This window comes from Marinobacter nauticus, from assembly GCF_003634635.1.
In the GTDB taxonomy this organism is placed as follows: domain Bacteria; phylum Pseudomonadota; class Gammaproteobacteria; order Pseudomonadales; family Oleiphilaceae; genus Marinobacter; species Marinobacter nauticus.
Genome location: NZ_RBJB01000007.1, coordinates 1 through 57550 on the forward strand (window position 1 = coordinate 1; position 57550 = coordinate 57550).

General features: G+C 56.9%; 52 protein-coding genes and 1 tRNA gene (1 of these 53 cut by a window edge). 36 read left to right on the forward strand and 17 right to left on the reverse strand.

Annotation, left to right across the window (positions count from 1 at the left end; translation table 11 throughout):
* The 7 genes from C7436_RS17555 to C7436_RS17585 all read left to right on the forward strand — a co-directional run.
* The coding region (locus C7436_RS17555) for a bacteriophage T4 gp5 trimerisation domain-containing protein (RefSeq protein ID WP_410110937.1) at positions 1 to 645 on the forward strand (645 nt) is incomplete at its 5' end.
* Positions 638 to 1423, forward strand: coding sequence for a DUF4123 domain-containing protein (locus tag C7436_RS17560; protein ID WP_121208614.1), 786 nt, complete (start codon positions 638 to 640; stop codon positions 1421 to 1423). The genes C7436_RS17555 and C7436_RS17560, both read left to right, overlap by 8 nt.
* A gap of 11 nt (positions 1424 to 1434) precedes the next feature.
* Positions 1435 to 6339: an RHS repeat-associated core domain-containing protein gene (locus tag C7436_RS17565; protein ID WP_228198192.1), complete on the forward strand. Its 4905-nt coding sequence runs from the start codon at positions 1435 to 1437 to the stop codon at positions 6337 to 6339.
* Between the two features lie 396 nt (positions 6340 to 6735).
* Positions 6736 to 7173, forward strand: a complete 438-nt coding sequence (locus C7436_RS17570) for a hypothetical protein (RefSeq protein ID WP_121208615.1) — start codon at positions 6736 to 6738, stop codon at positions 7171 to 7173.
* 172 nt (positions 7174 to 7345) lie between these two features.
* Positions 7346 to 8731, forward strand: coding sequence for a hypothetical protein (locus C7436_RS17575; RefSeq protein ID WP_121208616.1), 1386 nt, complete (start codon positions 7346 to 7348; stop codon positions 8729 to 8731).
* A gap of 9 nt (positions 8732 to 8740) precedes the next feature.
* On the forward strand, positions 8741 to 9124 hold the full coding sequence (locus C7436_RS17580) for a hypothetical protein (protein ID WP_147423447.1): 384 nt from the start codon (positions 8741 to 8743) through the stop codon (positions 9122 to 9124).
* Between the two features lie 73 nt (positions 9125 to 9197).
* On the forward strand, positions 9198 to 10148 hold the full coding sequence (locus tag C7436_RS17585; RefSeq protein ID WP_211329893.1) for a hypothetical protein: 951 nt from the start codon (positions 9198 to 9200) through the stop codon (positions 10146 to 10148).
* A 63-nt stretch (positions 10149 to 10211) separates the two neighbouring features.
* Here C7436_RS17585 and C7436_RS17590 read toward each other — a convergent pair whose 3' ends face one another.
* The gene (locus tag C7436_RS17590) at positions 10212 to 10652 is read right to left on the reverse strand and encodes a VOC family protein (protein ID WP_022991536.1); all 441 of its coding nucleotides are present in this window, start codon (positions 10650 to 10652) and stop codon (positions 10212 to 10214) included.
* A 64-nt stretch (positions 10653 to 10716) separates the two neighbouring features.
* On the opposite strand from C7436_RS17590, the gene C7436_RS17595 reads away from it, so the two are divergent.
* The 3 genes from C7436_RS17595 (at position 10717) to C7436_RS17605 (ending at position 13511) form a co-directional block, all read left to right on the forward strand.
* Positions 10717 to 11628 (forward strand): DUF1853 family protein, encoded by a 912-nt coding sequence (locus C7436_RS17595; protein ID WP_170155447.1) that lies wholly within the window; start codon positions 10717 to 10719, stop codon positions 11626 to 11628.
* Between the two features lie 133 nt (positions 11629 to 11761).
* Positions 11762 to 13165, forward strand: coding sequence for a hypothetical protein (locus C7436_RS17600; RefSeq protein ID WP_121208619.1), 1404 nt, complete (start codon positions 11762 to 11764; stop codon positions 13163 to 13165).
* Positions 13137 to 13511: a hypothetical protein gene (locus C7436_RS17605; protein WP_011786016.1), complete on the forward strand. Its 375-nt coding sequence runs from the start codon at positions 13137 to 13139 to the stop codon at positions 13509 to 13511. Before C7436_RS17600 ends, C7436_RS17605 begins: the two co-directional genes overlap by 29 nt.
* Before the next feature lie 76 nt (positions 13512 to 13587).
* On the opposite strand, the gene C7436_RS19065 is transcribed toward C7436_RS17605, so the two are convergent.
* Complete coding sequence (locus C7436_RS19065; RefSeq protein WP_114435021.1) at positions 13588 to 14127, reverse strand: cold-shock protein; 540 nt, start codon at positions 14125 to 14127, stop codon at positions 13588 to 13590.
* Positions 14128 to 14295: 168 nt separating this feature from the next.
* Between C7436_RS19065 and C7436_RS17615 the strand changes: the two genes are divergently transcribed.
* Entirely contained in the window at positions 14296 to 14514 is a 219-nt protein-coding gene (locus tag C7436_RS17615) for a SlyX family protein (RefSeq protein ID WP_011786014.1), read from the forward strand.
* A gap of 34 nt (positions 14515 to 14548) precedes the next feature.
* On the opposite strand, the gene dapE is transcribed toward C7436_RS17615, so the two are convergent.
* The 6 genes from dapE to map form a co-directional block, all read right to left on the reverse strand.
* On the reverse strand, positions 14549 to 15679 hold the full coding sequence (gene dapE / locus C7436_RS17620; RefSeq protein WP_121208620.1) for a succinyl-diaminopimelate desuccinylase: 1131 nt from the start codon (positions 15677 to 15679) through the stop codon (positions 14549 to 14551).
* Between the two features lie 86 nt (positions 15680 to 15765).
* Positions 15766 to 16794 (reverse strand): 2,3,4,5-tetrahydropyridine-2,6-dicarboxylate N-succinyltransferase, encoded by a 1029-nt coding sequence (dapD, locus tag C7436_RS17625; protein WP_011786012.1) that lies wholly within the window; start codon positions 16792 to 16794, stop codon positions 15766 to 15768.
* Positions 16795 to 16834: 40 nt separating this feature from the next.
* Entirely contained in the window at positions 16835 to 17176 is a 342-nt protein-coding gene (locus C7436_RS17630) for an ArsC family reductase (protein WP_121208621.1), read from the reverse strand.
* Positions 17173 to 18375 carry a succinyldiaminopimelate transaminase gene (gene dapC, locus C7436_RS17635; protein ID WP_121208622.1) on the reverse strand — a complete coding sequence of 401 codons (1203 nt, stop codon included), beginning with the start codon at positions 18373 to 18375 and terminating at the stop codon, positions 17173 to 17175. The genes C7436_RS17630 and dapC overlap by 4 nt, the downstream gene beginning before the upstream one ends.
* Positions 18372 to 21017 (reverse strand): [protein-PII] uridylyltransferase, encoded by a 2646-nt coding sequence (locus tag C7436_RS17640; RefSeq protein ID WP_011786009.1) that lies wholly within the window; start codon positions 21015 to 21017, stop codon positions 18372 to 18374. Before C7436_RS17640 ends, dapC begins: the two co-directional genes overlap by 4 nt.
* Positions 21018 to 21788, reverse strand: a complete 771-nt coding sequence (map, locus tag C7436_RS17645) for a type I methionyl aminopeptidase (RefSeq protein ID WP_011786008.1) — start codon at positions 21786 to 21788, stop codon at positions 21018 to 21020.
* A 273-nt stretch (positions 21789 to 22061) separates the two neighbouring features.
* Here map and rpsB point away from each other — a divergent pair, with 273 nt between their 5' ends.
* The 17 genes from rpsB to C7436_RS17730 all read left to right on the forward strand — a co-directional run bounded on the left by rpsB (position 22062) and on the right by C7436_RS17730 (position 37556).
* Positions 22062 to 22814: a 30S ribosomal protein S2 gene (rpsB, locus tag C7436_RS17650; protein WP_011786007.1), complete on the forward strand. Its 753-nt coding sequence runs from the start codon at positions 22062 to 22064 to the stop codon at positions 22812 to 22814.
* A gap of 93 nt (positions 22815 to 22907) precedes the next feature.
* Positions 22908 to 23777 (forward strand): translation elongation factor Ts, encoded by an 870-nt coding sequence (gene tsf / locus C7436_RS17655; protein WP_121208623.1) that lies wholly within the window; start codon positions 22908 to 22910, stop codon positions 23775 to 23777.
* A gap of 180 nt (positions 23778 to 23957) precedes the next feature.
* Positions 23958 to 24686 (forward strand): UMP kinase, encoded by a 729-nt coding sequence (pyrH, locus tag C7436_RS17660; RefSeq protein WP_011786005.1) that lies wholly within the window; start codon positions 23958 to 23960, stop codon positions 24684 to 24686.
* Between the two features lie 69 nt (positions 24687 to 24755).
* The gene (gene frr / locus C7436_RS17665) at positions 24756 to 25313 is read left to right on the forward strand and encodes a ribosome recycling factor (protein ID WP_031210096.1); all 558 of its coding nucleotides are present in this window, start codon (positions 24756 to 24758) and stop codon (positions 25311 to 25313) included.
* 62 nt (positions 25314 to 25375) lie between these two features.
* Positions 25376 to 26146: a polyprenyl diphosphate synthase gene (uppS, locus tag C7436_RS17670; RefSeq protein WP_023011000.1), complete on the forward strand. Its 771-nt coding sequence runs from the start codon at positions 25376 to 25378 to the stop codon at positions 26144 to 26146.
* A 19-nt stretch (positions 26147 to 26165) separates the two neighbouring features.
* The gene (locus C7436_RS17675; protein WP_121208664.1) at positions 26166 to 27011 is read left to right on the forward strand and encodes a phosphatidate cytidylyltransferase; all 846 of its coding nucleotides are present in this window, start codon (positions 26166 to 26168) and stop codon (positions 27009 to 27011) included.
* On the forward strand, positions 27008 to 28192 hold the full coding sequence (gene ispC, locus C7436_RS17680; protein WP_121208624.1) for a 1-deoxy-D-xylulose-5-phosphate reductoisomerase: 1185 nt from the start codon (positions 27008 to 27010) through the stop codon (positions 28190 to 28192). Before C7436_RS17675 ends, ispC begins: the two co-directional genes overlap by 4 nt.
* 49 nt (positions 28193 to 28241) lie before the next feature.
* On the forward strand, positions 28242 to 29591 hold the full coding sequence (gene rseP / locus C7436_RS17685) for an RIP metalloprotease RseP (protein ID WP_121208625.1): 1350 nt from the start codon (positions 28242 to 28244) through the stop codon (positions 29589 to 29591).
* 45 nt (positions 29592 to 29636) lie between these two features.
* Positions 29637 to 31955 (forward strand): outer membrane protein assembly factor BamA, encoded by a 2319-nt coding sequence (gene bamA / locus C7436_RS17690; RefSeq protein WP_121208626.1) that lies wholly within the window; start codon positions 29637 to 29639, stop codon positions 31953 to 31955.
* A gap of 43 nt (positions 31956 to 31998) precedes the next feature.
* Positions 31999 to 32496: an OmpH/Skp family outer membrane protein gene (locus tag C7436_RS17695; protein WP_011785998.1), complete on the forward strand. Its 498-nt coding sequence runs from the start codon at positions 31999 to 32001 to the stop codon at positions 32494 to 32496.
* Positions 32497 to 32537: 41 nt separating this feature from the next.
* Positions 32538 to 33563, forward strand: a complete 1026-nt coding sequence (gene lpxD / locus C7436_RS17700; RefSeq protein ID WP_121208627.1) for a UDP-3-O-(3-hydroxymyristoyl)glucosamine N-acyltransferase — start codon at positions 32538 to 32540, stop codon at positions 33561 to 33563.
* A gap of 11 nt (positions 33564 to 33574) precedes the next feature.
* Positions 33575 to 34012, forward strand: coding sequence for a 3-hydroxyacyl-ACP dehydratase FabZ (fabZ, locus tag C7436_RS17705; RefSeq protein WP_011785996.1), 438 nt, complete (start codon positions 33575 to 33577; stop codon positions 34010 to 34012).
* Positions 34012 to 34803, forward strand: coding sequence for an acyl-ACP--UDP-N-acetylglucosamine O-acyltransferase (gene lpxA / locus C7436_RS17710; RefSeq protein ID WP_121208628.1), 792 nt, complete (start codon positions 34012 to 34014; stop codon positions 34801 to 34803). The genes fabZ and lpxA overlap by 1 nt, the downstream gene beginning before the upstream one ends.
* A gap of 18 nt (positions 34804 to 34821) precedes the next feature.
* On the forward strand, positions 34822 to 36000 hold the full coding sequence (gene lpxB, locus C7436_RS17715; protein WP_121208629.1) for a lipid-A-disaccharide synthase: 1179 nt from the start codon (positions 34822 to 34824) through the stop codon (positions 35998 to 36000).
* Positions 36000 to 36683 (forward strand): ribonuclease HII, encoded by a 684-nt coding sequence (gene rnhB / locus C7436_RS17720; RefSeq protein WP_121208630.1) that lies wholly within the window; start codon positions 36000 to 36002, stop codon positions 36681 to 36683. The genes lpxB and rnhB overlap by 1 nt, the downstream gene beginning before the upstream one ends.
* A gap of 69 nt (positions 36684 to 36752) precedes the next feature.
* Positions 36753 to 36829, forward strand: a tRNA-Met gene (locus tag C7436_RS17725).
* A 337-nt stretch (positions 36830 to 37166) separates the two neighbouring features.
* On the forward strand, positions 37167 to 37556 hold the full coding sequence (locus C7436_RS17730) for a fibronectin type III domain-containing protein (RefSeq protein WP_223268861.1): 390 nt from the start codon (positions 37167 to 37169) through the stop codon (positions 37554 to 37556).
* 14 nt (positions 37557 to 37570) lie between these two features.
* On the opposite strand, the gene C7436_RS17735 is transcribed toward C7436_RS17730, so the two are convergent.
* From C7436_RS17735 to C7436_RS17750, 4 genes are all read right to left on the reverse strand, one after another.
* Positions 37571 to 40135, reverse strand: a complete 2565-nt coding sequence (locus C7436_RS17735) for a CHASE2 domain-containing protein (RefSeq protein WP_121208632.1) — start codon at positions 40133 to 40135, stop codon at positions 37571 to 37573.
* Between the two features lie 21 nt (positions 40136 to 40156).
* Entirely contained in the window at positions 40157 to 41791 is a 1635-nt protein-coding gene (locus tag C7436_RS17740) for a FecR domain-containing protein (protein ID WP_370257272.1), read from the reverse strand.
* Entirely contained in the window at positions 41784 to 42512 is a 729-nt protein-coding gene (locus C7436_RS17745) for a response regulator transcription factor (protein WP_023008796.1), read from the reverse strand. The genes C7436_RS17740 and C7436_RS17745 overlap by 8 nt, the downstream gene beginning before the upstream one ends.
* A 112-nt stretch (positions 42513 to 42624) precedes the next feature.
* On the reverse strand, positions 42625 to 44793 hold the full coding sequence (locus tag C7436_RS17750; protein ID WP_121208633.1) for a DNA topoisomerase III: 2169 nt from the start codon (positions 44791 to 44793) through the stop codon (positions 42625 to 42627).
* A 146-nt stretch (positions 44794 to 44939) separates the two neighbouring features.
* Here C7436_RS17750 and C7436_RS17755 point away from each other — a divergent pair, with 146 nt between their 5' ends.
* Both C7436_RS17755 and C7436_RS17760 read left to right on the forward strand, forming a co-directional pair.
* Complete coding sequence (locus tag C7436_RS17755; protein WP_121208634.1) at positions 44940 to 45296, forward strand: BolA family protein; 357 nt, start codon at positions 44940 to 44942, stop codon at positions 45294 to 45296.
* The gene (locus tag C7436_RS17760; RefSeq protein ID WP_011785986.1) at positions 45293 to 45916 is read left to right on the forward strand and encodes an L-threonylcarbamoyladenylate synthase; all 624 of its coding nucleotides are present in this window, start codon (positions 45293 to 45295) and stop codon (positions 45914 to 45916) included. The genes C7436_RS17755 and C7436_RS17760 overlap by 4 nt, the downstream gene beginning before the upstream one ends.
* Positions 45917 to 45942: 26 nt before the next feature.
* Here C7436_RS17760 and C7436_RS17765 read toward each other — a convergent pair whose 3' ends face one another.
* The gene (locus C7436_RS17765; RefSeq protein ID WP_121208635.1) at positions 45943 to 46599 is read right to left on the reverse strand and encodes a hypothetical protein; all 657 of its coding nucleotides are present in this window, start codon (positions 46597 to 46599) and stop codon (positions 45943 to 45945) included.
* 264 nt (positions 46600 to 46863) lie between these two features.
* On the opposite strand from C7436_RS17765, the gene C7436_RS17775 reads away from it, so the two are divergent.
* Positions 46864 to 48480 (forward strand): methyl-accepting chemotaxis protein, encoded by a 1617-nt coding sequence (locus C7436_RS17775; RefSeq protein WP_121208637.1) that lies wholly within the window; start codon positions 46864 to 46866, stop codon positions 48478 to 48480.
* Between the two features lie 22 nt (positions 48481 to 48502).
* Here the strand turns inward: C7436_RS17775 and C7436_RS17780 are convergent, their stop codons facing one another.
* From C7436_RS17780 to C7436_RS17790, 3 genes are read right to left on the reverse strand one after another with little or no spacing between them, the layout of a single operon-like run.
* On the reverse strand, positions 48503 to 49150 hold the full coding sequence (locus C7436_RS17780) for an MBL fold metallo-hydrolase (protein WP_014421981.1): 648 nt from the start codon (positions 49148 to 49150) through the stop codon (positions 48503 to 48505).
* Positions 49141 to 49407, reverse strand: a complete 267-nt coding sequence (locus C7436_RS17785) for a DUF2442 domain-containing protein (RefSeq protein WP_011785982.1) — start codon at positions 49405 to 49407, stop codon at positions 49141 to 49143. Before C7436_RS17785 ends, C7436_RS17780 begins: the two co-directional genes overlap by 10 nt.
* Positions 49404 to 49664, reverse strand: a complete 261-nt coding sequence (locus tag C7436_RS17790; RefSeq protein WP_022992877.1) for a DUF4160 domain-containing protein — start codon at positions 49662 to 49664, stop codon at positions 49404 to 49406. Before C7436_RS17790 ends, C7436_RS17785 begins: the two co-directional genes overlap by 4 nt.
* 71 nt (positions 49665 to 49735) lie before the next feature.
* On the opposite strand from C7436_RS17790, the gene C7436_RS17795 reads away from it, so the two are divergent.
* From C7436_RS17795 to C7436_RS17810, 4 genes are read left to right on the forward strand one after another with little or no spacing between them, the layout of a single operon-like run.
* Positions 49736 to 50518 (forward strand): Wadjet anti-phage system protein JetD domain-containing protein, encoded by a 783-nt coding sequence (locus C7436_RS17795; protein WP_121208638.1) that lies wholly within the window; start codon positions 49736 to 49738, stop codon positions 50516 to 50518.
* Entirely contained in the window at positions 50511 to 53453 is a 2943-nt protein-coding gene (locus C7436_RS17800) for a coiled-coil domain-containing protein (RefSeq protein ID WP_121208639.1), read from the forward strand. The genes C7436_RS17795 and C7436_RS17800 overlap by 8 nt, the downstream gene beginning before the upstream one ends.
* Positions 53446 to 54873: a hypothetical protein gene (locus C7436_RS17805; RefSeq protein ID WP_121208640.1), complete on the forward strand. Its 1428-nt coding sequence runs from the start codon at positions 53446 to 53448 to the stop codon at positions 54871 to 54873. The genes C7436_RS17800 and C7436_RS17805 overlap by 8 nt, the downstream gene beginning before the upstream one ends.
* The gene (locus C7436_RS17810; protein WP_211329894.1) at positions 54866 to 55489 is read left to right on the forward strand and encodes a condensin complex protein MksE; all 624 of its coding nucleotides are present in this window, start codon (positions 54866 to 54868) and stop codon (positions 55487 to 55489) included. Before C7436_RS17805 ends, C7436_RS17810 begins: the two co-directional genes overlap by 8 nt.
* Before the next feature lie 7 nt (positions 55490 to 55496).
* Here the strand turns inward: C7436_RS17810 and C7436_RS17815 are convergent, their stop codons facing one another.
* Positions 55497 to 57341, reverse strand: a complete 1845-nt coding sequence (locus tag C7436_RS17815; protein WP_121208641.1) for a sensor domain-containing diguanylate cyclase — start codon at positions 57339 to 57341, stop codon at positions 55497 to 55499.
* Positions 57342 to 57502: 161 nt separating this feature from the next.
* On the opposite strand from C7436_RS17815, the gene C7436_RS17820 reads away from it, so the two are divergent.
* Positions 57503 to 57550, forward strand: the 5' end (the start) of a protein-coding gene (locus C7436_RS17820) for a hypothetical protein (RefSeq protein ID WP_121208642.1). Its footprint extends 996 nt past the window's final position; 48 of the gene's 1044 nt are visible here — the first part of the coding sequence; the start codon lies at positions 57503 to 57505; its stop codon lies beyond the right edge, outside the window.

Genomic DNA, 57550 nt, shown 5'->3' on the forward strand with positions numbered 1-57550 from the left:
AAGACCAAAACCCACAAGGGCGAGGGCAGCAACGAACTGCGCTTTGAAGACGAAGCGGGCGAAGAGCAGATCTACGTGCACGCCCAGAAAGACCTGGACCTGATGACGGAAAACAACCGTACCGAAGTCATCAGGAACGACAGCTACCTGACGGTGGAGAACCACCAGTTCAGCCACATCAAAGCGGCGGATCATTGCACCACCGACGGCGAAAACCGGCTGTCCGTTGGCGCAGACTGCAGTCAGACCGTGGCCGGCACCTACCATCAGAAAACCGCCCGCACCATGGCCTCGGAAGCCGGCACCGAAGTGCATCACAAGGCCGGTGCCAAGGTGGTTCTGGATGCCGGGGCAGAGCTGACAATTTCCGGGGGTGGAAGTTTTATCAAGCTGGACCCCAGCGGCGTGACCTTGAGTGGGCCGGGGATCAAGATCAATTCTGGGGGCAGCCCGGGGAGTGGTTCGGGGCAGGGAGCGGTAATGCCAGGGGTTCCTCAGGTGCTGGAAGCAGAGCCTGCCAAGGTGATTGATCCTGTTGAACTGGCAGAAGTGCCACTGACCAGAGCCCAGTATCAGAACCTGATGACGGATGCGCCGTTCTGTGAAGAGTGCGTCGCCTGCCAGGATGGCGTGTGCAATGTCTGAGGCCAAGGGATTCCGGGCGGCACTGGATGCTCTTACGCAACAGCCTGGTGAAACAGGAAGCGCTTACGTCGTCCTCAGTGGCACCAGCGAGTCGAAGCCGGTTCAGAATTTCTTCCGCACCGATGGGCTTACGGCGTTGCCGCTGTTCATGGGAACACCATACGCAGCGTGGCATGACGTAATGCCGTTCCTTGCGCAAATCAACACGGCCAGTGCATTTATAGATTGGGTTGAAGAGTCCCACAGTGAGGATTGGGGCTGGGGACTGATAAGCCGAGCTCCGTTTGATGATGTGTTCGGCCATATTCGAAGTCTCACCAAGATAACGCTGGCGGATGGGCACGAAGTGTTCTTCCGCTACTGGGCGGCCCGGTTCTTCGGCCAGATTCTGCACAATCTTGATGAAGCCGGCCGTGCGAACCTGATGGGGCCCATTGAGGCCATTGTTCTGCCCTCGGGGGAAACCATTTATCATCCCGGTTGTCCCGAAGCAGCCAGCCCGGTGCCGTCGTTTCCCTGGTTCTCGCTGCCATCGGAGGCCCAGAAAAAGGTAGCGGCTCTGTGCTGGGATCAATTGGTCGGCAATACCATGGCCGTCTTGGCCAAAACCAGGCCATCTCCGTTGAGCCGGTACCCGGAGCCGGTTGCCCGCCGGAAAGTTGAACGTCACGTGAGGCGGTTATGCCAGAGTAATGTGCCTACCGAGCTGGCGCCATCACAACTTCAATCGATACACCAGGCCCTGATGCAAGAAGCGTCAATGGGCTCTCGTAGATAAAGGATGAATCAATGATCGAGTCAAGGACGGCTCTTCGAGAGTCTCAACAGGCGTCTGATGGATTGCCCGACATCAATGCGATCACCCGTGAGCTGCGGGAATCGTTGGCCAAGACTTACGAAGATTGGCGCGAAGGCTGGTTTTCATCGATCTTCATGGGGCATGAACAGGTCCTGGAGGTGAATGGAGAGGCAAGCCGGGAGAGTGTCAGTGATGATGAGGTTGTCTCGGCAACTGTCGCTCCTTGTGAGGAGCAGCGGACAATCAAAATTGCTCACTTCCATGAGAACGTATGCAAGACGCCGATTCCCTCCACGCGGTTTCAGATCCAGGAGAACACCGGCTGGATCTTCGATGACTGGGAAACCGTTCACAGCGGCACCACTGATGTGAATGGTATTGCGGAAGTTCCCGTTGCACCGGGCAAAGAGTATCGGGTGGTTCTGGCGCCGGACGTTTCCAGTGCGGACATGGATGCGCTGTACCAAACCTACGAGAGCTTTATCGAGCGATGTTGTTCATTGCTTGAAAACACCTGGAATAACGGTGCTCGCCAGGAGTGGGAAAGCTATCTGAGCATGAGTTCAACTGTTCAGGCTGCGGCCGTCTATGCCCGGTTTCAGGAGGGGATTGCGGACGGATTCACCGCTGTTCTGGACGACATCCGTCGAATCTACGATGTGATTTGTGGGTTGCTGGATCACGATTTCAGCAATCTGCCAGACGATCTGCGTGAGCAGATGGAAAACCTTAAAAAGGCCGACGACGCCTATCTCAAGGCGTGCCTTGTGGCCAATGACGAGGTTTTCCTTTTCCTGGTGATGTACACGGTCAGACAGTACTTCCGTTTGCTGTCTCCCACCCAGGTGGCTGAAGTCTCCGGGGAGCTGGTTGGCCAGATTCTGTTCGATGTGGTGGTCGGCCTTATCATTACCGGTGGCGCCGGGCTCGCAGCCAAATACGGTGCTCGAATTGGCAGCAAAGCCGTGGCGGGCGCCATGAATGTCGCGGACAGTGCCCGTGCGAGTAAAAACATCCTTGGGGAGTTTCTGGGGCAGTTTGCCCGAGAGTTCCAGGATTTTATGGAGAACATAGGAACCAACCACAGGGCTATCCAGTTGGCTGGCTCTGGCCGTCTTGACTCATCACGTACCCAGCCGGGGGTGGATGTCAGAAACCGTAATGCTGTGTATCAGGAAATGGCCGACAACGACCAGGTCGCCAATCTTCAGACATCGGGGCGTGACCACGGAGCAACCAGTGAGGCGGATTCAACGCCGGTAAGAGACGAGTCTTCACCCTCACAGACCGACCAGGGGCGTGCCACCCAGGATAACGAATCCACCGAAAACGTCGCTGATCCCATCAGCACCGTCACCGGTGAGGAAGTACTGGAACTGACGGACGCGCGCCTGGTTGGTGCTCTTCCATTCGAGTTCAAACGGGTATACCGATCCGGTAGCAGCGACCGGCGTCTGGATATGGGCTATGGCTGGCGCCATAGCCTGAATCACGCCCTGACTTTCGACGATGGTGGCATCACCTGGCATGACCACGAGGGCAAAAACACCCGCCTTCCGGAATTGGAGAGCGCACCTGTCGGTATCAATTCCCGAGCAGGCATGGCGGCCTGGCGGGACGGCGACGAGGTTGTTGTCTGTGCGGGTGAAAAATCGCTTCGCTATCACTTTCTCCGGTCGGGAAGCTCGGGCCAGCTTGTTCGGATATCCGATCGATATGGCAACACTCTCAAGGTTGGTTACAACCTGCACGGCCAGCTTGAACGCCTGAGCAACGACTCGGGCAATGCGCTGGCATTTGATTTCGAGGGTAGCCGCCTCACATCGGTTCGCCTGTTGCGCAGGGAGCTGACCGATACTGGCTACCAGTGGCAGTCACTGCGGACTGAGCGCAGTTACACCTACGACGACAGCGATGACCTGATCGGCGCTGAGGATGCTGAGGGCGGCACTGAGCGTTATGGCTATGAACACCATATGCTTACTCACCGGCACCTTGCCGGCGGTTACAGCTTCTATCTCGCGTGGGACGAAAACCTGCCAACCGGTCGCTGTGTTCATCAGTGGGGGGATAGTGCCCAGGTCGATACCCGCTTTGAGTGGGATGATGAAAACCACACCTGTACCGTTAGCTACGTCGACGGTAGCCGGGAAATCTGGCGTTACGATGGCACCGCACAACTGCAGGAGAAAGTAGACCCGGACGGCGCCAAACACCTGAGTGAATACGACGAACAGGGGCGGTTAAAAGTCTCCATCGACCCCATGGGGGGCCGGACAGAATACCAGTACGACAAGAGTGGGCGACTCCAGAGCAAAACTGGCCCGGACGGCCAGCCCATTTTGTTTACCTATCGAAAGGGGCGCATTGCAGAAATCCATCGCAATGGCCAGACCTGGAAGTTTGATTACACCCGGCACGGTGACCTGGCCCGCGAAGCCGACCCAAAAGGACGAATTACCCGGTACACCTACAGCCCTCAGGGCCAGCTCACTCAGGTTGATCTGCCGGACGGTCGCGCTCACAAGTGGGGCTGGAACAGCCAGGGCCAGCTGATTGAGGAAACTACTCCCACCGGGGCGTTCTACCAATACCGCTACGATGAGTTTGGCCAGCTTCTGGCCAAGAAGGACGCCCGGGGTGCCATTACCCGATACCGATACGATGGCCTTGGACGAGTTATAGAGGAAGTCCTCTCAGGCAACCGGTCTCGTCGTTATCAGTACAATGCCTACAACAAGGTCACCCGTTTCGTTGATGAGCAAGGGCGGGAAACCCGTTACGAGTATGACAACAACCTTCACCTGCTTACTCGTCGCATCAACCCGGACGGCAGCGAGCTTCGTTACCGTTATGATCATCACCGGTTCCTGCTGACTCACATCGAAAATGAGCGGGGTGAAGCCTACCGCATCGACTATTACCCGAACGGGTTGGTCAAACAGGAGACTGCGTTTGATGGCCGTCGCACCGCTTACCAGTATGACCTGAATGGCCATCTGACGGAGAAGGCTGAGTACGGCACTTCCAGTGAGGTCCTGCAAACCACCACCTATGAGCGGGATGAACTCGGCCAGTTGCTGAAGAAGACACTACCCGATGGCCGCGAGATTCTGTACGGCTATAACGCGGACGGCAAACTGATCGGGGTTGATGATGGCCACTGGCCGTTGGCTTTCGAGTACGACGAATTCGGTTTGTTGAAAACCGAACATCAGGGCTGGGCGAGCCTTCGTTATCGTTATGATGAATTTGATCGCCTCAACGAAATGGTACTGCCGGACGGCCAGGCGCTGGCTTACCACCGGGACACAGCCGGGTTGTTGTCAGGCATCGACCTGAATGGCCAACCGCTGACTCGCCACCGAATGGCGTCCACCGGCGAGGAAGTCGAACGGCAACAGGGTGAGCTGCTGAGTGCCTATGTATATGATGACGAAGGTCGCCTGACCCAGCACCGGATTCATCAGGGCCGCCTCAAGGATATCAGCGCCCAGCGCGACTACCAGTATGATCCCAACGGCAACCTCAAAAGCATCCAGGACAGCCGCAAAGGTCTCAGACAATACGTCTACGACCCGATGGATCGTTTGGTGGGCGTGCGGGGCGATCTCTATGAGCAACTCATACACGACCCGGCTGGCAACCTCCTGGAGCAAAACCTGGGGGCTTCAAGCGGTCAATCTGCCAATGTGCGCGGTAACCGGCTTACCATGCACGGTGACAGTCACTACGAATACGACGAATTCGGCAACCTGATTGAGGAACGTCTAGGCAAAGGCCGGAAACTGGTCACCCGGTATACCTACGACTGCGAGCACCGGCTCACGAGCGTCACCACACCGGATGGCAGCATCTGGCACTACGAGTACGATGCCTTCGGCCGCCGTATCGCCAAAACCAACGGCCTGACACGAACCGAATTCCTCTGGCAGGGCGATCGCCTGATTGCCGAAGAAACCGGCGATCAGTACCGCACCTATCTGTACGAACCCGACAGCTTCAAACCCCTGGCGCTGGTAGATGGCCATGGCCCGGAACAAGCCGAAGTCTATTATTACCACCTGGACCATTTGGGAACGCCCCAGGAACTGACCAACCAGCAGGGCAAACTCGTGTGGTCGGTGACCTACCGCGCCTACGGGAATGTGGTTCAGCAGCAAGTCGCAGAAATCGACAACCCGCTCCGGTTCCAGGGCCAGTACCACGACCCGGAAACCGGCCTGCATTACAACCGGCATCGATACTACAACCCGAATACCGGTCGATTCATTACGCCGGATCCGATTGGTCTTGCGGGCGGGTTGAATAATTATCAGTATGTGCCTAATCCGACGGGGTGGGTGGATCCGTTGGGGTTGGTGTCAGTAGAAAAAAGTTCACCTGATCAGACTCCCGTTCCACCGAACAAGTATAGTCAGATCGTATCTTCCGTTAACGGGAAGGTGGTGAGTGAATATAGCTTATTGGACAATGGACCTTTAAGTGCAAATTCTGTAACTCGAAAAGAATTTCAAGATTCACTGGCTGCGACATTCTCTGGTGGACGCTACGCAGAAATAGAACTCTTGGATGACCTTGTAGTTCATCGTGCTTGGCATCCCGGTCAATCGCGGGAGTTTGGAGCATTTTGGTCGCTCGAAGAGCCGACGGGAAGCCTGAAAAGTAGAATTGACTCAGCGTTGCTGCCTGAGTGGGGTGGAATGCGGGATAATCCTCTGCAGAGGCAACAGGCGACAAGATACTCGACCGCGACAATACCCAAGGGAACTCGTATATATTTGGGTGAAGTGGGATCGCAGGGAGGTGCCTGGGTCGGCGGTGGAAGTCAGTTATTGGTGAAAGACACTGGTGTCATGCCTGAATGGAAAATTGGGGAAGGGTCTTTGCAATGACAAGCTGCGTTTGTCATCAATATCGAGTGCCGGGTGGTTTCCATGATTTCTCTGAATTCGATCAGTTTAATGCTGAAATTAAAAATGTTGATTTTTTTAGAGAAGTCCCGGTATTAAAAACTCTTGGGGGAGTAGGAGGCCTCATGGAAGCTTGGTTTGAGTGTCAGAGATGCGGCCAGATATGGCGGCTCGTTGAGCCCGATCCACCTTTCAAAGGAATGTGGTCTCAGGTCAACTCTGAGAAAGAGTAAGCTGAACAGTTTAAACATGCTGCTCATTGGGTACGCCTGAGTTTTACCTCGTTGCTTTGGCGTATCAGATCAAACGGGAATACTGGATGCTTCGGCTCTTAGGAGCCATGGGTGGAATTCGTCATTTAATTCAGGTTGAAAGCAAATGAGCCTGATATATCCCAATAGCAACTGCACATTCAAACCATCTCTGGCGTTCTTTCTCGGTGAGTTTGATATATATGATAGGGAAGAATCACTTGGGGAGTACCTCAACAGGTTTGATCCCAATGATCGAAAACAGATTCGCTTTCTATTAGAACAGCTCTTTTTTGATGGGCCGCGGGTTAAGTCTCTTACTGCAGAGCATAAGAAAGTACTTTTTGAGCGTCTCGTGGAGGCGCTGGGAGAGCCGGGTTACGATTTCAAGTCCGTTTTCGAGCTGAATGAAGACCATTGCTTTTGCCTGCCTTTTGATTGGGAGATAGATAACTACCGCCTATTTTTTGAGGAATTCTATCGTTTGGCGATCGATCATTGGGGCGATGAGCTAAGAGCGTTGAATGTCACACTTCCTGAGCTTCAGGAGCTGAATATACCCTGAGGATGTTGGGTCAGCTTTACATGAAAACTTGTCCGCATTTTGCGGTAACGGGCAAAAACGCCGTGCAGCAATGATCGTATGGTAATTACTGCCCAACTGTTCAAATCGACTTGAACATTGATTTAAAAAAGAATCCTGAGGGATTCAAAAATCCAAGGAAAGGAATAAAACGATGAAATTCATTGGTGCGCTGATCTGCGCTCTCATTTTGGCTGTTACCGGCTATTTCTGGTTCTCTGAAACGCCTCCGGCGATTAACAAGGAAGCCCTGCTGTTTAATCCCCCAGTGGGAGATATCCGATATTTTGCGATCGACCAGACCACAGAAATTGGGGTGTCTGGCAGAGGTGGGTCGGTTAACAGGATGACGAGCGTTTTGCGCAGCGAAGTGCTTGGTGTGGATGCTGGGTTGGTTGAGCTCCAGTCCGCCGCTGTGAAAGTTGTGGAACGAGGACGTGGGCGGACACTTGTAGACACCGAGTCGGGCGAGCCACGAAGCAGTGGTGAAAAACTTCTGGTCGATTTTTTGCGGTCTGGAGTTGTTGAGCAGGTAAGTGTTCATGGCGTGATCAAAGAAAGTACTTACCAGAATCCGGATGCCCTGAAGAGCATTAGTGATCGGCCAGAAGTCCTGCAGACTCTACTTCTTCGCAGCCTGAGTATTTTTCCTTGGTATCCTGGCCAGTTTCCGAATGAAGATCTGGCGATTGGATTATCGTGGCAGACTGAGAATCAAGAATGGAGTGGCGCAACCCTTCAGGGAATGCAGTTCGAAGTTACTCGGTTGGATAGTCAGACGGTGACCCTGGAATTTGCACCCGTCGGAGAGCAAGACCTGCCGGCCGATGAAGATTCAACCCCAAATAGCTTTAGTGCTGCTGGCTACCTCGAACTTGAACGTGCAACAGGCTGGCCGAGGCAGGCTAGTGTTCAGATCAGTACTGAAGAAGAGCATCAAGGGGTAACCTTTCAGATTACCAGTCACTTGAAGGTCAGGCAGTCAGAGGTTGATCCAGGGCCAGACACCGACAGACTGATGTCTATGGCGAAAATATCGATGCAGGCTCGCCCCATCGATACCTCGAACACCGTCTTTAATGACTACTTCACACCCCCCTTCAGCCCGGAACCGGTGGAGACCTCCCTCAATGAGATCCAGCAAACCCTGCTTTGGTTTGGTACGGAACCGGTTGATTACCGCTATGGACGAGCCGTTGGGGTTGAGTCAAAGCTGAATTCCTCCAATCTTCAAACCGCAACGATTCATCCGGTAAACAGTGTTCGGTTGCTGGATGCTGATGGCGAGCCGGTAGTGGAAAACACAATGCCGAATCCGGACTTCAGAGTCCTCAAACCTTCGATCGGTGGCAACGCAGCCAGCGCGAGAATGCCCTTCCTTCGTATGGGAATGACCGATGAACAGTTGAGGTCGATTGATGTGATTGAATTCGATGCTCAAGTAACCGTACCAGACCAAGAGTACTCGGTCCTTCTTGATAAGAAGGATAAGGCGATTGAACTAGAGAACGCCGGGCTCAAACTGATTATTGAAGAGTGACGCGATGAAATGGTACGTATTCGGGTATCCGAGACCGGCGGAACACCGCCAGGGGCTCGCCCCATGCTCATGGGCTATCCCGTCGACGAATCGGGAGAGCCGGTAGCTCAGTTTGGTCTGCGCATGACCCATTCCGCTTTCGACTCCGTTCTGGGTGCCATGAAGAACCCGCCCCGCGGCGCAAAAGCGATGGCAGCTGAACTGATTCAGGGGCTTGAAGTAATGCCTCCCCACGAGAGAAACGGCGATTTTATCTTTGAGTTCAGTCGCACATCAGCTCCTTTGCCAGACCGGTTCAGATTCAATTACATGAGCACTCGCACCAAAGATATGACATTCATTGCGCCGGCAGCCAGAAAAAACACGGTTGGTGACGATGTCGAGAGCAGTTGAGGGGATGGAGGAGTCTCCGTTGCTCCCTGAGCCTAGAAACAACAGGCGACGTCTCGGCCAAGATTTGCAGCCAGTGGGTGACTACGCAGGTATTCAACCTTATTACCGCGTTTGTGAGGATGTGCAAGCTGTTCACCACCAGGACAAATGTGGCCCAGAGGCATTTCAGTCCGGTGATTGGTGGTGGAGTCAGGGTCGAATTCGTTTTCTGAACGGCAAGGCATTCATTGGTCTTTCAGCCGCACAGCTGCTAATCCCTTATCTTTGGGGCGGGCTTGTTTTGGTTGGTGGAGGGATGATGCTCTTACATTATGCTTCCAAGGTTGAGCTCTCTGACGAACTAAAATCACTTTTAGGCCTCGGAGTGGTTTTGGGTTGGATAGCTCTATCTATGTTTCTAATCATAAAAACCTTACCTTGGGTTATGAGCGCCGCTACCTTTCTATTAAAACCGTTCGAAAAGGGCCTTTCTAGGATAATGGATCGAAGCCTTAAAGCGGGCGAAAGCTACTTCAGCCGAGAAACCGGCCAGGTAAGTTTTGCTATGCCGGGCGGCAAGAAACTGACAGCGCCCTTTGAGGAGTTCGATGCCTATGTTGAGCGGGTGATAGAAGCCGGTGGGATCTTCTATCGCTTGATGTTCGTGCATCGTTACACCGCCAAACAATTCAGCCAGACGTCCCTGAGCCGGGTAGAACCCACGAAAGAAGAGGTAATGGCGCTATGGGATATGCTTCAACGCTACATGGATACCTCTCAGCCCCTGCCGGATGTGCCAAGGCTGGAACCATTCAGACATCTGGACTCAGTTACCGCTGAGCATGACCGGCGCACCGGCCGCAACCCTCGCTTCTGGCGTGATCTGGATTTGGAAACCTGGAAGGAAGGAGAGGGCAAGGAATGGCTGAAGCGGCAGATGGAATACCCATGGGATAAACGCAAATGCAGGCTCACACCGCAGTTGGGCAAGATCTCGATGGCGGAGTACCGAAAGCTGCGCCCGGCCGATGCATGGCCGATTTGATAACACGCTCGATTCTGTAATGGCTGGACCGAAAACCGGCGCCATTACAGAATCGAAGTTGCTTTACCAACTCCCCACATTCTCCATACTCGCCCAAGGCTCCCGAGCCGGTAGCGCATCGCCTTTCTGCAGCAACTCAATGGAAATCCCGTCCGGCGTCTTGATGAACGCCATATGGCCATCCCGGGGTGGGCGATTGATAGTGACGCCGTTGGCCTGGAGTTTCTCGCACAGGGCGTAGATATCGTCCACGCGGTAGGCCAGATGGCCGAAGTTGCGGCCTCCTGTGTATTCCTCTGGGTCCCAGTTGTAGGTCAGTTCGATCATGGGTGCCTTGTCTTCCCTGGCCCGGGCTTCATCGTCCGGGGCGGCGAGGAACACCAGGGTGAAGCGACCTTTTTCGTTGCTTTTACGACTGATTTCTACCATGCCCAGCAAATCGCAGAAGAAGTGCAGCGTGTCGTCCAGGTTGCTCACCCGGATCATGGTGTGCAGGTATTGCATAAGGTGCTCCTTGGCTGGTCAGGTTCTGAATTGTATACCCCACAGTTTACGGTATTCTTCGGCAATGACTAAAAACGAGATTACCGAGACGTTGCAGGCGTTTGAGGTGCCGGCGGTCCGGCATCTGGCCTGGTTGTGTCTGTCGCCTCAGCTGTTAAGGCATGAGCTCAGTTTCGATCCTGCCGCCCATCTGCCCCCGGAATTCCTGGAGACGTTGAAACGGTGGGAGCGGAACCCTGATACCCTGCCTGCGCGGTTGACGGAAACGCCGGAGCGTCGGCTTGGCCACTATTTCGAGCGCCTGTATGAGGTGTTACTGCGGGATCTGTTGGGTTGGGACATTGTACTGCAGAATCAGCAGGTTCAGGCCGAGGGGCGAACGCTGGGTGAGCTGGATTTTCTGGTTCGCAACCGGTGCTCCGGCCAACTGGAGCACCACGAAATTGCCATCAAGTTCTATCTCGGCTTCGTAACCGAGGCAAATCAGGTCCGGTGGTACGGACCCAATGCCCGGGATCGGCTGGATCTGAAAACTGAGCGCCTGCTGAATCACCAAAGCCGCTTGTGCCAGCGACCAGAAACCCAGGGCTTGCTGGCCAGTGTTGGTGTCTGCGAAACGGTAACGCCACGAATTTTCATGCCAGGCTATCTGTTCTATCCGGTTGCTCAAACGCTGCCTGAAGCGCCGGCACAGGTGCCGAGGGAGCATCTGAAAGGTCACTGGATGAGGCTTGATCAGGCCCGGCAGGAGAATATCTCTGGCTGGGTGCCCCTGTTCAAGCCGGACTGGATCGGCCCCTGGGCTCAATCGGCTGCGCCGGATACAGCATCGGCGAGGGCGGCGCTTGATCGGGTGAAGAGCGCCGGGATACCCCAGTTGTTTGCCGTTTTGAACAGGCGGCTGGAATCTGATCGTTGGGTAGAGGGCAGCCGGGTGTTCATTATGCCGCCTCAGTGGCCGGGTGCGGGCGCCTAAGACCATTGTAGGGGCTGTCCGGTTCACAGAAACGGGCGTTGGTCGTTGTCACATTCGTGACACGGTTCTAGAATTCCGGGCTGTTCAGGTGGCATCAGGACGATGCCCGTAAGCCAAGGAAGGAGATGCCCCGATGGAAGATTGGCAAGGATGTCTGTCTCCGGAGTGTCAGACCGCGCTGTTGATGGCCCGAGAAAATGTTGGGCGCCGGGGCGGTTCTGTGATTACTGCCGAAGATTTTCTGCTGGCATTGCTCGATGCCATCCCCGCGATTCCCCCGTTTTTGCAACGCCAGAGTATCGATCTGGACGAACTCGTTCGCACCATTCAGGGTGAGCAGCCCATCGTGACCGAGGTGGTCGGAGACGGTGATCTGTCCTCCCAGTTGATCTATTGGATTGCCTCTGCCCGCGAGTCGGCAGAGGTCCCCTGGCTCGATTGGCCCTTGCTTCTGAAAGCCCTGACGTCCCAGTGTGAGCGGCTTCAGGATAAAGCCTATGTGGCTGTACTCGAGCTTGTGACCTACTGGCCCTCGGCACATGACGTGCCTGTGCCCACCTCCGATGCCCGTTTCGTTGCGCCGGTATCGATTGCGGAACCAGAATGGCTCGCGCTGGCGGAAGATGTTGCGGTTGCCCTGGCGGCCAATCCCGAAGCACTGATTTGGGTTCGGGGGCCGAGGGGTGCCGGCAAGTCGGCCTGGCTGCACTCGCTCCAGAGCACTCCTGGCCTGGCCTGGGTTCAGGTTGATCCTCGCCGGGAGTCCGAAGTGCTGGCCTGTGATCAACCGGTTTTACCGTCAGGTGATTCGTCCTCTGAGCATTGGCCTGCGCTGGTATTGGACAATGTCAGCCCCGCCGATTTGCTGACGTTGATAGCCGAGCCGCTGGGCCTGATCCGGGATCTGGTTTCCGGCTGGTCTGGGCCAATCCTGCTGATTGGTCGTGATTCGATAACGGATTCCAGCGGTGTCGTTCGGTTGGGGCAGTTGCTGGGGCGTGAACCTGAGGTTCTGGAGTTGCCTCCGGTGAGCGTCCGTCAGCGGAGGGCGGTACTCACCGCACATCAACCGGCAATCGAAAAGCGTTGGAATATTCAGGTTTCCCAGGCAGCTCTCGAATATGCGGCTTCCCGACAAAGCAGCTGTGTCAGCACTCCTGGTGGCATGCTGCAGTGGGTACGGCGAGCTGCCGCCCGGCTGGACTTGTTTGCCAGTCGTGGCTCGGTGTCGGCGGCGGCACTGGAGGGCGAAAAAGAGGTGTGGCACCGGCAGTCTCTGGTTGCACTGGCTCGGGGAGAAGATTGCCATTTCCCGGAGCATAAGGCGGAGGTCCTGATGATTGAACAGGCGGCGGCCGATGTTCTCTGGCACGAGCGCAAGCGGGCCGGCACGCTCCGACGATTGCTGGTGGACGATCTGCGCGAGGAACTGGAGCGATGGGTTGCAGCGAGGCCCGGGCCGGTTCACTATGTGCGACATTGCGAACAACTGCAGGGAGAATCCTTGGGTGCAGGATCTGGAAATCTACATTCGTGACCTTGAACCGGCTGCGGTCTCCAACTGGCTGGAAGGCCAACTGGACGAATTACAGCTGGACGATACCGACGTCAGTTCGGTGGTGAAGGGCATGGCCAGGTATAGCGGCGCGCGGGTGCGCATCACGCTGTATCCAGGCGCTTTCGGCAAGCGTTTCACTTCATTGGTGATGGAAGGCGATGAGCTGCCCTGGAACAGCGACCTGGATTGCGCCCGCAGTGCCTGGCGGGCAATGGATACTGAAATCCGCTGCAGCCCGGGAGACTGGAAAGAAGGGGACCCGGTGGAGGACGATAAGTGGTGGCGGCTGGATCATCGCGGCGAGCAGTTGGTGGTCTGGAACTGACAGCCAAGGTTTTCGGCTTGAAACAAAAAAGCAGCCCCGAGAGGCTGCTTTTTTATTGGCGCGTGCGGGAGCTGTCTCAGTCGCTCAGGATAGACACGTTGTCTGCCTGCAGGCCTTTGTCTGCCTCAACCACGTTGAAGCGCACCAGTTGGCCCTGGCGAAGCACGCGGCGACCACGGCCACGGATGGCGCGGAAGTGCACAAAGATCTCGTCGCCACTGTCACGAACGATAAAGCCGAAGCCTTTCTTGACGTTGAACCACTTGACGGTGCCTTCCTCGTTACCTTCAGGAGTGCTGTCGTCAAAATCGTCTTCTTCGTCGTCATACTGATTGCTGGGCTGGGCACTGCGAGGTGCTGCCTTGCGCGCGGCTGAGTTCCTGGCGGCAGGCTGCTTGCCGGCGAGTGCAATCGCAACAAAGGCGGCAACGGCAAAGACAACAAACGCGAACAGATAGGCCGCTATGCCACCCTGGCTGCCCAGAGCTTCCAGGCCCTGGCCCAACGCCAGGATTTTCAGGGGTTCCGGAGTGGTGGTAAGCAGAAGGCCGAGTACAAACGGTGCCGGAATCGCGATCAGAATGGCAACAAGGATCGCTTTGGCTGGATTACGCATTGGTTGGTTATTCTCCATGGTTTAACACTGACGATAAAAAGCCGGACATCGGGTAACATGGCATGTCTGGCCGGTGAACGCCGCCAACCCCGGGAAAACTGATTATCCCGGCCGCAGGCGGTAAAAGGCGGCATGATACCAGATTACAGAAAGGGCTGACCAAACCTCATGAGCAAAAACTCCCTGGAAGAACGACTGGCAGAACTGGAAATGCGACTTGCGTTCCAGGATGAGCTGATCAACACGTTGAGTGATCAGGTCGCCAAGCAGGAGATGGACATTCGGGAACTGTGGGACGCCAAGAAAATGCTGCACAAGCAACTCAAGGATATCTCGCCGTCCAATATCCGGCGGGAAGAAGAGGAAACACCCCCGCCGCATTATTGATCAGAGGCTCATTGTGAGCCTCTGGTTCGATTCTTTATGCCAGCAGCTCGACCAGGATCTGTTCGTAGATCTCGGACAGCGTGTCCAGATCCTCAGCCTTCACACACTCGTCCACTTTGTGAATGGTGGCGTTGATCGGGCCGAGTTCGACCACCTGGGCACCGGTGGGCGCAATGAAGCGACCGTCTGAGGTGCCGCCGGACGTAGACAGTTCTGTTTCACGGCCAGTCACGGTTCGAATGGCATTCTGTGCGGCTGATACCAGCGCGCCTTTGTCGGTCAGGAATGGCCGGCCACTGAGGTGCCATTGCAGGTCGTACTTCAGGTTGTGCCGGTCCAGGATAGCGACCACTCTTTCTTCCAGACTTTCCGCGGTGTTCTCGGTGCAGTAACGGAAGTTGAAGTGCACCAGGCACTCCCCGGGCACAATATTGCTGCCGACGCCGGCCTCGACACGAGTTATCTGGAAGGTGGTAGGCGGGAAGAAGTCGTTGCCGTTGTCCCAGAATTCCTTGGCCAACGCGTCCAGTGCCGGTGCAACGTTGTGGACGGCATTCTCGGCCAGATGCGGGTAGGCCACGTGGCCCTGAACGCCGTGAACGGTGAGGTATCCGTGAAGGGAGCCGCGCCGGCCATTCTTGATGACATCCCCGACCTGATGGGTGCTGGAAGGTTCGCCAATCAGGCACCAGTCCATTTTCTCATTGCGGGCTTCGAGAGTTTCCACCACTTTCACGGTACCATCCTGAGCCGGGCCTTCCTCATCGCTGGTGATCAGCAGGGCAATCGAGCCCCGATGATTCGGGTGGTTGGCCACAAAGCGTTCACAGGCGGTGATGAAGGCTGCCAGGCTTCCCTTCATGTCCGCAGCGCCCCGACCGTGCAGGTAGCCGTCCTTGATGGTCGGGTCAAACGGCGGGTGAGCCCAGTTTTTCTCGGGGCCGGTGGGTACCACGTCGGTGTGGCCGGCAAATGCCAGAACAGGCCCATTGTTGCCCTTTCTTGCCCACAGGTTGTCGGTTTCGCCAAAGCGCAGGTTTTCCCCACTGAAACCCAGCGGCGCCAGGCGTGACATCATGAGTTCCTGGCAGCCCGCGTCGTCCGGCGTTACGGATTGGCGGCGGATAAGTTCCTTGGCAAGTTCCAGGGTGGGGGAGAGCGACATAGGGAAACCTGTTCGATAAGAAAAGAGTAGAGGGAATAACACCACAGAACCCCCGGTGTTGGTGGGTTCTGTGGCGGGCTGCAGCCTTAGTTGTTGGCGTGCAGTTCTTCGTTCAGTTCAATGGCAGTCTTGTTGGTTTTGCACTCAACCGCACCGGTCTGGCTGTTGCGACGGAACAGCAGGTCGTTTTTGCTGGCCAGATCGCGGGCTTTTACCACTTCCACCAGTTTGTTGTGGTCATCCAGCAGGGCCACCTTGGTGCCTGAGGTGATGTACAGGCCAGCTTCAACAGTGCAGCGATCGCCCAGAGGGATGCCGATGCCGGCATTGGCGCCCAGCAGGCAGTTCTCGCCCACGGAAATAATGATGTTGCCGCCGCCGGAAAGCGTGCCCATGGTGGAACAGCCGCCACCCAGGTCGGAGCCTTTCCCGATCATCACGCCGGCGGAGATGCGCCCTTCGATCATGCTGGTGCCTTCGGTACCAGCGTTGAAGTTGATAAAGCCTTCATGCATGACGGTGGTGCCTTCGCCTACGTAGGCACCCAGACGTACCCGGGCGGTGTCGGCAATACGTACACCCTTGGGCACCACGTAATCGGTCATCTGCGGGAATTTGTCGACCGACTTCACTTCCAGAATGCGGCCTTCCAGGCGTGCCTGCAGTTGCCGCTCCGGCAGTTCATTCAGGTCAATGGCGCCTTCGTTAGTCCAGGCCAGGTTGGGCAGCAGACCAAAAATGCCGTCCAGCTTCAGGCTGTGGGGCTTGGCCAGGCGGTGTGAAATCAGGTGCAGTTTCAGGTACACCTCCGGCGTGCTGGAAGCGGTATCGTCCGTTGCCAGTACGGTGACTACTACGGGGCGCTTGCTCTCAGCCGCTTTCTCGGCCAGTTTGGCCTGGTCTGTCCGGCCCAGTTGGCGAAGGGCGTTGGCAAACTGTGCCAGTTGTTCTGCTTTCACGCTGATGGCCTGGTTGCCACCTTTATAGTCCAGCGCAGACTCAACCACGTCGATCAGGTCTCTGTCGGGTGTCATGATCGGCTGCTGGTAGTACACCTCCAGCCATTCGCCCTGGTTGTTCTGGGTGCCGATTCCGATACCGAATGCAAAACTCATCTGGTGGTTGCTCCTGTTGTCATTAAATAGTCAGAAAAATTCAGCCCAGCCACGCAGACCAGTCGTCTGCGTTGAACCCCACATTTACGCCGTCTCCGCGCTCGACGACAGGGCGCTTGATGATGGAGGGGTTGTCCAGCATGATCTGGTGGGCACTTTGGGCGCTAATGGTATCACGAACCTCGTCGGGAAGTTTTCGCCAGGTGGTCCCGCGTTTGTTCAGGAGCGTTTCCCAGCCAACGGCCTGCTCCCACTGGCTGAGCTTCTCGCTGCTCAGGCCGTCTTTCTTGAAATCATGGAACTCATAGTCCACGCCGTGTTCATCCAGCCACTTCCGGGCCTTTTTGACGGTGTCGCAGTTGCGGATGCCATATAACTTCATTGTTTAAAACCTTTTACGAACTCAACGATACGTTTCGCGGCCTCAACGCATTCCTCCAGGGGAGCTACCAGCGCCATGCGCACGCGGTTTTCACCCGGGTTGTGGCCGTTTACCGTGCGCGACAGATATCGGCCCGGCAATACGTGTACGTTCTGTCGGGCAGACAGTTCCCGGGCGAAAGTTTCGTCGTCCATGGGCGTCTCCGGCCAGAGGTAGAAGCCGGCATCCGGGAAGTCGACGTTCATCACTTCGCGCAGAATGGGCACGACTGCCTCGAACTTGGCCCGGTAGGCGGCCCGGTTTTCGCGCACATGGTCTTCATCGCTCCAGGCGGCGATACTGGCCAGTTGATTATGTATAGGCATGGCACAGCCATGGTAGGTGCGGTATTTCAGGTAGCCGGCCAGTACCTCGGCGTCGCCGGCCACAAAGCCGGACCGCAGGCCCGGCAGGTTGCTGCGTTTGGACAGGCTGTGGAACACCACACAGCGCTTGAAATCGTGGCGGCCGATGGCGGCGCAGGTTTGCAGCAAGCCTTCCGGCGGGTTGGCTTCGTCCGGGTAGAGCTCTGAATAGCACTCGTCCGAGGCAATCAGGAAATCGTGCCGGTCAGCCAGTTCAATCACTTTTACCAGGGTTTCCCTCGGAATCACCGCTCCACTCGGATTGCCGGGTGAGCACAGGAACAGGATCTGGCAGTTCTCCCAGACCGACTCGGGCACGGCGTCGAAGTCCGGGATGAAGCCATTGCTGCCATCGCAGGGCAGATAAACCGGTGTGGCGCCGGCCAGGAAGGCTGCGCCTTCGTAGATCTGATAGAAAGGATTGGGGCTGACCACGGTGGCGGGTTTGCCAGCATCCACAACCGCCTGAACCAGGGCGAAGATGGCTTCGCGGGTTCCGTTTACGGGCACCACGTGGCGGTTCGGATCCAATGACGCCGGTGCAAGAGCAAACCGGTGGGTTGCCCATGCGGCAATCGCGCTACGAAGTTCGTCCGTGCCTTTGGTCGTGGGGTAATTCGCCAGTTTATCCAGATTATCGGCAATAACGTCCTTTACGAAGGCTGGCGATGGGTGCTTGGGCTCACCAATTCCCAGGGAGATGGGCGCCAGATGTTCTGGCACCGAAATGCCGGCCTTCAGTTTGGCCAGTTTCTCGAAGGGATAGGGGTGAAGTCTTTCCAGATTGGGGTTCATTGAATCTCGTCCAGCATTTTACAGAGGTCCTGTTGCAGGGCCTGGCACACGCCCGGGTCGCGCAGGGGTTCGCCCTGTTCGTCGGTGATGAAGAACACGTCTTCAACCCGCTCTCCCAGCGTGGCAATCTTGGCGTTGGTCAGCCGCACCCGGTGCTCCAGCAACACCTGGCCAATCCGCGCCAGCAGACCGGGGCGGTCCGGCGTGATCAGTTCCATCACCGTGCGCTGATTGATGGTGTCGTTGGAGAAGGTCACCTCGGTCGGGAACGCAAAGTGTTTCAACTGCCTTGGCGTTCTGCGATGGATGATGTCCGGATAGTCTTCCGGGTCGTCCAGTTCTTCAATCAGTCGCTTGCGTACGCGCTCCTTCCGGGCCGGGTCGATACCCAGCGGCTGGCCCTTGTCATCCAGAACCACGTAGGAGCTGATGGAATAGGGGCCTTCGGTGGAATTGATGCGGGCATCCACAATGTTCAGGTTCAGCTGTTCCAGAACAGCGGTGGTGGCGGCAAACAGGGCGACGCGATCTTTCATGTAGATGATGATCTGGGAATAGCCGTCAGTCGGGCCACCCCGGGTGTCCCGGATCAGCACCAGAGGATCCGGGTTGTCGCCGTGGCGAATGATGGCGGCTGTTTGCCAGGCGATATCGACAGTGGAATCCTGCAGGAAGTATTCGTCGTCCACGGTATTCCAGATCTGGTCGATCTGTTCGTCGGTCATATTCTGGGCGTGGAGAATTTCCCTGGCTTCCTCCTGGGTGGCCCGGATCCAGGACTGCCGGTCTACCGGATTGTCAGTGCCGCGGCGCAGCGCCCGTTTGGTTTCTATATAAAGCTGGCGCAACAACGACGCGCGCCAGGTGTTCCACAGTTTGGGATTGGTGGCACTGATATCGCAAACCGTGAGGATGTAGAGATAGTCCAGGTGGGCGAGGCTGGGTACCGCGCGGGCAAAGGCCTGAATGATGTCCGGGTCGGAAATATCCTTGCGCTGGGCAGTCATGGACATCAGCAGGTGGTTTTCCACCAGCCAGGACACCAGCTGGGTGTCCCGTTCACTGAGATGGTGCCGCTCGCAAAAGGCTTCGGCATCAATGGCGCCAAGCTCGGAATGGTCGCCGCCCCGGCCTTTTGCCACGTCGTGGTAGAGGCCGGCAATAAACAGGGTTTCCAGTTTCGGCAGCCGGTGGATCAGACGGGAGGCCAGGGGGTATTCGGTTCGAGCCTCGGTGCTGTTGAGCCTCACCATATTGCGGATCACCCGCATGGTGTGGGCGTCTACCGTATAGATATGGAAAAGGTCGTGTTGCATCTGCCCGATGATCTGGCCGAACTCCGGCAGGTAGCGGCCCAGCACGTTGTACTTCTTCATGGCCGACAGAGTCTGGTCCAGGGCGTGGGGCGTGCGTAGCAGCTCCATAAACAGCGTAGTGACGGCCAAGTCAGACCGGAACGCGTCATCAATCAGATGCCTGTGGGCCCGGAGTGAGCGAATCGTGGTGGCCCGGATGCCTTTGATCTCCGGGTGTTGCGCCATCAGCACGAAGATTTCCATGATCGCGTACGGGGCGTAGGCGAACACCTGATTGTTCACCGCTTCAATGTAAAGGTTGCGAACCTGGAAACGTTTGTTCAGGGGGCGGATTTCATCTTCGCCGCCGCTGCCAATGATGGCTTCGTCATAATACTGCAGGATCACGTCGGCCAGCTCCGCCAGTGCAAGCACAGTGCGGTAGTACTGCTGCATCATCAGCTCTACGCCCAGACGTTTACCTTCGTCCTGGTAACCGAGCATTTGTGCCAGGGCGCGCTGGTGGTCAAATAACAGTCGATTTTCATTGCGGTCGGCCAGCAGTTGAAGGCCAAATCGGAGCCGCCAGAGGAAGGTCTCCCCCTGGTACAGAATCTGGTGCTCTTCTTCGGTCAGGATGCTGAAGCGGGTGAGGTCGGCAATATTCTGCAGGCCGAAATGGCGCTTGGTGATCCAGCCGATGGTCTGGATATCCCGAAGGGCGCCAGGAGAGCCTTTGACGTTAGGCTCCAGATTGTACTCCGTGTCGCCGTACTTCTTGTGACGTTGCTGCTGCTCTTCACGTTTGGCGAGGAAGTAGTCCCGATCGGAGCTAACGTCGTCCGAATACACCATCTCACTGAGTTCGGCCCGTAAACCATCCGGGCCTGCGATCGTGCGTGTTTCCAGCAGGTTGGTCAGAATGGTGATGTCTTCCCGGGCGGCCTGAATGGATTCCGCCAGGCTGCGAACGCTGTGGCCAATATCCAGTTTGAGGTCCCAGAGCAGGGTGACAAACGCTCCCAGGTCTTCCTGCCAGTCCTCTTCTATGCCATTGCGGGTCAGGATCAGCAGGTCGATATCGGAATGAGGGTGCAGCTCGCCCCGGCCATACCCCCCCACGGCCACCAGTGCAATGTCAGCGGAGCGGGAGAACGGGTATCGGTTCCAGATCAGCCGGAGAACCTTGTCGATGGTGTTGGCCCTGGCGAGAACCAGGGCACGGACATCGGCGCCTTGCTGAAATGCCTCAGCATCAGCGTTGTAGCTTTCCCGCAACAGTTCGCGTGCGGCAAACACCGGCGAGGTGTCGTTACTGATTCGGGATTCCAGCTCGCTTCGGTCCACTTAGAATGACTCTTCCGATCGGCGGGTCAGCACCTCATAGCCATCGGCAGTTACCAGAATGGTGTGCTCCCACTGTGCCGACAGTTTGTGATCCTTGGTGACCACCGTCCAGCCATCTGCCAGTAGCTTGGTCTGGTATTTGCCCTGGTTGATCATCGGCTCGATGGTAAAGGTCATGCCTTCTTTGAGTTCCATGCCGGTGCCGGGCTTGCCGTAGTGCATTACCTGGGGCTCCTCATGAAACACTTTGCCAATGCCGTGGCCGCAATAGTCTCTGACAACGGAGTAACGGTGTTTCTCGGCATACTGCTGTATTACGTGGCCAATATCACCCAGGCGAGTTCCGGGTTTCACCAGTTCAATGCCTTTATATAGGCACTCCTGGGTGATCTGGATCAGGCGTTCGGTGCCGGGCTTGGGCTTACCCACAATCCACATCTTGCTGGTGTCGCCGTGGTAACTGTCTTTGATGACGGTGACATCAATATTGATGATGTCGCCTTCTTTCAGCACCTTCTTCTCGGACGGGATGCCGTGACAGATTACGTGGTTGACGGATGTGCAGATAGACTTGGGGAAGCCCTTGTAGTTCAGGGGAGCGGGGATTGCCTGCTGTGTGTTGACGATATAGTCGTGCGCAATGCGATCCAGCTCTTCCGTGGTGATGCCGGGTTTGACATGTTCGTCGAGCATTTCCAGAACTTCGGCAGCCAGGCGACCGGCCACGCGCATCTTTTCAATCTCTTCGGGGGTCTTGATAGTTACCTGCATCGGGCTTCCTGTTGATTTGTATCAAACCGGCATTTTAAGGGGCGGCGACATAAGGTACAAGGCGGGGAGCAGGCTATGCTGGCCATAGCCCGGGGCTAAAAATAATGGCGTTTGGCCTGGCAGATATGGTATAAACGCGCCCGCCGGAAACGAATCCGGCAAATTCACACACGTGTCAGCACGTTGTCCCAGGGTGCCGGCTCCTGTTTAAAGGAGGCTGGTTGGGGCAATCGGACGCGTGGAGGACTAACCCGAAGCTAAAAGGTAAATATCATGGCTCAGGTAAATATGCGTGACCTGCTCAAGGCAGGTGCTCACTTCGGTCACCAGACCCGCTACTGGAACCCGAAAATGTCGAAGTTCATCTTCGGCGCCCGTAACAAGATTCATATCATCAACCTGGAGCAGACTGTTCCGGCCATGAATGAAGCGCTGAACTTCATTCAGTCTCTGGCTGAGAACAAGAACAAGATCCTGTTTGTTGGTACCAAGCGCGCGGCTTCCAAGATCATCAAGGAAGAAGCTCAGCGTTCCGGTCAGCCTTACGTTAACCATCGCTGGTTGGGTGGTATGCTGACCAACTACAAGACCATCCGTCAGTCTATCCGTCGCTATCGTGATCTGGAAGCTCAGAGCCAAGACGGTACTTTCGACAAGCTGACCAAGAAAGAAGCCCTTGAGCGTACCCGTGAGATGGATAAGCTCGAGCGCTCCATCGGTGGTATCAAGGATATGGGTGGCCTGCCGGATGCCCTGTTCGTTATCGACGTAGACCACGAGCGTATCGCCATCAAGGAAGCCAACAAGCTGGGTATTCCTGTTATCGGTGTTGTTGATACCAACAGCGATCCCGATGGTGTTGATTACGTAATCCCGGGTAACGATGACGCCATCCGCGCTATCCAGATCTACGTGAAAGCCGTTGCCGATACCTGTCTGGAAGCTTCCCAGTCTGCCGGCGCTGGCGCTGACGAGTTTGTTGAAGTCAGCGAAGATGCTGCAGGCGCTGCTCCGGCCGCCGAGTAACATCCAGGCTTAACGTTTGAGTTGTAAGGTATGCCCGCCTGTATATGCGGGTATACCTCCCCACCGAATTCGGAAAAGACAAGAGGATTGAACATGGCTGCAATTACCGCTGCAATGGTCAAAGAGCTGCGTGAGCGTACTGGCCTTGGCATGATGGAGTGCAAAAAAGCACTGGTTGAAGCTGAAGGCAATGTTGAAACTGCGATTGAAGAGCTGCGCAAGTCTTCCGGTCTGAAAGCCGCCAAGAAGGCCGGCCGTACTGCCGCTGAAGGCGTGTCTCTGGTCAAGGTGTCTGGCGACAACACCGTGGCCTTCATTCTGGAAGTGAACTCCGAAACTGACTTCGTTGCTCGCGACGACAACTTCATGAACTTCGCCAACGACGTTCTGAATGTTGCCTTCGAGAAGGGCGAAACTGACGTTGCCAAGCTGATGGAAGGCGACCTGGAAGCCAAGCGTGAGGCGCTGGTTCAGAAGATCGGTGAAAACATCACCGTTCGTCGCATCATCAAGGTTGAGGGCCCGGTTGTGGGTGGTTACGTGCACAGCAACAACAAGATCGCTTCCGTTGTTGCCCTGACTGCAGGTAACGAAGAGCTGGCTCGCGATATCGCCATGCACGTTGCTGCTGTTAACCCGCGCGTTGGCAAGCCTGACGACATGCCGGCTGAAGAGCTGGAAAAAGAGAAAGAGATCATCAAGGCCCAGCCGGATATGGAAGGCAAGCCTGCTGAGATCGTTGAAAAGATGATGGGTGGCCGCATCAAGAAGTTCCTGGCTGAAAACAGCCTGGTTGAGCAGCCGTTCGTCAAGAACCCGGACCAGAAAGTGGGTGACCTGATCAAGTCGGCCGGTGGCGACCTGGTTGGTTTCATTCGCCTGGAAGTGGGTGAAGGCATCGAGAAAGAAGAAGTGGATTTTGCTGCTGAAGTGGCTGCTGCCGCTGGCACAGGCAAGGCCTGATTCCTCTTCGAGGCACTGCCGTGCAATATGGCAGTGCCACCTGAGTCTGCCACGTCAGCCGGGTTCGCCCGGCTTTCGTGGCGGGCTTGTATCTGAGATACCCCTTTTTTGAGGAGTATGTCAGATACAAGCCTGCAACGGGTTTGCGCCGGATAGCCAACAGACGAGAAGGGGACCACCATGCCGACATCTTCGAAAAACCAGCCCAGATACAAGCGTGTTCTGCTCAAGCTCAGTGGCGAAGCCCTGATGGGAGAGCACGATTTCGGTATTGATCCCAAAGTTCTTGATCGTATGGCCCTGGAAATCGGTGCCCTTATTGGCATTGGTGTTCAAGTGGGGCTCGTCATTGGCGGTGGCAACCTGTTTCGCGGTGCAGCCCTCAATGCGGCAGGCCTTGATCGCGTGACCGGAGACCACATGGGGATGCTGGCCACGGTCATGAACGGCCTGGCCATGCGTGATGCGCTGGAGCGCTCGAACATCCGTACCCGCGTGATGTCTGCTATCCCCATGAGCGGTATTGTCGAGCATTATGACCGTCGCCGTGCGGTGCGGGATCTCAAGGAAGGTGATGTGGTTATCTTCAGTGCGGGTACCGGCAACCCGTTCTTCACCACGGACTCCGCGGCCTGTCTGCGTGGCATTGAAATTGAAGCTGACGCTGTTCTGAAGGCAACCAAGGTGGATGGCGTTTACTCGGCCGATCCCCATCTTGATCCTACCGCAGTAAAATACGACCACCTGACCTATGATGAGGTTCTGGACAAGAAGCTGGGCGTGATGGATCTCACGGCCATCTGCCTGGCGCGGGATCACGGCATGCCGCTGCGGGTCTTCGACATGAACCGCCCCGGTGTGCTGACGCGCATTGTGACCGGGGAACGGGAAGGCACACTGATTGAATGAATAAGGCTGCCGGCGCCTGAAGTGCCGGCTTCCTGCATGGAACCAGACGAACGAATTGAGGAAGCTGACGTGATTAACGACATCAAAGCTGAAGCCGAAAAGAAAATGAAAAAGAGCCTGGAAGCTCTGCACTCGGCTTTCAATAAAATCCGTACCGGACGTGCCCATCCGGCGATCCTGGACAGCGTAATGGTGAACTACTACGGTCAGGAAACACCGCTGAAGCAGGTGGCCAGCGTGAACGTGGAAGATAACCGGACGTTGACCGTTGCGCCCTGGGAAAAGAATCTGGTGCCCACGATTGAAAAGGCGATCATGACGTCTGACCTTGGCCTGAATCCGGCCACCAGTGGCGACATCATCCGCGTGCCCATGCCGATGCTGACCGAAGAGACCCGTAAAGAAATGGTCAAGCAGGCAAAGGCGGATGCGGAGCATGGTCGGGTGTCTATTCGTAACGCTCGTCGCGATGCCAATCACATGATCAAAGAGCTGGTTAAGGAAAAGGAAATCAGCGAAGACGATCAGCACCGTGGCGAAGATGAAATTCAGAAGCTCACCGACAAATACATCGCCGAAGTTGAAAAGATGTTGAAGTCGAAGGAAGAGGACCTGATGGCGGTTTAAGCGCCCGGGTTCATTCAGGAGCAGGATCAGCGGCGGGGGAGTCCCGCCGCACAGAGGATTTCATGACGGCAAAAGTTACCGCAGAAATTCCGGTGGCAGCAGATAACTGCCCCCGGCATGTCGCCATTATCATGGATGGCAATAACCGCTGGGCCAAAGCGCACCGGCTTAAGGGAGTGGCGGGCCACAAGGCCGGGGTGGATGCGGTCAAGGCGGTGGTGGAAACCTGCGCCAAAGAGGGCGTGGAGGTATTGACCCTGTTTGCCTTTTCCAGCGAGAACTGGCGCCGGCCCAAGGACGAAGTATCAGCTCTTATGCGTCTGTTCCTGATCGCATTGGAGCGGGAAGTCCGCAAACTGCATCGCAACAATATCCGCCTACGGATTATCGGTGATCGTTCAGCCTTCAATCCGGCGCTCCAGGAGCACATGGAGAAAGCCGAGGCGCTGACCCGTGACAATACCCGTATGACGGTGGTGATTGCGGCCAATTACGGTGGCCACTGGGACATCACCCAGGCGACCCGTAAGGTGGCGGAGCAAGTGAAGGCGGGCCAGCTGGAACCGTCAGATATCACCGATGACCTGATCCAGGAGCACCTGAGTATCGGTGATCTTCCCATGCCGGATCTCCTTATCCGGACAGCAGGCGAACAGCGCATCAGCAATTTCCTGTTATGGCACCTGGCCTACACCGAGTTCTACTTTTCCGAGGTATTCTGGCCGGATTTCAAGAGCGAGCAAATGCTCAAGGCGCTTGATGCCTATGCCCATCGACAGCGCCGTTTCGGTCAGACCGACGACCAGATTGCTGCTCGCGCTGCACAACAATAACGACCAAGCGACCAATACCGTGCTTAAAACCCGAATCATTACCGCACTCATCCTGGCGCCGATTGCAATCGGTGGTATTTTTTTCCTTCCGCCTCTGGGGTTCGCCCTGTTTACCGGCGCCATCATCACGTTAGGGGCCTGGGAATGGGCCAATATGTCCGGAATCGAAAGCCAGCCCGGACGCGTCGGGTATGCACTGGTTATGGCGGCACTTCTCTATGCCTTGCGTGACGTACCAGCACTGTTGGTGCTTTGGCTGGCGATTGTCTGGTGGTTGGTCTGTTTCTGGCTGGTCAGGCGGTACCCGGCCGGCTCCGAGCGCTGGGGCGCTATCCCGGTCAGGGCGCTGATGGGGTTCATGGTGCTGGTGCCCGCGTGGGTGGGCCTGAATCACCTTCGCAATGGCGGCTTCCAGTTTGGCGACGTGGCCAATAATCTGGTGGTTATTCTGTATATTTTTCTGGTGGTGTGGGTGGCTGATATCGGCGCCTATTTTGCCGGCCGTGCCTTTGGTAAAGCCAAGCTGGCACCCCGCGTCAGTCCCGGCAAATCCTGGGCTGGCGTCTGGGGGGGATTGGCTGCCGTGGCCTTGCTCGCCATTTTGGCCAGCCTTCTGGCCAGCGCAGGTGTCGCGGAAGCCATGCTGCTGGTGGTGGCAAGTCTGGTGACCGGTTTTGTCTCGGTTCTTGGCGATTTACTTGAAAGTATGCTGAAGCGCTTTCGAGGCATCAAGGACAGCAGTCAGCTGCTGCCCGGGCATGGCGGCATTATGGATCGTATCGACAGCCTCACTGCGGCCATTCCTGTATTTGCCCTGATGATTACTCTGTTGGGCTGGTTGACCGCCGGCCAGGTCGTGGCATGACGAAACGCTCGATTACGGTTCTTGGCGCAACCGGCTCCATCGGCTTGAGTACCCTGGATGTTATTCGCAGGCATCCGGACCGCTTTTCAGTGTATGCCCTGACCGCAGGAACCCGGGCGGATGAATTAGCAACCCTGTGCCGTGAATTTCGACCGGCCGTTGCGGTGATGGCCGATTCAGAGGCTGCTGAACGCCTGAAGGCGCTGTTGGCGGATATGCCCGAGACCCGAGTGCTGGCGGGAGAAACGGGGCTCTGTGAGGTGGCGGCTTCAGCGGAGTTGGACACCGTGATGGCTGCCATTGTCGGCGCTGCCGGCCTGGCGCCAACGCTGGCCGCAGTCCGGGCCGGCAAACGCGTTCTTCTTGCCAACAAAGAAGCGTTGGTGATGTCCGGCAAACTGTTTATGGACGCGGTTGAGCGCCACGGGGCCGAGCTGCTGCCCATTGACTCCGAGCATAATGCCATTTTTCAGTGTATGCCGGCGGACAAGGTGCGAGACCCTCATGGCGCGGGTATTACCCGTATCCTTCTGACCGCCTCCGGCGGACCTTTCCGGGAGTCTGCGGCTGAGGACCTGCGGGCGGTGACGCCGGCCCAGGCCTGCGCCCATCCTAACTGGTCAATGGGCCAGAAGATTTCTGTGGACTCTGCAACCCTGATGAACAAGGGCCTGGAGTTGATTGAAGCCTGCTGGCTGTTCAATACCACGCCGGCAAACGTGCAGGTTCATGTCCACCCCGAAAGCATCATTCACTCCATGGTTGAATATGCCGACGGCTCGGTGCTTGCCCAGTTGGGAAGCCCGGATATGCGTACACCCATTGCCAATGGCCTGGCCTGGCCTGAGCGTATCGAGGCTGGTGTTGCGCCCCTGGATTTGTTCGCCATTGGCCGTTTTCACTTTGAGCGCCCAGATTTGCAGCGTTTCCCCTGTTTGCGCCTTGCGGCCGAAGCCTTTGCTGCAGGCGGTACAGCGCCAGCGGTACTCAATGCTGCGAACGAGGTCGCAGTGGCGGCGTTTCTGGAAGGCCGGCTGTGCTTTGCCGATATCCCCGTTATTATAGAGCGAACCCTGACGGCCACAGACGTTGTGCCGGCGGACAGCTTTGACACTATTTTCGCGAAAGATGCCGAGGCTCGCCGCCGGGCCAGGGAACAGATCAGCCTGCTGGCTGTCTGACGTCCCTGGGCCTGACAGGCCGCTCATTCAGCCATAAACCGGAACGTCTATGCAGATCATTCAAACCGTACTGGCACTGGCGCTTACCCTCGGAATTCTGGTAACGCTGCACGAATACGGGCATTTCTGGGTGGCACGCCGATTCGGTGTGAAGGTGCTTCGTTTTTCCGTGGGGTTCGGCAAGCCGTTGTTTTCGTGGTATGACCGTCACGGAACCGAATATGCGGTAGCGGCTATCCCCCTGGGGGGATACGTGAAAATGCTGGATGAGCGGGAAGGGCCGGTACCGGAAGAGCTGCGTGAGCAGGCGTTTACCTCGAAACCTCCTTCCCAGCGCATCGCCATTGCGGCTGCCGGGCCAATTGCCAATTTTCTGTTCGCGATTCTCGCTTACTGGGTGTTGAGTGTTGTTGGCGTTACCACCGTCGCTCCAGTGGTTGGCGAGGTGGCTCAGGGCAGCGTTGCCGAACGGGCAGGGCTGGAAAGCGGGATGGAAATCCATGCCGTTGATGGCCATAGGGTGACCTCCTGGCGAGACCTGAACATGCGGCTGCTCGAGAGGGCGGGGGAGTACGGTCAGGTTTCGCTGGAGATTTCCCGGGATGATTCCAGGGGCACTGTGGCGGGTCCATTGGACGGCTGGCGCCTGAGTGATGATACTCCGAACCCGCTGGCGGAATTCGGGATATCCCCCTGGCGTCCGGATGTGCCCGCGGTGCTGGGTGAGGTGACTGCCGATGGTCGGGCAAATGCGGCCGGGCTGCAAGGCGGTGACCGCATATTGGCTGTTGATGGCGAGCCGGTACCGGACTGGTTCGCTCTGGTGGAGCATATTCGGAATGCCCCGGAACAGACTCTGGAACTGACCATCGAGCGCTCTGGCGATGAATTGAATGTTCCGGTAACACCTGCTTCGAGAACGCTTGAGGATGGTCAGGTCGTTGGTTTCGTAGGTGCCGGCGTAAGCGCAGTGAACTGGCCTGATGAACTGTTGCGGGAGGTCCGCTACGGGCCGTTGGCGGCGATACCGAATGCTGTGAATGAAACCTGGGCCGACACCCGCCTGACACTGGTGGCGATTAAAAAGATGGTCACCGGGCTGCTGTCTCCGACCAATCTCAGTGGACCGATTACCATTGCCCGGGTTGCCGAGGCGAGTGTCAGCTCGGGGTTCGAAGACTTTGTGCGCTTTCTGGCGTATCTGAGTGTCAGTCTTGGCGTGCTTAACCTGCTCCCCGTTCCGGTTCTGGATGGTGGGCACATTGTGTACTACACCATCGAAGCCATTCGCCGGAAGCCACTTTCCGAGCAGGCCCAGGCCTTTGGATTACGAATCGGTATGGCTTTGATACTGACTTTAATGGTGTTTGCTCTTTACAACGACCTGATGCGGTTGTGAGAATTGCGGGCTCCTTACCGCACATTAACCAGGCGAAATAACTGAATGAGACGTTCCCTTCTAGCTGTAGCCGTTGGCCTAGCAATTACCGCAACCGGTATAAAGCCAGCGCTGGCGGATGAATTCACGGTTGCGGATATCGAGGTAGAGGGCCTTCAGCGGGTTTCAGCGGGTTCTGTGTTTTCGGCTTTTCCGGTGAACATCGGCGAGCGTATGGACGAGACCCGGTTGGCCGAGGCCATCAAGGATCTGTTCCGGACCGGATTGTTTACGGATATTCAGGCCAGTCGTGATGAAGGCGTGCTGATTCTGTCGGTGCGTGAACGCCCGTCGATTTCCTCCATTGAGATCGAGGGTAACAAGAATATCGAAACCGAGATGCTGATGGATGCCCTGGCCGGTGCGGGCCTGGAGGAAGGTCAGGTATTTCGGCGTGCTACCCTGGAGAAACTGGAACTGGAGATCCTTCGCTCCTACATCGCCCAGGGCCGCTACAACGCAAGAGTAAAAGCCACCGCGGAAGAGTTACCCAGGAACCGTGTTGCCATTCGCCTGGACATCAACGAGGGTTCTGTCGCTGCCATTCAGCACATCAATATTGTTGGGAACGAAGATTTCAGTGATGAAGAACTCATCGGCCTCTTCGAGTTGCGTACCAGTAGCTGGTGGAACTCGCTGACCAACAAAGATAAATACGCCCGGGAACGTCTGAGCGGGGATCTGGAGTCTCTGCGTTCGTTTTATCTTGATCGCGGCTATCTGGACTTCAACGTTGAATCCAGCCAGGTGTCCATCTCGCCGGACAAGCAGGAAGTCTTTATCGCCATCGCCGTTAATGAAGGCCCCCAATACACCATCTCCGACATTCGCTTGCGCGGTGAGCTGATTGTCGGTGAGGAAGAGCTACGGAAATTCATTCCGGTTAAAGAAGGCGATGTATTCTCCCGTGCACAGATGACGGCGATTTCCGAAGCGCTCTCGTTCCGGCTCGGCCGCGAAGGCTATGCGTTTGCCAACGTCAATGCGGTACCGGAGCCGGGTGAAGACAATACAGCTGCGGTTACCTTCTTCGTGGAGCCCGGCAAGCGGGCCTATGTACGCCGGGTGAACTTCGACGGCAACGTGTCCACTAAGGATGAGGTGCTGCGCCAGGAGATGACCCAGATGGAGGGCGGGGTAGCCTCGTCCGATCGCATCGAGTTCTCCAAGACCCGTCTTGAGCGCCTGGGTTACTTCCAGACTGTTGATGTTGAAACGGTCCCGGTACCCGGCACCGATGACCTGGTCGATGTGAACTACAGCGTGCAGGAACAACCAACGGGCAGCTTGTCCGCATCGGTGGGTTTCTCGCAAAACTCGGGCGTGATTCTGGGCGCGTCTGTGTCCGAGAATAATTTCTTCGGTACCGGCAAGCGTGTCTCGTTTGGTGTGAACTTCAGCGATTCGGTAAAGAGCGCCAACGTTTCCTACCTGGATCCATACTACACGGTGGATGGGGTAAGCCGGGGCTTCAGTTTATTTGCCCGTGAAACCGATTACGAGGAAGAAGACATTTCCTCTTACCTGCTCGATGAGTACGGTGGCCGGGTAACGTTCGGGTATCCGACAGATTCCATTACGCGGTTGAATTTCGGTGCTGGCGTTACCCAATCAAACATTAAGCCGGGTGTATTCTCAGCCCAGGAAGTTCGCGATTTTATCGCCGACGAAGGGGATTCGTTCACCAATTACTTCCTGTTTGGTAGCTGGCGGCGGAGTACTCTCAACCGAGGTGTACTGCCAACCAAGGGTTACAGTCATTCCCTGTCGCTGGATGTCGCTGTTCCAGGCAGTGACCTGACCTTCTACAAGGCGACCCACAAAACGGATTTCTATTTCCCGCTGACGGATTCGGCCAACTGGGTCTTCAGAGCGCGATCGGAGATCGGGTATGGGGACGGCTACGGTGACCGCAGTCAGATGCCGTTCTTCGAGCATTTCTATTCCGGGGGCTATGGCTCTGTTCGGGGATATGAAGCAAACTCTTTGGGTAACAAGGCGGAGCGTGCAGCAGGCGACTTCTCGGATCCCGATCCGTTCGGTGGTAACGTTCTGACAGAAGGCGGGCTGGAGTTGATCTTCCCGACGCCTTTTGCAGGAGATTCGCGTTCGATGCGCACGTCGTTCTTTGTCGATGCCGGTCAGGTGTTTGATACCGAAAGAGGTTTTGACCCTGAGTTGGGTGAGGTACGGACTTCAGCCGGTATCAGTTTCCAGTGGATCACCGCGGTAGGTCCCTTGGCTTTCAGTCTGGCCAAGCCGCTGAACGATAAATCCGGTGACGATACCCAGGTCTTCCAGTTCTCACTGGGGCAGACGTTCTGACCGGGCTATAAAAAAAGAAAGAATGAAACAAAGGAGAAGATTGATGACCCGTTTGATGATTATCCTTGCCGCCGCTCTCATGGCCTTCTCGGCCCAGGTGGCGGCGGAGACCCGTATTGGTGTGGTGGATCTGCGCCAGGCCCTGTTCTCTTCCAATGATGCCCAGGCCTTCAGCGAAAAACTCCAGCAGGATTTTGCCGGCGACGAAGCCCAGGTGCGTGAAGCTCAGGAGGCCGCTCGCAAGTTAAAGGATCGGCTGGAGAAGGACGGCGCCATGATGAACGAGAGCGAGCGTAATCAGTTGGCCGCCGAGTTTCAGGAAAAGGTAAAGGAGTTTAATTTCCTCAAGCAGCGCCTCGACGCCACCGTTAACCAGCGCAAGCAGCAGTTTCTGGAAGGTGCGCGCCCTGAGGTGGACGCCGCTGTGAAGGAACTCCTGGAAGAAAATGACCTTGATCTGATTCTGCCCAGCGAAGCGGTGGTTTACGTTAAGCCGGAGATGAATCTGACCACACAACTGCTTGAAAAACTGAACCAGTGATGTAGAAAGGGGCTCCCCGGCCCCTGTGTTTGGAGAAAACGATGACACAGAAGTCCTATCGGCTGCAGGAGATTGCCGAGGCATTGGGAGCGAGCCTCCGGGGAGACCCCGATATCCGTATTACCGGGCTTGCCACCTTGCAGGCGGCGGTTCCGGGCCAGATCAGTTTTCTGGCAAATCCCTCCTATGCCAAATACCTGAAAGATACCCGGGCGTCAGCGGTGATTGTGTCCTCGGCTGCGGCGGATGATGTTCCGACCAATGTCCTGTTACTGGACAATCCCTACCTGGGCTATGCTCACCTCAGTCATTGGTTTGATCCGGCTCCCAAGGCTTCCCCGGGCATTCATCCAACTGCCGTGGTTGATGAGTCTGCCAATATTCCTGAATCTGCATCCATAGGCCCGCATGTTGTGATTGAGGCCGGGGTTTGTATTGGTGAGCGCGTAGCGATCGGTGCAGGTGGTTTTGTCGGTGCGAGAGCGAGTATCGGGGACGACAGTATCCTTCGGCCCCGGGTCACGCTTGCACATGATGTGGTAGTCGGTAAGCGCTGTCACATTCTCAGTGGTGCGGTGGTTGGTTCCGACGGCTTCGGCTTTGCCAACGAAAAAGGCGTCTGGCACCGCATCGCGCAGCTTGGTGCCGTGGTGCTGGGCGATGACGTGGAGGTTGGCGCCAATACCACCATAGACCGTGGCGCCCTGGACGACACCACAATAGGCAACGGCGTAAAGCTGGACAACCTGATTCAGATTGCCCACAACGTACAGATTGGTGATCACAGCGCAATGGCGGCGAAAGTCGGAATTGCAGGTAGCACCCGGATTGGCAATCACTGCGTGTTTGGTGGCGCCTCTGGCGTGGCTGGTCACCTTGAAATAGCCGACCAGGTTCACCTCACCGGCATGACCCTGGTAACCGGTGATATTCGTGAATCGGGGGTCTACTCCTCCGGCACCAGTGCGGATACCAATCGCCAATGGCGGAAAAATGCCGTCCGTTTTCGTCAACTGGATGCTCTCGCGCGACGGATCAAAGAACTGGAAAAGAAATTAGAGGGCTGAGGCCGATCAAGATGATGCACATCGATGAAATTCTGGAGTACCTGCCGCACCGTTACCCCTTTTTGCTGGTGGATCGGGTGACTGAGGTCGAAAAAGGGAAGTCGATCAAGGGGTACAAGAATGTATCGTTCAATGAGCCCTTTTTTACCGGTCACTTTCCGGACAATCCGATTATGCCGGGTGTCCTGATTATTGAAGCCATGGCGCAACTGTCGGGGATTCTTGGTTTTGTGACTGTGGAACGGAAACCGTCGGACGGCGTGGTACAATATCTGGCTGGATCCAGTAAAGCGCGTTTCAAGCGCCCCGTTTTACCGGGTGATCGCTTGGATATGGAGTCTGAGTTTATCTCTGGCAAGCGCGGTATCTGGAAGTTTGATTGCCGTGCCCTCGTAGATGGCGAGGTAGTGTGCGTGGCAGAAATACTTACCGCTGAGAGAGAAGTTTGATGGCGACAAATGACTGGTCGGGTGTCCATCCTCAAGCGATTGTGGACCCGTCAGCCAAACTGGCGGATAACGTGACGGTTGGCCCCTGGAGCTATATTGGTCCGGGGGTGGAGATTGGTGAAGGTACCGAGATTCTCTCTCACGTGGTCATCAAGGGGCCGACGGTGATTGGCCGCAACAACCGAATCTTCCAGTTCTCCAGCATCGGCGAAGAATGCCAGGACAAGAAATACGCTGGTGAGCCGACCACGCTGGTCATTGGTGATGACAATGTTATCCGCGAGAATTGCACTATTCATCGTGGCACCATTCAGGACCGGGGTGAGACCAGGATCGGTAATGGTAATTTGCTGATGGCTTATGTGCACGTGGCCCACGACTGTATTGTCGGCGACCATACCATTCTGGCCAACTGTGCCACGCTGGCAGGGCATGTATCGGTAGGAGATCATGCCATTCTGGGCGGCGGTACCATGGTGCATCAGTTCTGCCATATCGGGCCCCACAGCATGGCTGCCGGGGGCAGTATCGTGCTCAAGGATATTCCCGCCTATGTCATGGCCAGCGGCCAGTCTGCCCAACCTCATGGAATGAATGTGGAAGGGCTGAAGCGTCGTGGTTTTGCCAAGGATACGCTCCTGAGTCTCCGCAGAGCCTACAAGGTGGTCTACCGCCAGGGTCTGACGACCGAGCAGGCCATCGAAGAGCTTGAGCGCAACTTTGCCGATGTCCCTGAGGTTCTCCCGCTGATTGACTCGCTCAAGGGAGCGGATCGCGGCATCATCCGTTAAGCCAGCCGGAGGCCGCTGGTGACACAGCTAAAGGCCAATTCGGCCACATTCTCAGGGCGAACCATCGCCATCATTGCCGGCGAGGCATCGGGAGATATTCTCGGTGCCGGACTGATTCGTGCGCTAAGAAAGCGTTACCCGAAGGCTCGTTTTGTCGGAATCGGCGGTGATGAAATGATCGCTGAGGGGTTTCACTCGCTGGTGCCAATGGAACGGCTTTCCGTGATGGGGCTGGTGGAAGTGCTTGGCCGGATCCGTGAGCTGTTCAGTATCCGTGCGCGCTTGCTGGATTATCTGTTTACTACCCCTCCGGATGTTGTGATTGGAATCGATTCACCGGATTTTACGTTGGCCATCGAACGTCGGTGCCGGGAAGCAGGCATCCCCTCGGTACACTACGTAAGTCCTTCGGTTTGGGCCTGGCGCCAGAAGCGTATCTTCAAGATTGCCAAGTCTGTGGACCTTATGCTGACGTTGTTCCCCTTTGAGGCCCGGTTTTATGAGGAGCATCATGTGCCCGTGTCGTTTGTGGGGCACCCCCTGGCTGACAGGATAGAGCTGGAACCGGATACTCTGGCTGCGCGTGAGAGCCTCGGTCTTGAGGTGGATAAACCTGTGCTGGCGGTGTTGCCGGGTAGTCGGGGTGGTGAGGTTGAGCGCCTCGGCACTCTGTTTCTCGAAGCGTCCCGTTGGCTCCAGGCACGTCGCCCGGATCTGCAGCTGGTTATTCCCTGCGTCAATCGGGATCGTGAGCGGCAGGTGCGTGAGCTGGTTGAATCCCTGGAGGTGAGCTTGCCGGTCACGCTGGTTCGTGGTCGGTCGAGGGAGGTGATGGCTGCCAGCGATGTGGTGCTGCTGGCGTCGGGTACCGCGACACTGGAGGCGATGTTACTGAAAAAACCGATGGTGGTAGGTTACCGGCTCAGCGATTTCAGTTACAAGATACTGTCCAGATTGGTCAAGGTTCCCTGGGTGGCGCTTCCTAATTTGCTGGCCCAGGAGCAACTGGTGCCCGAGTTGTTACAGGACGACGCAACGCCGGAGAAGTTGGGGGCGGCGGTTCTGGAAAGGCTGGAAAACGAACAGGAGCGCGACAGGCTGCATCAGGCGTTTCTGGAGTTGCACCAGGCGCTGCGCCAGGGCGCCGACGAACGTGCGGCGGCAGCGGTGTCTGAGCTGCTGGAGTCTCGAAGCTGATGGCGGCCAAGGCATTACCTCCTTTTGAATGTTCCTATCGCGGCTCGCTGCTGGCCGGTGTGGATGAAGTGGGGCGCGGCCCGCTCATCGGAGCGGTTGTGACGGCCGCTGTGATTCTTGATCCAGCGCGGCCTATCCCCGGGCTGGCGGATTCCAAAAAGCTTACCGAAAAGAAACGCCTGCGATTATATGACGATATTCTGGAAAACGCGGCTGCCTGGAGCCTGGGCCGATGCGAGGCCAGTGAAATCGACGAGCTGAATATCTATCAGGCGACAATGCTGGCCATGAAGCGTGCCGTTGAAGGGCTCTCGATAGCCCCGGAGTACGTTCTTGTGGACGGGAACCGTTGCCCGAAGTGGCAGTGGCCATCCGAGCCCGTGATCAAAGGTGATAGTCGGGTTGAGGCGATCAGTGCTGCCTCTATCCTGGCAAAGGTGACGCGAGATCGCGAGATGGAGGCGTTGGATGTCCGGTTTCCGGGTTTTGGGCTCTCCCAGCACAAAGGGTACCCCACGCCTGTGCATCTCGAGGCGCTCAATCGCCTTGGGGTGACCCCGGAGCATCGCCGATCCTTTCGGCCGGTAAAAATGGCGCTGGATGCCGTCGGGGTTTATGGAGGTTCGTCCGCGCCTGTTCAGGAGTTGAACTATCCTGCCGATTTATTTGAAAATATCGATTGACAGGGTGCGGGGTCGGCGGTAGTATACGCGCCACGTTGACAGGGGCAACCCAGTTAACAAACAGTTTGATGCGGGGTGGAGCAGTCTGGTAGCTCGTCGGGCTCATAACCCGAAGGTCGTTGGTTCGAATCCAGCCCCCGCTACCAATCCAGAAAAGCCAGCTTTTGCTGGCTTTTCTCGTTTCCGGGGCCAGTGTTTTGTTCTGGCCTTGTTTCTTGCAAGGCAGGCCAGTTTTACTGGTCTGCCTTTTTTGTTTCCGCTTCTCTGCGATGTGCCGGTGTCCCCTCAATTCCTTTCGATTTCCGTCTTGCATTATGGTGACGGAAAAATGACGATTTTTTATCTATAAAAATGACATTTATCGCATCATCATCGGCGTCGGTTTTATAGAATTTCACAAAATCGACGGAAATATGGTGGTGAATAACCGTGAAACGCGTCATTTATATGTCAAGGGCATGGATTGCCGCGTTGTTGGTAGGGATGGTGCTCGCGGGGTGCGGCGGCGGTGGTTCCGGGGGTAGTGAATCCGCGACTCAATCTGGCAGCCTACCCAATACCGGAAGTAGTGTTGGCAGTGCTCAGCCGGTTGCAGAGCGCTCTGCTGTATTGAGCTGGTCTGCGCCTATGACTCGTGTAAACGGTGAGTCGATCGCGATGGGAGAGCTGGACAGATACGTGATTCGTTACGGGCAGGATGCTAATGATCTGTCCAGAGAGATCACCGTAGATGGTGCCAGTGGTGAGGCAGAGATGTCCTATGTGGTCGATAATCTTGATGCGGGTACCTGGTATTTCACCATCCAGGTTCAGGACACTGCCGGTCTTCTGAGTGAGCCTTCTGAGCCGGTCAGCAAGACCATCCAGTCCTGAGCAGGCATACCGGTTCAGAACATTGGGTCTGCGATTGGTAGTTTCAGAGTGAAAGTGGTGCCTTCGCCCGGCCGTGAGTCGACGTTGATCTCCCCTCGGTGTTTCTCCACCACCGTTTTAACGAACGAAAGCCCCAGGCCGGTGCCATGCGCTCCGGCTATCTCGCTGCGCTTCTGTCGATGATAGCGGTCGAACAGTAAAGGCAGTTCCTCCGGATCAATGCCATAGCCCTCGTCTGATATGGCCAGACAGGCCAGATGCGCTGCCTGATAGACGTGAACGCTGACTGCAGAGTCCGGGGGGCTATATTGCACGGCGTTGGTCAAAAGGTTGATGACGGCCCGTTCCAGAAGTTCGGCGTTGCCTTTCAGCCAGAGGTCTTCGGTACCGTTCAGCACGATCGAAATGCCTTTTTCCTGGGCCTGCTCGCACACACTGTCCCGAGCGTTCTCAACAATCGCCAGAAATTCGCATTCGTAGAACCGGGTTTCGGTCAGTTGCTCGGCGCGAGCCAGCTGCACAAACTCTTCGGCCAGATGATAGCTACGCCGCGCCAGCCGCCCCAACTGGTCGAGTTGGTTGGCGTCAATATGGCTGGGATCCCGTTTCAGTTGTTCAATCAGGGCCAGCTGAGAGACCAGAGGTGAGCGAACATCGTGTGAGATGAAGTCGATCGCCTCACGATGCTGCCGTTGCTGCTCCCGGAGTTCGGAGATGTCTGAGATGTTGGCAATAATGCCAAACTGGCGACTGTTTTGCAGGGCAAAAGGTGCCAGGTGGATGAGAAAATCTTTACCGTTCAATGTCAGGTCTACGGTTCGGCTTTGTCTCAGGGTCAGCGCCTCTGAAATGGTTTCGAACCAGGGCGGCAAGTCCCGGGGGTCGTGGCCATCAAGGAGGGTGGCCAGGGGCATGCCGCTGAGGCTTGGCATAGGCTCGCAAAACCAGTCTTCAATGTGACGGTTGGTAAACCGTATAACGCCTAATTCATCGGTCACGATGATGCCATCGGGCATGTGCTCGAAGCTGTGGCGAATAAACGCCTGCATTTCTGCCAGCTTCTGGGTGGCAATGCGCACTTTCTCGATCCGGGCCGAAATGTTTTCCCGGGGCCCCTTCTGGCGTTCACTGTCTGCATGGGGCTCCAGCTCCAGCTGGTTCAGATAGCGCTGGATGACCTCCCGACTGAGGTCGTTCGGCAGTGTCAGGCCGAGCAGGTAGCTGGTGCCGCCACGAATCAGCGTTATCCAGCTTTGGTTCTGCTGGTGTTCCCACCGTCCTGCCGTTTCCGTGGGTGGGGCCTGGGCAAGGGTCATTTCCTGTACTTCCAACAGGTCATCCTCTGCTGCCAGCAGCCATCCGGGTGGGTGGAACAGCGCACGCAAGTGCATCAGCAGTTGGTGAGGATGCCGGTTCGAAGGTTCAGGGAGGGATAGCCGCGGCGTTCTGGTCATCTCGTCCAGTTGCCGGTTGAGAAAGCGATTGGTCATGGCAAGCCGGAGTGCACTGGCAATGGGCATCGCGGCCATCGGCAGAATCAGGGCGTTGGCTACGGACAGCTGAACCCGGGCCCCAATTAGCAGCAATACATAACCGGCTACCAGTCCTGCGGCAATGGTTGCACATGCCAGCAAGGTGGCAGCAGGGCGCAGGCGAGGAAGAAGCAGAGCTAACAACAACAGCACGAGCAGGTTCAGTGCGGGTGCTACCCAGGGCTCCGCCGGCACGATCAGTATATTCTGCTTACTCGCGGAATAGACATTGGCATGGAATTCCACCCCGGACATTGGTCGGCTCAGACCGGAAAACGGCGTTGGCAGTATGTCGCCAAACCCCGCAGCGGTAGCGCCGACCAGAACGGTTTTGCCGGCAAACTCCTGCGGTGAGGGCGGGTGGCTCAGCACGCTCGCGTAGGAGTAGGTGGGTAAGGTGCCGGCCCCGCCTGCCAGGGGCACCAGCCGATAATCCTCCCGGACGTTGATGTAGTTCGGCAATTGCGCCTGCATCTGATTCGATATTGGCAGGTGAGCGGCGAGTGACAGGGTCGGCCATAATCGGCCGGCAAGGCCGTTGTACAGATAGAGCCCGCGGGCGACGCCATCTGTGTCCAGCTCGATATGGGCATGCCCGATTGCCCCTGCGGCACCTGCCAGGCTGGGTGTGGGGAGTTGTTCACTGATCAGCCGTTCCCGGGTTGGAGCGGTAAGATAGGCTGGTAGAACAACGTTGCCATGGCGGGCCATGGCGCTAGCCAGTTCCTCATCGCCCGGCCCGGCTTCCGGAAACAGGATGTCGAGTACAATGGTTTCTGCGCCCGCTTGCCGCAAGGTGTCGATCAGCGAGGCATGCAGACTTCGGTCCCAGGGCCATCGGCCAACCTGTTCCAGGCTGAACTCGTCAATGGCAATGATGGCCACCGAATCATCCATGGGCGCTGGCCAGGTTGTGATCGCCCTGTCATACATCCAGTCATTGATTCGACTCGGCAGCTCAGTCGCCTGAATCAGTAGCAGGGTGGTGACGAGTAGCAGGCCCAAGGACCACGGTGTTGTTGTTATCGGTAACCAGTCCCTTCGCATCGGCCTTTTTGTCGTAGAAGGTTAGTCGAGATACAGCTCCCTGCCCGGGCCCCAGCGACTGGCAAGAGGGCCGTCAGAAAGCGCTTTGACGCGGACAAAATACCTTCTTCCGGGAATCAGGCGCAAGGCCGCAGTGGTATCGGCGATATCGGCTTCCTTGATGATATTGCGAAACGCCGGCTCTTCAGCCAATTGCAGACGGTAATCCGTGGCGGTGTCGATGTTTTCCCAGAACACCCGAACCTGGCTGTCCAGATAGTTCACGCTGATAATCCGGACTGGCGGCAGAGTGCCGTTAACAACGATCTTGCGCGGTTCGGAGGTGGCAACAGAGCTGCCTCCCGCCTCCGTAACCACGCGCCAGTAATACTGGCCGGGGCTCAGGGGGCGCGACGGAAGCGCCTGGCTTTCCGGCGCCCACTCGCTGGTTGTCACCAACTGCCGGAAGCTGTCATCTTCGGCGATCTCCACCCGGGCAACTTCGTTGGCGCCATTGAGTTGCCAGCGGAATTCCGGCATGTCGTCGTTCACGCTCTCGCCATCAGCCGGTGCGGTGAGGTCCGGCTTTTTTGCCTGAAGGTCTACCTCAAGTTCCGCGGTACCGGGCATTCCGGCAATACCGCGCTGATCAATCGCGGCGAGCTGGATTTCGTAGCGGCCATTGTCAAGTTGGGCGATGTCGAAACGGGTACCAGCCACATCACGACTCTGCACCCAGGTGCCTGATGCCTGGTCAAAAATGTCCAGCCGATAGGCCGGGTAACCGCCTGCCTGCCAGGACAGTTCGGCCGGAAGCTGAGTAAGCACCGATGGCAAGGGATTCATGGTTGGCGCTGGCGGAAGTTGCCGAATATTCAGGGCGCCTCCGTTGGCGGTGGAAACACTCGCGCCATAGCCGGCTGGAATGCGGCGGGTGTTGCCTGGCTGGCCGAAGTCCACCACACCTTCGGTAACCTGCACGCTGCTGCCGTTGGTGGTGGCTTGAATGGCAAATACCGTACCCCGGACCGCGGCGACAGCGGATGGTGTTTCGATTTCGAAGCGGGCTCCGCCCTCAATGACCGGGCGAACACGGGTGTGAACCTCGCCCCGTTGCAGGCGAAGCCGGGTGTCGACCATGCCCGATTTGCCAAACTGGGTCAGGCGATTGAACATGAGGCGGGAGTTCGGGGAGATCCGGAGTTCCGAGCCGTCGGCCAGTTCAATGGTTGCCGATCCGGCACCGGAGAGAATTTCGTCGCCAACCCGGACAATCGAATCTTCGGACAGAGGGAGTTTTCGCCCATCCATTCCGGAGATCTGTTGCACGTTGCCGGTGACCGCAATCACCCGGGCCGGTTCGGGCTGACGTTTCAGCCAGTTTACGGGAATGCGCAGGGTATCCCCGGCGCCGAGTTTGGCGTTGCTGGCCAGGCCATTATGCTCCAGCAGTCGTTGCTGTGTGGTCTGCTGGGAAAGCAGCGTCTGGGTTATGCTCGCAACCGTATCACCCTGGCGTAAGGTATAAACCCACTCCGGGGCATTGTCCCGTTGTTGGCTGCCGGATACCGCAGAACCCCGTGCGATTGACAGCTCCGCGACAGTGGTCGCTGGTACCATGAACGCCAGTGCAAGGAAGGCCAGGGTTTTCAGGTGCTTGCTCAGAGCGTCAGGCATTTGCAGTGTCATCGTTCCGAATTTCGTTTGCGTCACCGGGCTTGATGGCTTCGAGCCGATAGCCTCGCTGGTAGATGGTCTTGATGCGAAATCCGTTTTCAGGGTTGAGCCCGAGCCTTCTGCGAAGGCGGCTCATATGCGTATCCACCGTGCGGGTATTGATGTCCCTGGTCAATCCCCACACCCGCTCCAGCAGCATTTCGCGGGTGAGCAGGCGGCCCTGGTTCTGGAACAGGAACAGGGTCAGGTCGAAGTCCTTGTCGGTGAGCGTTAGTGGCTCCCCGTGCAGGAGAATTATGCGTTGGTTGGTGTTGATCTCGAAGGGCCCGTAGACCAGAACCTCCTTTTCGATTTCCGGGTTGCTGCGGCGGGCCAGTGCATTGATGCGTGCGACCAGTTCAGCCGCTCGTGCCGGTTTGGCGATATAGTCGTCGGCGCCGGCATCCAGGGCACGAACGATGTCGGTTTCACTGTCACGCTGGGTCAGGAAAACGGCCGGCACAGGCCATTTCAGCTGTGCCCGGATGTTCTCCAGTACCTCAATTCCGGTCATGTCCGGGATCTGCCAGTCCAGAATGATCAGATCATAACTGCGGTGCAAAACGGCACCGAGAAACGATTGGCCGGTCGGAAAGCTGTCACAGTGATGTCCTTTCTCTGAAAGGATGGACTGGATGTGCTGCGCCTGTTCGTGTTCGTCTTCCAGCAGAGCAATGCGCATTAAGCCTGGCCCTCGATCGTGTTGCCTGGTTTATATACCGTAGCGCAGAGCCCTTGGTCAGACCCTGCAGTGTCGGGGATTATCCCAAAAAATGAGTTCCCGTTCAGTATCGTTATGTAGAATTCCGTAAGTCCACCGCTGGCCGGCCGTTGTGATCATCAACTGTTTGTCGGCAGCCGGGGAAATTGCTGCAGCCCCAGAACCAGCCTTTTTTGCTTTTGCGCCGCACCAGGGGCGAGAAACAGTGGGGGCAGGGTACCGGTTTCTGGCTGGTTCCGTCCTCGGGTTGATGGTCCTCCAGGGGGCGGGTGCCCTTGCAGGCGGGGTACCGGGTGCACGCAAAAAACGCACCGAACTTGCCCTCCCGTTCAACCATCGGCGCCCGGCATTTCGGGCAGTGAATGGCGGTGCCTGGTGTCTCTGTATTCGCCAAACCCGCAGCGGGCGCTTGCGCCATGAATCCGCGGATTTCATCTTTGAGGGATTCCAGAAACGCTCTTGGGTCCTCTTCGCCCCGGCGAACGCCCTCGAGAGTGGCCTCCCAGACAGCGGTGCGATCCGGCGTACGAATCGATTCCGGTAGCGCCGCGATCAGGGATTTCCCCTTGTCGGTGGCGCGGATAAAGCGTTTTTCCCGGAACAGGTAATCGCGGCGGAACAGCGTATCGATAATGGCTGCGCGAGTCGCTTCGGTGCCAAGGCCATCGGTTTCCCGCAGCGTTTTTCTCAGCTCGTTGTCGGCGACAAAACGGGCGATATTGGTCATGGCCGATAGCAGCGTGGCATCGGTGAAGTGTTGTGGCGGCTGGGTTTTGCGCTCGTTAGTCTGGGGGTCAGTGCAAAGGACCGGCTCGTTTTTTTCCAGTCTTGGCAACGGAGCTTTTTCTGGCTCTTGCCCGGGTTCCCGCTTGCGGATTTCCAGCGTTTTCCAGCCTGGCTCGATCACGGCTGTCTCGGTGGCGCGAAAGCGATAGTCCTGAATCGCGACCGTCAGCCGGCCTTCCCGATGCACGGCGTCAGGTGCAAACTGCATCAGATAGAATCGACTGATCAGATCGTAGATTTTCTGTTCGGCCGAAGACAGCTTGCCGTTTGGTGCGGGCCGCACTGTGGGAATGATTGCGTGGTGGGCATCCACTTTTTGGTCATTCCAGGCGGCAGAGCGGCGTTCTGTACCGGTTTTCTCGCAGAATCCGGACAAATCCGGGGCGACACGGGCGATGGCACGAATCACCGCCTCCCGTTGGCTGAAATGCTCCTCTGGCAGGTAGCGGCTGTCTGACCTTGGGTAGGTAATCAGTTGATGGCGTTCGTACAGGTTTTGGGCGGTGTCGAGCACGTCTTTCGCGCCCATCCGGTATAGTCGTCCAGCCTCTATCTGGAGTGCAGACAGCGACAGAGGTAACGGCGGCGGTTCCGGGCGATCGCGTAACCGGGCTTCATCAATTCTGCCGGGTCGACCGCTGATGGCGGCGACAATCTGCTCGGCTACCGACTTGTCCAGCAGCCGGTTTTCTTCATCCAGATGATCCTGAAATTCGTCACCGGGTAACCAGCGAGCAATGAACGGTCGCTGGTCGGCCTCCGGCTCGCTGGCCTGGAAGGTGGCTTCGACCCGGTACCAGGGCTTGGGCTGGAAGTGCTCGATGGTGTTGTCTCGATCCACCACCAGGCCCAACACCGGAGTTTGTACCCGACCCACGGAGAAGACGCCCTGTTCGCCCCGGGTTTGATAGCTGAGGGTATAAAATCGGGTGAGATTGATGCCATAGAGCCAGTCGGCCCGCTGTCTCGCCAGCGCAGAATGGGAGAGTGGGCGGAACTCCCGGTTGTCTCGGGGGTTCTGTATGGCGCGGGCTACCGCCTTGGGGGTAAGGTCGTTGATCAGTATCCGTTTTACCGGTGCCTTGGTGCCGAGATAGCGCAGGACTTCGTCGACCAGTAGCTGGCCTTCACGGTCGGGATCGCCGGCGTGGGTGATGAGGTCGGCCTTGCGAACCAGGGCTTCAAGAACTTTGAATTGCAGGCGCACGCTGTCTTTGGGCGTCAGTTGCCAGGGTTCCGGGAACATGGGCAGGTCTTCAATGCGCCATTTTTTCCAGGCCGGGTTATAGCGCGCAGGCTCGGCGGGCTCCAGCAGGTGGCCTATACACCAGCTTACCGTGGCAGCATCCGGTCCTTTACCGCAGCGTATCCAGCCCTGGCCTTTCTCGTGGGGGCCGGGCAGTGCGGCGGCGATGGCCCTGGCCAGACTTGGCTTTTCGGCGATGTACAGGTGCATGGGTATCTGGGGATTGGTTGCTGGCAGGGGAATGTGTCGCTTTGAGGCTTTTGTGTCAAGGGCTTCGGGGTTCCGCGGCGTACTGTAGTAGACTGTTTACACAGCAGGTCGGGACATTGATGCTTAAAGTCCGGAGTAGGTGTTTTATGAAAGTACAGGAAAGCATAGAGGAAAAGCTGGTCGCGGGCTTTAACGTCAGCGTGATTTCTGTGGAGAACGAAAGCCATATGCATTCGGTGCCACCCAACTCTGAAACCCATTTCAAGGTAACGCTGGTTTCAGCGGATTTTGAAGGGCAGATGAAGGTGCGGCGCCACCAGGCAATTTACAAGGTTCTGGCTAATGAACTGGCGGGGCCGGTGCATGCTCTGGCATTGCATCTGTATACGCCGGAAGAGTGGACGGCCAGTGGTCAGGCGTCTCCGGTTTCGCCCAACTGTATGGGCGGGTCGAAAGGTGATGCAGCAATGGACAAGAAGCTTCAACAAGGAGCTAATGGATGAGCCAGTTTTTTCAGATTCACCCGGAAACACCGCAAAAGCGTCTGATCAAGCAGGCGGTGGAGATTTTGCGCAAGGGTGGGGTGATTGTCTATCCCACAGATTCAGGCTACGCACTGGGCTGTCACCTTGGTGACAAGCAGGCGGCAGACCGTATCAAGCGAATTCGGCGCCTGGACGACAAGCACAACTTCACCCTGGTGTGTCGTGACCTGTCAGACATCGGGGTTTATGCCAAGGTGGACAATACCCAGTATCGGTTACTGAAGAATTTCACGCCGGGCCCGTACACCTTTATTCTGGACGCGACCAGCGAGGTGCCTCGCCGGTTGCTGCATCCCAAACGGCGGTCTATCGGCATCCGGGTTCCGGACAACGAGATTGTTCGGGAATTGCTGGGTGAGCTGGGTGAGCCGATTATGAGCAGCACCCTGATTCTGCCGGGTGAAACCGAACCTTTGACCGATCCTTACGATATTCGCGAGACCCTCGGGCATGAGCTTGATCTGATTATTGATGGCGGTTTCTGCGGTATGGAGGCTACCACGGTGGTCAACTTTACCGGTGATGTGCCTGAAGTTACGCGGGTGGGCAAGGGTGATCCGGCCCCGTTTCAGGTTTGATCTGATTAGCAGTTACCCCCGGGCTTTCAGGCCCGGGTATTCAGGCTGAAGGCGTAGCGTTGCTGCGCTGTGATACCTGTCTCGGCGGGTGTGGCGGTGCGGCGAAGGCTGTCATAGCGGTGGATGACATCTTGCAGTCCATTGAACTGCTGGTTTTCACTGAGCAGTGAATCCAGCAGGGAATTGTTCACGCCATAAGCCTGATTGAGCTTGAGCGCATTATCCATGAAGTGCAGGGTGGGTTCGGTCACGCTCAAGCGGCTTAACGCCTCACCAAATCCCCGGTTGTTGTTGAGATCCTGTTGTATCCTCTCCCGCACCTGGTCGGGAATTTTGCCGTCCAGCTGAATGCTGCCTTGCTCGGTTTTGCTCACGCTCAGCGCCGTTGCCGGGTGTACGTTGTATTCGGCAAGTTTGTGCCGCAGAGTTTCGCGAACGTAGGACAAATCCTGGGCTACCGTCTGTTTGTACTGGGTCAGTGGCAATTGCCGGGTTTTCTGGCTGGCGGGGTTGCGATCCTGCCATTGGGACGGTGTGAAGCGGTCGTCGGTGCTGCTCTGGGGCTCGCTTGCGGTGGCGCCTTCATTGGTTTTTCCGGCGGGTACGTCAGTGCGTGGCGCGCGGTTGTCCATGGCTTGCTGAAAGCGCGTGCTGGCCTGTAACAGTGATGTCAGCAATGACATGGTTGCCTCCCCTGAACGGAAAATCTCTGCCGGATATCACGGAATTAGTCCGTGATGCACCAGGCTTTGCAGGTTTCGGGCCAATCTGCCTTGCCTTCTGGTTTGAGTGTGCCGGGACGAATGTAAAACATTGCAAGGAATGACATAGCGGGCGCGTCCGGATGATCTGCGTCATAAAAAAATTGATGCATATCTATAAAGTTATGCGCCAATTCGCCGTCATTACTCTTGGATGTCCAGATCATCTTCTGTTGTCGGGGTCACATGAAAAAACAATCCTCAATCCGTTTCCTGTTATTGGCAGCACTGGCTGCGGCTTTCACCGTCATTCTCGTGTTTACGGTTGTTTACAGCGCGCAGTCCCAGCGAGCCCACCTCGAGGATTTCAGCCACAAATACGTGGATGGTCTGGCAAAGTCCTTTTTCGATGGCCTTAACACCATGATGGTGACGGGTACCATTAATAACCGTGATGTTCTACGGGAGAAGGTGATGGCTCCTGAGGACGTACTGGATGTTCGGGTGATCCGCAGCGATCAGCTTAATGCCATGTACGGTGCAGGTAATGCCGCCGAACAACGCCGTGAGCCGCTGGACATGAAAGCGCTGGATGGTGAACGGGTAGAGCACTATTCGGAGAACGACGCGGGTCGTGTCTACACGTTGATCGAGCCGGTTATTGCCAGCGAAAACTATCAGGGCGTGAACTGCCTCGGCTGTCACCAGGCCCAGGAAGGGGACGTGCTTGGCGCTATTCGGGTCGACTATTCTTTGGCGGAGAGCGACGCGCGCCTGCAGCAGCAGTTGATGGTGAGTGGCGGTATCCAGATTCTGATCTTTGTGGTTATTTTCATACTGACTACCGTAGTGTTGGGGCGCCTGGTGTTTTCCCGCTTACGTCGGCTACACGACCGAATGGATGAAATCTCCCGCAATTCGGATCTCTCCATAGAGCTGGAGGTAACCCGAAACGATGAGATTGGTTCGGTCTCTCGTGCGTTCAATCGGATGGTCGCCAAGATCCGCGCCAGCATGCATACGGTGATGGACAACGCAGAACAGGTTGAAGCGGCGGCCCGCACCATTGCCGGTAAGGCAGAGACCACCGAGCAGGAAGTGCTGGCCCAGAAAGACAATACCGACCAGGTGGCCAGTGCCACCACCGAGATGGCCGCTTCCGCGGTGCAGGTTCGAGAGAACGCGGTGACTACCGCACGGAAATCGGCCGATACCACCAAATCGGCAGAAACCGGAGAGCATCTGGCTAGAAATGCGGTTCAGGGTATTGAATCTCTGAACGCGGAAGTCCAGAACGGTGCGCAGCGTATTGAGCAGTTGGATCAGCGGACAACGGAAATGGCCTCACGGCTGGAGCTGATTTCCGAGATTGCCGACCAGACCAACCTGTTGGCCCTGAACGCGGCGATTGAAGCGGCCAGAGCTGGTGAGCAGGGCCGGGGATTTGCCGTGGTCGCAGACGAAGTCCGGGCGCTTGCCTCGCGCACTCAGGCGTCCACTGAGGAGATTCGCCAAACCATTGAGGGGCTGAAAAAAGAGGTGGTGGATTGTGTCGGTACCATGCGCCATGCCTCGGAACTTGCCCAGCATCAGGTGGATTCAATTCTGAAAGTGGAAACCGAGCTGCAAACCATTGCTGCAGCGGTGCGTGAAATCACGGGGCTGAATGAGGAAATGGAGAGTGCGGCTAACGAGCAGAGCGAAGTGTCGGACTCCATCAATCAGAACGTGATTGAAATCAGCCGCTCTGCCGAGCAGACCTCCAGCGATGCCCAGGAGACCGCGCGAATTGCAGGGGATCTGCTGGCCATGGCGGAAACCCTGCGCAAAACCATCGAGCAGTTCCGCCTGTCCCAGAGCTGAAATGGGCGATATACCGGGGCACTCAGCCCCGGTGATCAGACACAAACGGATTGGTGGCGCGTTCCTGGCCAAACGTAGACATGGGGCCGTGGCCACAGATAAAGCTAACGTCATCCCCGAGCGGGAACAGCTTTTCCCGGATAGAGTGAATCAGGGTGTTGTAATCGCCTTTCGGGAAATCCGTGCGGCCAATGGAACCATTGAACAGCACGTCACCCACCTGGGCCAGTTTTGAGCCTCGATGGAAAAACACCACATGGCCAGGGGTGTGGCCCGGCGTGTGCAGTACTTCCAGGGTTTCATTGCCAACGGTCACTGTATCCCCGTCTTCCAGCCATCGATTGGGCGTGAACACCTCCGGCGCCGGAAACCCGAACATCTGTGCCTGCATGGCCAGGCCCTGAATCCAGAAGTTGTCGTCCTTGTGCGGGCCTTCAATGGGCAGCCCCGCTGATTTGGCCAGCTCCGCCGTGCCGCCGGCGTGATCTATGTGGGCGTGGGTGAGAAGGATCTTTTCCAGAATCACGCCTTCGTCCTCGGCTGCCGCCAGAATGCGATCCAGGTCCCCGCCAGGGTCGACCACCGCTGCTTTGTGGGTTTCGGTACACCAGAGCAGGGTGCAGTTTTGTTCAAAGGGTGTGACGGGTACGATCTTGTACTTCAGCGACATACTGTTCCAGTTTGTTCAGATTTGATTTTGCGGTAGAGAGCATCCGGGGCAATGTCTGCTTCGTTGGGCCAGCAGATGGCTCCGAACTCATCAACTTTTGCTTGAGCAAAGAATGCCGGGTCTTTCAGGGGCTCGAACATCGGGCCAAACAAACGATCTGCAAGGCTGATCTCGCCGTGAGTACCATCATCGAAGGTGACGGCCAGTACGTAATCGGCCTTGGCTTCCACATGGGTGACTCTGGGCATGCTGTTCATTCCAATGGCTCTATCTTCTTCAGTGGCTGGTGCAGCTCGGCAAGGCGCCAGTCTGCGATAAGGTCCTGCCGGTGTTCAAAGGCCCATTCGATAACCATCGCTTTGGCTCTTTTGGGCAGTTTGCCCTCAACAATCTCCAGCGTTTCGATCAGAATGATGGCCTCGTGTTCCCCATAATAAGCGTGAAAATGGGGAGGATTATGGTCATCGTAATACATCCGTATCAGAATGCCGAAGAATTCACTGATGGTTGGCATGGGCCCTCCGTGGCTCATAAGGTGTCATATTTTGGTAGACCGATAATAACAATCTGCGGACAGGTGAGCTATTGAAGAACTACCTCCAGAAAATCCTTCAGGGCCAGGCGATTAACTACGAGGCCTTTCTGAAGAAGCTGCCGGATTCCCAGCGTCGGCGGCATCGGGAGCTGTTCGCAACGGAGAAGGTTGGCGCCAATCGCTGGCAGGTAACCATTCTTGATGAAGCTGCGTTTGCAGAGTTACATCGACAGGCCGCTTCACCCGTTAGCAGAGTAGATGCGGCGAAGAAGGGCGATTCCCACCGCCACGGCACCGATGTGAGTTTTCTGCTGGTATATCATCACGCCCTGACAGGCAACCGGCCGGATTCGGTGGTGATTACCGGAGATTCGGTGGATATCGGTTTTCGGCCAGCGCCCCGGGTGCTGGTGGTGGAGAATGAGCGAAATTTCTATTACTACCGACAGATGCTGGCCTTTGCCGGTGACTGCCTGGGCCAGACAGTTGATCTCACAAACAGCGATGTCGTGCTCGGTGGCGGCAATCGGATTACCGGTACTGCGGATTTGAACTGGCTGACCAGTTACGATGAGGTGCTCTGCGCCTTTGATTACGATGCCGGCGGCCTGCAGATGTTTTCATCGGTGCGATCGGCACTGGGCGACAAGGCCTGCTATCTGCAGCCGGCTGACTGGCAACCTTGGCTGAGCCGTTTCCGCAAAACCCCGGACTCCACCGAAAGGTTTACAAAAGCCCTGTCGCTGGCGGAAGATCTGGAGTTTGTGTCGCTGGCGCAGGCCTTCCGGGCCACCGGCAAATTCATGGAACAGGAGATGATTCTGGATGAGTGATTCACAGGCGAGCGCGAGCACGTTCACCTTCGGCATTCGCCGCCTGGTGCTGGTGGACTCCGCCGGCTTCTGTTACGTGGAAATTCCGGTAGACAACCACGGCCTGATTCTGGGGCCGGGCAACCTGGGTAAATCCAGCTTGCTGAACTCCCTGCGCCTGTTCCTGTTGCCAGAGAATAACTTCAAGAACAGCCGCAAGAAATTTGCCTTCCGCAACGCCAGCGCCGGCAGTTTCTACACCAACGAGGAAAGCTACCAGCACTATTTCCCCAGCCAGTTCAGCTTCCTGATTATGGAAGCGGAGAACCCGGCCGGCACCCATTGCCAGATCCTGTATCGCGACAACGCAAGCCAGCTTAGCTACGGCCGGGCCTTTGTACCGGTCAGTTACGACCAGTTGCGACCTTTGTTCTGGAACGGCGACGATGAAGATGGCATTGGCCAGGCGGTGCCGGAGCTCTCATTCACCCGGCTGTCGGAGGCGCTGAAAAAGCTCTCGAAAGAGACCAGGCTGGTCAACGACCCGGCCAAACTGAAAACCATGCTCTACAGCAGTGAGTTGATGAACGCCGACGCGGTGCGCTACTCCGTGCTGCCCCTGGGCGAATCGGACGAACGCCGGGTGCAATCACTGCGCACCCTGATCCTGCTGCTGTTCGAGATGAAGGCGGACGATCAGGCCATGGCCAACGCCGTGGCCAGCATTATCGAAGCGGACAAGAAGTTTGCTGACGATGCCTTTGACTTCAACATCGACGATTTCCTCAATCGCCACGATCAGCTCAAGCAGCAGCAAAGCCAGCTCAACCGTATCGAGAAAGAGCGACACCGGTTTGAGAAGCTGAACCGGGACTACCAGGCCTACCAGACCTTGCTGCGCAGCCAGCACGAGTTTGCCGCCTTCCGGGACGGGGTGACCAACGCCTTGGCCGATATTGCTGCCAAACGCGGGGCGGCGCTTGAGGCTTTCAACGATCAGAACGACACCCTGCGCCACGTGCTGCAAACCCTGAAAAAACTGGAGCAGGATGCCAGCGGTTTGAAGGGCGAGATTCGCTCCGCCGATCGGCGTATCAAGCAGGCCGAACAGAGCCAGAAAGACGGTGAGCTGCTGATCTCGCAGTATGGCGATATGACCCTGCAGGAAATTGCAGAGATCCAGACCGAAGAACTGGAAAGCAAGAAAGGCCACCTTGCTGCCCTGAAAAGCGCCGCCCAGGCGGAAATCCGACTGGAGCAGATTCAGCGCAAAAAGCAGGATCTGGAGCGCAAGCTGGAAACCCTGAAAGACCGGGAGAGCAAACAGCAGTGGCAGTTGCAGAACCAGCTGGACGAAACGACCGCTGCGCCGTTGCGGGCGGTTGATCCCCGGCTGATGATGGCGAGCCCCGGCCAGGATCTAGATGCCGATAGCAAAGCCACCATTGAAGCCTTCGCGCGCCTGTTTGCCCCCAACGATCGCGGCTTTGACTGGTTTGATACTGAATACGAGAACCAGCCTGCCCGGCACACCAACTTTGCCGAGCAACGCCATAATATTGAAGGTGAACTTCATGGTCTGGAGAAAGAACGCTCAGAGCTGGCTGACACCGCCAATCAGGAACACGACCGACCTCAGTTGATCGAGCGCACGGACAAGGAAATCCGGTCTATCGAGAAAGATCTGGAAACGCTCCAGCGCTACCCGGCGGCGGCCACCACCCTGCGGGATGCCACCGAGGAGAAAAAGGCGGCGGAAGAGCAGCTTGCCAAGCTCGACGAGCAGGCCCGGCTGGAGCAGGAGAAACAGGACGCGGTTCAGGCGAAAGCCACGAGAGCAAAAGCAGAGAAAGATCGCACTGAAGAGCGAGAGCGCGAGCTGGCGGCCCTGAGTAAAAGTGTCGGCACTGTGGAGCACCGCTTCCCGCACCTGAGAGCGGTTGAAGCGGAGCAGCCACTGGACATTGATCGTGTATCGGCGGCCGCCTTCGACGCCCTGCAAAGCCAATTGGATGATCTGGAAGAGCGGCGCCGCAACATTCTCGACCACCTTCGCCAGTTTGTGTACCTGGGTATCCATGAAGATACCGAAGGGGAATTGCAGAAAGACAGCCCCGCGTCGTCTGTTATCCGAAGCACCTTCAAGAGCCTTTCAGATCTGTACGCCGGCATGGCCGAGCGCTGGAGTGTTCTGGAGCAGCAGGTCGGCATCCACAATGAAACCGTCGCCAGCTACCGCCAGGCCCTGAAGTCCAACCACGAACACATTGCACGGTTCGAGGCCCAGCTCAATCGGGAACTGGACGGCGTTCGCATCAACGATCTGGTGGAAATCCGGGTGGACATTCACACCGATCCTAAATTCCGCAATCTGGTGGAAGAAGCCAACAACATTGACCCGTATGGCAACCAGCTGCAGTCCGACGCCTTCTACGACCGCCTGCGGGTGTTCGTGGCGGACTTTTTCGGGGAGCAGGGCGGCAGCAAACGCCTGACCATGGATAAAGTCATCACCGGCATTTCCTATCGCACCCGCAAGGAGAACGCCGCCAACCTGGACAAGAAGGGCCAGTCCACCTCCACTACCGCACTGATCAACCTGGAACTGGTGTACCGCCTGCTCAAGCGGGTGCTGTACCCGGGTGTGCAGCTGTCGTTCCCCATGGTGCTCGACGAACTGGCCAGCGTGGATATCAGCCAGATGCCGTCGTTGCTGGAACGGCTGCGCAAGCAGGGATTCAACCTGTTCTCTGCCGCTACCCACAGCGCCAGCGCCGAAGTGATCTACCTGATTGGCCGGCACCTGGAAGTGGGGCAGATGCGCACCGCGCGGCCCTACAGCAAGGAACGCACTCTGGTGTTCTGGGGCGGCGCGGAAGGTTTTACTGGTGGTGAACCGCTGAGCCACTGGGCAGACCAGACCCAGAACAGCTTGCTGGAGCCGGTGGATGAGTAAACGCTTCAGCACCCTGGACACCACCCGGCTGCTGTTTGAGCACCCGAAAATCCTGTTCCGGATGATCGAGCGCATGGACCGCAATGAAGCCCGGTTCATCCGGGAAAGCGACCTGGTGGCCGAGGTGATGGATTACACTCGAGGCCTGGGCAAGGCCGATCGGGAGCGCGTGCGGCTGGCCCTGAACACCGACAATCTGTTTCGCAGTGGGCTGATCATCGACATCATCAAGGCCGACGGCGAACGCCGGCTGGTATTTCAGGACGCACTGATCAATCTGATGCGGGCCTGTAACGCCTCGCTCTACCAAGAGCTTACTGACGCCCGCCTGCGCGGCCATCTGGTGACTCTTCGGGATGTGCGCAATCGCCTGGAAACCAGCAGTTTCAGTGATGCTGATCCGGATTACACCGAGCTGCGGGACGATCTGAACGAGCGGGTCAGCCAACTGATCGGCCTGTTGCGCCAGAACGTGTTGCGCATGCAGACTATCAGTGCCCAGCTGGCGGACCTGTCCGGTGATGCCAGCCGGGCGCCGGAGAAGTACCTGGAGTTCCGCCAGAATCTGTTTGAGCAGATCGTGACCCTTTATGAACGCCATATCAAACCCACGCTGGTGTTCCTGAACCCGGACACCCGGCTGCCTGACGGCAGCAACCTGTTTGAAACCCTGGAAGCCATGGTACGCCTGCTGGAGGGTCACGACGACCATAGCCTGGCGGACCAGCTGTTCCGTTCCTCTATCAGCCTGAATGCCCTGTACAAGCCCATTCAGGCGGTGGCCCAGGAGGTTGAGCACTTCCTGCGCAAAACACGCCGGGGTATGGCCCAGTACAACGCCATGGAGCATTTCTACGGCAAGCTGCGTACGCTCAAAGACGACACCGAAACCCTCAGCCTGCGCCGAAAATGGCTCGAAGGCGGCGATTTTGCCCGCAGCACCGGCTTCCTGGTGGGCCTGCGGGCACAGCAGCGGCCCAAGCATTATGCCTTTGGCCAGTCGTCGAGCTACTACCAGTTGTTGTTCAGCGAACTGGAGCTGCGCCGGAGCGATCTGCGCCGCCAATCCGAAGTGCCGGTACTGCAGGAAGTGGCCGGAAGCGGCCGCGAAAGCCGGGTAGATGTTCAGCGCATCAACCAACTGTATCAATGGCTGGAAACCCTGGAATTGCGGCCCACGGCGGATCTGGTGCGGGAGCTTCACGGCCGGCTGGATGGCTTCATCCCGGGCTACCGTTTTGCGGACCTGCTGGCAGCCCTGAACCGGCTGGTCAATTCGCCGCCGGAGGGTATGCAGGTGACAACCACTAACCGTTTCCGCACCCTCGAACAGGCGCCGGATTGTGAACAGTTTGTGTACCGCAAACGACGCCTTGAAACCAATACGACTGATACAGAACAAGAGCCAGACCATGCCTGATTTCGTGGAAACCCGGGATACAGAGAGCACCCTGAACGAGCAGGGCGCGACCAGCTTCGAGCAGATCCTGCCGGCTCACAGTGCCGCCATCTACCGGGAGTTCCAGGCTGGCCGGGTGATTGTCCGGGATGTGTGGGACAACAACCGCTCGGAACTTCATGCCAACCCCCTCTACAACCTGCTGTATAACCACCTGTCTCACTTCCGTACTTTCTATGAGCATCTGGGTAGCGACCTGGTGTTCAATGAAACCGGCGCCTTTTTCTTCCTGAAAGAGAGCAGTGACGACGAAAGCGAAGAGCACGATGAAAACGCTTTCCGGGTGCAGGTGATATTGCTTCTGATCGGCCGTTACTTTGCCCGAAGCGGCAGAGATCTGGATTATCTGGGGCGGCCGGAAGCCGGTTTAAACGAGCAGGATCTGGCGAATCTGGGAGCGGATGAGGAGTATCAGGACATCCTTCGGGCCGCCCGTTTCGAGAAAGGGTTGAGCGAAGCGCTGGATTACCTGGAAAAGCGGAACCTGCTGTTCCGCTCCGGGGCAGGTCGTTATTTCCTGAGCTCTGCCGGCAGCTATTTCCTGCACCAGTTGGTACAGGAGTATGAGCAGAGTTAGTTGCCGCTCAGGCAAACGCCAGGTTGTTCCTGCCGCTGGTTTTCACGGAATACATGGCCTTGTCGGCGGTGGCCAGTAGAAGCTCAGCGGTCTGGCCGTTGTCCGGGTACAAGGCGATTCCCACCGAGGCACCAATGTGCACAGTCTGGCCCTGAATGTGAAACGGCTCATTCAGCACCTGGATCATTTTGCGAGCAATGGGTTGGGCATCGGCATCGTTGGTCAATGGCCCGGTTATGATCACGAACTCATCCCCACCCCGGCGCCCCACCACATCATTGGCCCGAATACTGTGCTTGAGCCTTCTCGCGACATTCCGTAGCAGCTCATCGCCAGCCTGGTGGCCCATGGTGTCGTTTACCGGTTTGAATTTGTCCAGATCCAGGAACATCAGAGCGAAGTGATGATGCTGGCGCCGTGCCTGCTCGATGGCTTGTTCCAGGTGGGTTTCCAGGGCCGTGCGATTTGGCAGGCCAGTGAGTTTGTCGAAATGTGCCAGCCGGAACATCTGCTTTTCTGCCTGTACCCGTGCGGTAATATCGCTGAATGTCAGGATCAGTTGCTGGATTTGTCCCCGGGCATTGCGTACCGGCGAAACCGTCAGCAGGTTGGGGAACGGATCATTATCGGGCCCGGTCAGCCAGACCTCGCCTTGCCAGGCATTTTCCGCGACAAGATGCCGGTGGATTTCTTCCCGGTCTATCTCCTTGCATCTGTCACTGTCGATAAATGCCATCAGGTTTGTATTGCGAAGTGTCTTCGTTGTTGCGCCGGTAATCTCGTTGAAGGCCGGGTTAGCACGAATAACCTGTAAACCGGTGTCACAAATCACGATGGCTTCGTGGGTGTGGTTAAAGACCTGCTGGGCCAGCCGAAGCTCATCGGTAGACCGGGCAATCTGGGAGGCCTGGTTGACCAGTGCATGCACAATCGGCATCAGTGAACGCCAGACCATTGTGCCGGCAAGGGCGGAGAGCATGAGTATCAGCACAACACTGATAACAATGTCTTCGATCACTTTACCGAACACACTGGAAGTCCTGGCATTCATATGGATTTCCCAGCCATATCCTTCCACTAGTCTTATGAATGCCAGCACACGGGTGCCGTCTGGAAGCGAAGCCCGGAAAAAGTCGAGGTCTGGTTTGTAATCGATACCTTCCTGTTCGGCCAGGCAACCATTGGGTGTTGTCAATTGAAACTGATGACTACCCTCGGTCCAGATCAGTCGCCGCGTTCTCTCGACATCAAGCAGGCACAGACTGGAGTCCGCATCCACGCGAAAGATGGGAATCAGTGAGGAGAGTTCGAACAGCAGAAGATCATAGCCTACGATCTGTTCATCCACGCGTATCGCAGCGATGACGTGCAGTAACGGCCTCGCTTCGTTATTTACCCCTACCGGGTAGGACTGGATATCAAGCCCGGATGGCATAGGCAGGTCAGCGGGAAGTTGATCGTCCAGAGGCCCGACGCGCACAACTTCGGCGCCACTGGCATCAAACCGGACGATGGCGGCAAGGTTGTCGATGTTTTTTGCGGCATCGTCAAGCCTGGGGCGAGAAAAGGTCCGCAAGTCAGCGAGTGCCAGGTTTCCCCTGTTGTATTCGACCATAACCCGCGCGAGCTCAGAGCGACTGGCGGTTTGTCGCGCCAGATCCTGATGCTGATCGAATACCGCCCGAACGCTCTCGGCCTTGGCATCGGCCACCAGGCTCGCAGTGTCTGCGGCCTGGGTATGGATCTGATTGATCAGGGGGGTGGAGACCACCACGGCAATACTGATTCCAGTGAGAACAACTGCAACGATGGCAGTGGTGATAATGCGGCGTTTCTGCTCGAAGATATCCATAGGTGCCGTCGGACGAAAGCGAGGTTATAAGGACATGGTATCCGTTTTTTGCAACGGGTATACCCACCTAGAGTTGTTTTCTGTAACCGATGTTGACATGTGTCAGCCTTCATGTTGGAGATTTTCCATGTAGACTGAGGTTTTTATAGCAGGAGTACTGAATGACAGAGCCCGCACTGTTCCAGTCCCGGCCCAGACGGCGACTATTG

Excerpts from the sequence above, each read along its gene's own strand:
- C7436_RS17790 (WP_022992877.1), bottom strand. The coding sequence starts at position 49,664 with ATGCCAACCATCAGTGAATTCTTCGGCATTCTGATACGGATGTATTAC.
- tsf (WP_121208623.1), top strand. The coding sequence starts at position 22,908 with ATGGCTGCAATTACCGCTGCAATGGTCAAAGAGCTGCGTGAGCGTACT.
- C7436_RS17565 (WP_228198192.1), top strand. The coding sequence starts at position 1,435 with ATGATCGAGTCAAGGACGGCTCTTCGAGAGTCTCAACAGGCGTCTGAT.
- C7436_RS17755 (WP_121208634.1), top strand. The coding sequence starts at position 44,940 with ATGAAAGTACAGGAAAGCATAGAGGAAAAGCTGGTCGCGGGCTTTAAC.
- C7436_RS17785 (WP_011785982.1), bottom strand. The coding sequence starts at position 49,407 with ATGAACAGCATGCCCAGAGTCACCCATGTGGAAGCCAAGGCCGATTAC.
- C7436_RS17760 (WP_011785986.1), top strand. The coding sequence starts at position 45,293 with ATGAGCCAGTTTTTTCAGATTCACCCGGAAACACCGCAAAAGCGTCTG.
- ispC (WP_121208624.1), top strand. The coding sequence starts at position 27,008 with ATGACGAAACGCTCGATTACGGTTCTTGGCGCAACCGGCTCCATCGGC.
- C7436_RS17595 (WP_170155447.1), top strand. The coding sequence starts at position 10,717 with ATGACTAAAAACGAGATTACCGAGACGTTGCAGGCGTTTGAGGTGCCG.
- C7436_RS17560 (WP_121208614.1), top strand. The coding sequence starts at position 638 with ATGTCTGAGGCCAAGGGATTCCGGGCGGCACTGGATGCTCTTACGCAA.
- rpsB (WP_011786007.1), top strand. The coding sequence starts at position 22,062 with ATGGCTCAGGTAAATATGCGTGACCTGCTCAAGGCAGGTGCTCACTTC.
- C7436_RS17630 (WP_121208621.1), bottom strand. The coding sequence starts at position 17,176 with ATGAAGTTATATGGCATCCGCAACTGCGACACCGTCAAAAAGGCCCGG.
- rseP (WP_121208625.1), top strand. The coding sequence starts at position 28,242 with ATGCAGATCATTCAAACCGTACTGGCACTGGCGCTTACCCTCGGAATT.
- C7436_RS17615 (WP_011786014.1), top strand. The coding sequence starts at position 14,296 with ATGAGCAAAAACTCCCTGGAAGAACGACTGGCAGAACTGGAAATGCGA.
- dapE (WP_121208620.1), bottom strand. The coding sequence starts at position 15,679 with ATGTCGCTCTCCCCCACCCTGGAACTTGCCAAGGAACTTATCCGCCGC.
- map (WP_011786008.1), bottom strand. The coding sequence starts at position 21,788 with ATGCAGGTAACTATCAAGACCCCCGAAGAGATTGAAAAGATGCGCGTG.
- bamA (WP_121208626.1), top strand. The coding sequence starts at position 29,637 with ATGAGACGTTCCCTTCTAGCTGTAGCCGTTGGCCTAGCAATTACCGCA.
- lpxD (WP_121208627.1), top strand. The coding sequence starts at position 32,538 with ATGACACAGAAGTCCTATCGGCTGCAGGAGATTGCCGAGGCATTGGGA.
- C7436_RS17765 (WP_121208635.1), bottom strand. The coding sequence starts at position 46,599 with ATGTCATTGCTGACATCACTGTTACAGGCCAGCACGCGCTTTCAGCAA.
- C7436_RS17575 (WP_121208616.1), top strand. The coding sequence starts at position 7,346 with ATGAAATTCATTGGTGCGCTGATCTGCGCTCTCATTTTGGCTGTTACC.
- C7436_RS17570 (WP_121208615.1), top strand. The coding sequence starts at position 6,736 with ATGAGCCTGATATATCCCAATAGCAACTGCACATTCAAACCATCTCTG.
- C7436_RS17695 (WP_011785998.1), top strand. The coding sequence starts at position 31,999 with ATGACCCGTTTGATGATTATCCTTGCCGCCGCTCTCATGGCCTTCTCG.
- C7436_RS17750 (WP_121208633.1), bottom strand. The coding sequence starts at position 44,793 with ATGCACCTGTACATCGCCGAAAAGCCAAGTCTGGCCAGGGCCATCGCC.
- C7436_RS17740 (WP_370257272.1), bottom strand. The coding sequence starts at position 41,791 with ATGCCTGACGCTCTGAGCAAGCACCTGAAAACCCTGGCCTTCCTTGCA.
- C7436_RS17815 (WP_121208641.1), bottom strand. The coding sequence starts at position 57,341 with ATGGATATCTTCGAGCAGAAACGCCGCATTATCACCACTGCCATCGTT.
- C7436_RS17590 (WP_022991536.1), bottom strand. The coding sequence starts at position 10,652 with ATGCAATACCTGCACACCATGATCCGGGTGAGCAACCTGGACGACACG.
- rnhB (WP_121208630.1), top strand. The coding sequence starts at position 36,000 with ATGGCGGCCAAGGCATTACCTCCTTTTGAATGTTCCTATCGCGGCTCG.
- C7436_RS17805 (WP_121208640.1), top strand. The coding sequence starts at position 53,446 with ATGAGTAAACGCTTCAGCACCCTGGACACCACCCGGCTGCTGTTTGAG.
- C7436_RS19065 (WP_114435021.1), bottom strand. The coding sequence starts at position 14,127 with ATGCGTAATCCAGCCAAAGCGATCCTTGTTGCCATTCTGATCGCGATT.
- C7436_RS17745 (WP_023008796.1), bottom strand. The coding sequence starts at position 42,512 with ATGCGCATTGCTCTGCTGGAAGACGAACACGAACAGGCGCAGCACATC.
- C7436_RS17780 (WP_014421981.1), bottom strand. The coding sequence starts at position 49,150 with ATGTCGCTGAAGTACAAGATCGTACCCGTCACACCCTTTGAACAAAAC.
- C7436_RS17730 (WP_223268861.1), top strand. The coding sequence starts at position 37,167 with ATGGTGCTCGCGGGGTGCGGCGGCGGTGGTTCCGGGGGTAGTGAATCC.
- uppS (WP_023011000.1), top strand. The coding sequence starts at position 25,376 with ATGACGGCAAAAGTTACCGCAGAAATTCCGGTGGCAGCAGATAACTGC.
- pyrH (WP_011786005.1), top strand. The coding sequence starts at position 23,958 with ATGCCGACATCTTCGAAAAACCAGCCCAGATACAAGCGTGTTCTGCTC.
- fabZ (WP_011785996.1), top strand. The coding sequence starts at position 33,575 with ATGATGCACATCGATGAAATTCTGGAGTACCTGCCGCACCGTTACCCC.
- C7436_RS17775 (WP_121208637.1), top strand. The coding sequence starts at position 46,864 with ATGAAAAAACAATCCTCAATCCGTTTCCTGTTATTGGCAGCACTGGCT.
- dapD (WP_011786012.1), bottom strand. The coding sequence starts at position 16,794 with ATGAGTTTTGCATTCGGTATCGGAATCGGCACCCAGAACAACCAGGGC.
- C7436_RS17735 (WP_121208632.1), bottom strand. The coding sequence starts at position 40,135 with ATGCGAAGGGACTGGTTACCGATAACAACAACACCGTGGTCCTTGGGC.
- C7436_RS17580 (WP_147423447.1), top strand. The coding sequence starts at position 8,741 with ATGGTACGTATTCGGGTATCCGAGACCGGCGGAACACCGCCAGGGGCT.
- dapC (WP_121208622.1), bottom strand. The coding sequence starts at position 18,375 with ATGAACCCCAATCTGGAAAGACTTCACCCCTATCCCTTCGAGAAACTG.
- lpxA (WP_121208628.1), top strand. The coding sequence starts at position 34,012 with ATGGCGACAAATGACTGGTCGGGTGTCCATCCTCAAGCGATTGTGGAC.
- C7436_RS17600 (WP_121208619.1), top strand. The coding sequence starts at position 11,762 with ATGGAAGATTGGCAAGGATGTCTGTCTCCGGAGTGTCAGACCGCGCTG.
- C7436_RS17810 (WP_211329894.1), top strand. The coding sequence starts at position 54,866 with ATGCCTGATTTCGTGGAAACCCGGGATACAGAGAGCACCCTGAACGAG.
- C7436_RS17800 (WP_121208639.1), top strand. The coding sequence starts at position 50,511 with ATGAGTGATTCACAGGCGAGCGCGAGCACGTTCACCTTCGGCATTCGC.